Origin of the sequence: Acidocella sp., from assembly GCF_035535915.1 — a bacterium.
In the GTDB taxonomy this organism is placed as follows: domain Bacteria; phylum Pseudomonadota; class Alphaproteobacteria; order Acetobacterales; family Acetobacteraceae; genus Acidocella.
The window spans coordinates 1-41,031 of the sequence record NZ_DATLPB010000125.1; the positions used below are offsets into that span (position 1 = coordinate 1).

Below are 41,031 nucleotides of genomic sequence, written 5' to 3' on the forward strand. Positions count from 1 at the left end.
CTGCCCGGCGCAGCACGCGCCCTTGCGGCCGACGGCGGCGCCGTGGTCGTAGAGCTGCAGCGTCACGCCGATCACCTCATGACCGGCGCGCGCCATCAGCCCGGCCACCACCGAGCTGTCGACGCCGCCGGACATGGCCACCACCACACGCATGAAAATCAGCCGGCGGCGTTGCGCGTGGCGGCGGGCAGCCGCACCACGAGCCCGTCCAGCGCCTCGGACATCACGATCTGGCAGCCCAGACGCGAGGTCTTTTCCAGCCCGAAGGCTAGGTCCAGCATGTCTTCCTCGTCCTCGGACGGCTGGGCGAGCTTGCCGAACCATTCCGGGTCGATGATCACATGGCAGGTCGAGCAGGCGAGCGAGCCCTCGCAGGCGCCTTCGATGTCGACGCCATGCTTATGCGCCACTTCGAGGACGGAAAGGCCGACCGGTGCGTCCACTTCACGCTTCTCACCGTTACGCTCAATGAAAGTCATTTTTGGCATCGTGTAACCCTTAAGGAATCCCTTGTGGTAAATCTCATCGCCGCCGGCGATGCAAGGGAGCCGCGCGGCGGCGCCTAAGCTTTTTCGACACAGCGCATGCGCATTTTCTCATAAGCGGCGCAAAAAGCCGGCACCGCGTCGGCCGCCACGTCCCAGGGCAGCGACACGCGAATCGCCTGGCCGGCCAGCGCGCCGGCCCCCATGGCTTCCAGCACATGGCTCGCCGCCACCTTGCCGGAGGAACAGGCGGAGCCGGCGGAAACGGCGATCCCCGCCATGTCGAGCGCGATCAGTTGCGTATCCGCCCGGACACCGGGCAAGGCCAGACAGGTCGTGTTCGGCAGGCGCGGCGCACCGGCGCCTGGCACCATTGCGCCCAGCCGCACGCAAAACGCCTCGATCTCGTCGCGGTACGCGACGATTTTGGCGCTATCATAGGGCGCGCCCAACGCCGCCGCGAGGCCGGCGATCGCCGGCAAGGAAGGGGTACCGCCGCGCCGCCCCTGTTCCTGGCCACCGCCGGGCAGCAGCGGCGCCACGGCCCGGCCGGCGCTCACGATCAGCGCCCCCGCCCCCATCGGCGCGCCGAATTTATGGCCGGACACGGCGATGCTGGCTGCTCCAAGACCGAACCAGTCACGATTGTCCCGGCCGACCGCCTGCACCGCATCCACGTGCAGTAACGCCCCGTGCGCGGCGCAAATCCGCCCGGCCGCTTCAATATCATGCAATATCCCGGTCTCGTTGTTCGCCGCCATCAGGCAGACCAACGCCGGAATCGCCTGCGCCGCCAGCAAAGCGTCCAGCGCCGCGAGATCCGCCTGGCCGCGGGCGTCCACCGGGACGATGATGGCGTCAGGCGTGGCGGCGCGGATCGCGTCATGCTCGGTGGCGCCGCACAGCTTGGGTCTGCCGGCGCCCAGCGCGTGCACCGCCAGCGCGTTCGCCTCGGTGGCGCCGGAGCAAAAAATTACGTCCTTGGCGGCGGCGCCGAAGAACCGCGCCACGGTTTCACGGGCATCCTCCAGCACACGCCGCGCCGCCCGGCCGGCTGCATGCGTCGACGAAGGGTTGCCGAGACCCAGCGCCGCCACGGAAGCCTGCCTTGCTTCGGGCCGCAGCGGCTCCGTCGCGTTGGCATCCAGATAGAGCATCGGGTCAGACGATGCGGTCGCGCGCCAGGCTGGAGATCCGGTTTTCCAGATCCGTCAACTCACTGCGCAGCAGATCGACCTCATGCAACAGCGGATCGAGGCAGGGATCGCAGGGCGTGCCATAGGCATCGAAGCGCGGCTTTTTCCCGGTACGATCCACCGGACGGGCAGGAATGCCGACCACCGTGGTGCCGGCGGGCACCGGGGCGATGACCACCGCATTGGCGCCGATTCGCGCCCCGTCACCGATATGGATCGCGCCCAGCACCTTCGCACCGGCGCCGATGATCACGTTGTTGCCAACGGTGGGATGGCGCTTGCCATGCTCGCTGCTGGTGCCGCCCAGGGTCACCTGATGGTACATATAGACGTCATCGCCGATCTCGGCGGTTTCCCCGATCACAACCCCGAGACCATGATCGATGATCAGCCGCCGGCCGAGTCTGGCCCCGGGATGAATCTCAATTCCCGTCAAAAACCGCCCGATATGCGAGACGAAACGCCCCAAAGTGTACCAGCCGTGCTTCCAGAGACGGCTGGAAAGCCCATGAATCACAACGGCGTGCAGGCCCGGATAGCACAGCACAATCTCCAAATAAGACCGTGCTGCCGGGTCGCGTTCCCGGTACGCCCGCACCGTCTCCGCGAAAAACATAAGGGCCATGCGACATTTCCGTGGATAATCAAACCATAGCGGTCTATATTAGCAGATCAGAGGGGAAACCCAAGGTTAACCCATCCGTAACATCTCCCAGGCCGCAAGGAGCAATTAGGTATCCGAACCCCTTTGGTCAACATTCGGATAAGGCGGTCAGATCCTAATTCTCTGTGTCTCATATAGCAGAGACGCCTCGCGGCAGCCATCTGAGAAACGGTTAGATGAAAGACGAGTTGTAAGAATGCCTGAAGTCATGTTCGCCGGGCCGGAAGGCCGGCTTGAAGGTCGTTATCACCATGCCAAGGAACGGGGCGCGCCGCTGGCGCTGGTCTTGCACCCGCACCCGCTCCATGGCGGCACCATGAATAATCGCATCACCTATACCATGTACCAGGTGTTCCAGCGCCTGGGCTTTTCCGTCATGCGCTTCAATTTCCGCGGCGTCGGCCGCAGCCAGAGCAAGTTCGACGGCGGCATGGGCGAGATCAACGATGCCGCGGCGGCGCTGGACTGGATGCAGGCGCTCAATCCCGGCCATGGCGGGCTGTGGATCTCCGGCTATTCCTTCGGCGCCTTTGTCGGCATGCAATTGCTGATGCGCCGCCCGGAAGTGTCCGGCTGGGTGTCCGTGGCGCCGCCCGCCGCGCATTACGATTTCGGCTTCCTGGCCCCCTGCCCCTGCGGCGGCCTGATGATCCATGGCGATGCCGACGATCTGGTGCCGGAAAACTCCGTGCGCAAACTGGTCGACAAGCTCAATTTGCAAAAAGGCGTGGCCATCGATTACCGGGTCTTCGAAGGCGCGGACCATGTGTTCGCCAACCATGCCGAGAAGGTCGCCGAGGCGGTGGAAAGCTATGTGAGCCAGTCTTTGGCCCGCAAACAGATGGCGCTTGCGGCGGACTGATCTAACAAGAAAGCAGGCGCTTTTTGAAAAAAGCGCCGCAAAAACTTTTTTTATGCTGGGTCATGGGCGTTGTCGGGGACAACACCCATGGCCCAGAGTCATAAAGTTTTTTTGCTTCTTTTTGTTCACAAAAAGAAGCGCTTCCTTTCTAATTAAAACTATACCCGATGCCGAAATTGGCCCCAAACTGCGTGGTCGTGCTGAACGGCTCGAACATATAATAATCGTTGCCGAGGCTCTGCGGCATCGTGCCCGCATAATTGAAATGCTGCCAGTAGGCCGAGACGAACAGATGGAAGCGCCCGAAAACGGCGTCATCGAGCCCGAGTTCGACCCGCTCCTCCGGCGTGACCCCAAAGCTGCCGCTCCAGTTCGCGCTATTGTCGGAAATGCCGCCGCCGGCGAGGCCCAGCAACTCTCCCGTGCCGGAAGCCACGAGCCCCCCGCCGACCGGCACGTCGAGCTTGTAGCCCAGGCCAAACAGGCCGGAATGGTAGAATTCATCCGTGCTGCCCCCGCCCGGGGCCGCGATATTGCGGTTCCAGGCCTGGTAGCCGCCGGCCAGGAAGGGGATGGATTCCATGCCGCCGATCATCGGGAACCCGAGGCCGAGCCGCGCCTCGACCCGGTTGAACACGGCATGGTCGGTGGCGCTGGCCGGAGCCCCGGAGACGAGATAATGCCCCGAATAGCCGATATTCCCGGCGTCGAAATTATAGATCAGGGCGCTGTAGATATCGACGCTGGACGTCACGCCCGGACGGGTGGGCACCAGGGCGCTGACACCGACGCCGAAACCGGGGATCACCCCGCTCTCATCGTCGCCGGGCACGGCATGCTCGTGATATTGCGTGGACATCAGGCCGACGCTGAGATTGACGCTGGTCTCCGCGGCGCTCACCGCCGGGCTCGCCCCTTGGGCGGGCTGTACCGCAAGGCATGCCCCCAACGACAATCCCACCGTTAACGCCTGAAAGCGCATCCCTGCCTCGACCGGGCCGGTTCCCAAATCAATGTGAAGCGGCTTTCATGTTATGCAAAACGCACTGCGACATTTGCAACAAAATGCTGTGAAATGAAAGCGGACTCGCCTTTAAGTTGCGGCCGTTTCTAAAAAGCGGCGTCGCATGTGCTATTTTCGTCACGTGTAATATTTTCGGTCATTGACCTGATTTTGGTTTAATTTCAGTGGGTTTTTGGCGCTCTTTTATCGCCGGAAGCGGGACTGGCGGCCGGCGCCTCCCGGCTTTTGATCCCGGCTTTTGCTTGGGGAAAAACCGCTTGAGCCATGACGCGCCGCGCTATCCCCGGTAATTCCATCGACATATAAATTAACTGGCGAGCAGTTCTTTCGTCGTGCTGCTGTTGAGCGCCGCCGCCAGGGAGGTGCCGTCCAGCTCATTGGCGATGGCGTCCCGCACCCGGCGCATCACCCGCCTGATCTCGCAGCTTTGCTCGTCCTTGCAATCGTCGCAGCGGCGGTAATAATTCACGCTCACGCAGGAAAGCGGCGCCAGCGGCCCGTCCATGATCCGGACCACCTGACCGAAAGTAATGAGATCCGCCGGCTTGGCGAGCGCGTAGCCGCCGCCACGCCCGCGCCGGCTGCGCACCAACCCGTTGCGGTTCAGCTCCAGGAGGATCGCTTCAAGAAATTTCTTCGGCAGATTTTCACGCTCGGCGATTTCGCTCACCAGCAGCAGATCATCGCCTTTCTCTCTGGCCAGAACCAGAAGCGCCTGCAGCGCGTATTTACATTTTTGCGACAGCACTCTCTCGTCTTTCCTGCCAAGATCGTGGCGTCCATATAGCACGGTTTGCCGATAGGACATATAACGTCCAAAACAACTTTCTCCGTATCGCACCATCGCCACGATGAAGGTTGCGCGAGCTTCATGTTTTCGCGAACAATTTCATACGAGGCGTCGGCGGGTTATGGCGTTTGCGCCCCCGTCAGGCTGAGCCCCACCGCTTCGGCCACTTTGATCCCGTCCACCCCGGCGGACAGAATGCCGCCGGCATAGCCGGCGCCCTCGCCGGCCGGATACAGGCCGCGCGTGTTCAGCGAACAGAAATCCTTGCCCCGTGTGATCCGCACCGGCGCGGAGGTCCGGGTTTCCACGCCGGTCAACACCGCATCGGCGCGGGAAAAGCCCTTGATCTCTTTGTCGAAAGCCGGCAGCGCCTCGCGGATCGCCGCGATCGCATAATCCGGCAGGCAGGTGGAGAGATCGGTCAAGGTCACGCCCGGCCGGTAGGAGGGCAGCACCTCGCCGAATTGCACCGAGGGCCGCCCGGCCAGAAAATCCCCCACCAGCTGGCCGGGCGCGGCATAGGTGCCGCCGCCCGCCTGGAACGCGGCACTCTCCCATCGCCGTTGGAATTCCACGCCGGCCAGAACGTCCCCCGGATAATCAGCCGGGGTAATGCCGACAACGATGCCGGCGTTGGCGTTACGCTCGTTGCGGGAATATTGGCTCATGCCGTTGGTGACGACTCGGCCCGGCTCGGAGGTTGCCGCCACCACCGTGCCGCCCGGACACATGCAGAAACTATACACCGAGCGGCCGTTGCTGGCGTGATGCACCAGCTTGTAATCCGCAGCCCCCAAAATCGGGTGGCCGGCGAACGTGCCGAAACGGTGGCGGTCGATCATCGATTGCGGATGCTCGATGCGGAAGCCCACGGAAAACGGCTTCGCCTCCATGAACACGCCGCGCCGGTGCAGGACCGTGAACGTATCGCGGGCGCTGTGGCCGATCGCCAGCACCACATGCCCGGTCTCGATCCGCTCGCCCGATTCCAGCACCACGGCGCGCACCTGGCCGGCCTCGATGTCGATATCCGTCACCTTGGACTCGAAGCGGTATTCGCCGCCCAGCGCCTCGATCTTCGCGCGCATCGACTCGACCATGGAAACCAGCCGGAACGTGCCGATATGCGGCTTGGCGACGTAAAGGATTTCTTCCGGCGCCCCGGCCTCGACGAATTCCGTGAGCACCTTGCGGCCGAGATGGCGCGGATCCTTGATCTGCGAATAGAGCTTGCCGTCCGAGAACGTCCCTGCCCCGCCCTCGCCGAACTGCACGTTCGACTCCGGGTTCAGCTCGCCGCGCCGCCACAGGCCCCAGGTATCCTTGGTGCGCTGGCGCACGACCTTGCCGCGCTCCAAAATCAGCGGCGCGAAGCCCATCTGCGCCAGGATCAAGGCGGCGAAAATCCCGCACGGCCCGGTGCCGATCACCACCGGGCGCCGCGCCGGCGGCCTGGGCGCTTTGGCGGCGAATCGATAGTTCAGGTCCGGCATGGGCTCGCCCGTCTGCACGGAAACCGCCAGTTCGGCGTCGATGGTGTAGACCAGTTTGACGTCGCTCTTGCGCCGCGCATCCCAGGCGCGGCGGAAAACCGTGTAGCCGCGCAGATCGGCCGGCGGCACGCCGAAGCCGGCGCAGATCGCCGCGCGCAGCATTGCCTCGTCATGGTCGATGGGCAGGCGCAGCTCGGTGAGCCGGCGTTTAAAGCTCATTGCCGCCCCCTCGCCGGGGCTTTGCAACCGGACAGGGCGATGTTAAGCGTGCCAATCATAACGATAAAGTAATTATTGCAGCGAAAATCTTTTCGCGAAAAACCGGACCACATTCGCCCCGTCTATAACGAGGGAACGTTGCCGCCAATGTCGCCAAAGCTGATTATCGATATGCGCTGCCTGCAAGACCGTCATCACGCCGACCGCGTCACCGGCCATCACGCCAGCGGCATCATCGGCCGCGCGCCCATGCCGTTCATCGGCCTGGTCGATCCTGACCTGCCGGACCTGCCGCCGCATATCGCCGATCTGGCGGACAGCCTCTCCCCCCACACCGATATTCCCGCCCTTGCGCCCGGCGCGGTGCTGCTCAACCCCGCGCCGTTGGGCACGGCAGAACAAAGCCATCTGGCCCCGCTCTTGTGCCGTCCCGGCCTGACCAAAGCCGCTCTGATCCGTGACTTCCTGCCCTTCGACCACCAGGAGGGCTATCTCACGGCACCACGCGCACGGCTGAAATATTTCTCCGACATGACCTGGCTGCGGCATTATGACCTGTTCTTCCCGATTTCCGACGATACGGACCAGCGCCTGAAAGCGCTGTACGGCGCGGTCGAATCCCGGGTGACCGGCCTTTCCATCCCGTATTGGATGCACCGCATCACACCACAGGAGCCGCGGCATATCCTCATGGTCGGCGACGAGGATCCGCGCCGCAATCCTGAAACGCTCCTGCGCGCCTGCGCCGGCAGCGCGGTCCTGCGCCAGATCAAGCTGGTCATCACCGGCACCTATTCCGTCGCCACGCTGGGGCGGCTGCGCGCGGTGTTTCCCGCTTCGTTTCCGGGCCGGGTCACCGAAATCGAGATGCGCGCCTTGTACGCCGCGGCGATCTGCGTGGTCACGCCGTCACGGGCCGCCGGTTTCTCCCTGCCCGTCATCGAGGCGGCGGCGGCGCAAAGCCCCGCCGTGGTGTCCGACATTGCCGCCCATCGCGCGCTGATCACCGACCCCGCCTTACGCTTCGCCCCGGACGATGCCGACCGGCTGGCGACCATTCTCGAGCGCCTGGTTCAGGACAGGCCCTATCGCGCCGCGGTCGTGGCGCAACAATGGCCCCTCTGGCGGCCTTTCTCCGCCGCCGCGGTGGCCGGCAAGGTGTGGTCCGTGCTGAGCCCCGCCCATCCGGCGCGGCCCGCGCTGCGCCGCAAAGCCAGGCCCCGGCTCGCCATGATCACCCCGCTGCCGCCGGCCAAATCGGGTGTGGCGGATTATTCCGCCGCCCTGGCCAAAGCCCTCGCCGCCCGTATGGAGCTGACCTTGTTCACCGAGGAGACCGTGCAAAACGCGGCGCCGCTGAGCCGGAACTTCGACCGCGTCGTCAGCGCGATCGGCAACTCCTCCCTGCATGCCAATATTTACGATCACGCGCTGAAATGGGGCCATGCGGCAATTTGCCACGATGCGCGGTTGCTCGGCCTGACCGCAGGACTCGGCCTGGACCATGCGGCCGACCTCGCGAGCGCCGAGATCGGCCGCCGCGTGACGCCCCAGGAAATCGACGATTGGGCGGCCGATGAGGGCACCCGCCAGGCGAGTTTTCTCGGCCCCCTGGCACAGGCGGCGCGGCCTTTGATTTTTCATGCGCCCCAGCCGGTCAAGCTGGTGCAACAACGCTTCAGCGCCACGGCACGATATCTTCCGCTCGCCATCTACCGGCCTTTCGACGCGCCGGCATCGCCGGCGGCCAGACAGGTGGCCCGCGCCACGTTGCAACTGGACCCCACGAAAAAACTCATCGCCAGTTTCGGCTTCGTCAGCGCCAGCAAGGGCATCGACAAAGCCCTGCGCGCCTTCGCCCTGCTGCGCGAAACCGCCGATTGCGAGCTGCTGTTCGTTGGTGAACTCAAGGACGGCGCAGAGCGGCTCCGGCTGCTGGCGCGTCAGCTCGGCATCGCCGATGCGGTGCGCTTCAGCGGCGCCTTCCTCTCGGAGGCCGAATACCGCCTGCATCTGCTCGCCATGGATGGCGCGTTGCAGCTCCGCCGGGCCGGGACCGGGCAGATTTCCGGCGCGCTACAGGATTGCATCGCCGCCGGGCTGCCCACCGTGGCCAGCCACGACTTGGCGGAGAATTTGCAGGCGCCGGGCTATGTTCACCGCGTGTCAGACCAGCTCGATCCACAGGAGATCGCCCAGGCGCTCGCGGCAATGCTCGATTCGGGCGGCCGGTACAGGCACGAGGCGGAGCGCGCGGATTATTGCGCAGACCACAGCATGACGCGCTATGCAAACACGCTGTTGGAAATTCTTGAAATTTAAAAAAGGAAGAAGCCGCTTTTTAAAAAAAGCGGCGCAAAAATTTTTGAAACCGGGCCTGTGGCGTTGAAATGGCACGGGCCCAAGCTAACAAAGTTTTTTTGCTACTTTTTGTTCACAAAAAGTAGCGCTTTCTCACTGGCGGCCGCCTCTGCTCAACGTGATGGCCAACAAAGCCGCTTCCATCTGCCGGATCATCGGCGTGAGATCATCGCGCAGCATGGCGTCGCGCCGTAGCGCCGCGACTTCGGCCTGCAGCACGGCCAGCTCTTTCATGATGTCCGCTTGGACAAACCGCCGCATCGGGCGAAGCAAAAACCTAACCATGCCGGCAGGAACCTAATGAGCGCCGACAACACCTCAAACCGTTTCGTTTGCAGTCGCTCCGTCGACCCATCGACATGTGGCGCCGCCCTCTCGGATTTTTTGTTTCTATACCAAAACATGGCATAGTTCGGGGAGGCGGCGCAAGCCGGCAGAAGGCTTCTTTTTGTGACCAAAAAGAAGCAAAAAAACTATATCCATGCTGGGCGGAGGGGCTGAAAGTTCCGGCGGTGCGTAGCACCGTTGGAATAGCCCCGGAGGGTATGGGCTGTGTCAGCGACAAAGCCCATAGCCCAGCACAACAAAAATTTTTGCGCCGCTTTTTTAAAAAGCGGCCACTTGCTTTAGCTTACTCCGAGACCCGCACCAGCACGTGCTGCTTCTTGCCGGCCGAGAGTTTCATCTCGGCCGCCGGGGGCAGGATCTGCCCTTCATCGGTGATCACCACGTCGTTCAGCCGGCCGCCGCCGCCGCGGATCAGGCGCCGCGCCTCGCCATTGCTGGCGGCCAGCCCGGCGCGCACGAACAGCGCGAAAGCCGGCAGCCCGGCGCCGAACTCCGCCGCGGGAATCGCCACGGTCGGCAGCCCTTCCGCCGTGCCGCCTTCCGCGAAAATCTTCCGCGCCGTGGCCTCCGCCTCTTCCGCCGCCGCCCGTCCATGGGCGAGGCCGGTCGCCTCCGTGGCGAGAATGATTTTCGCGGCGTTGATCTCCGCGCCGCCGAGGCGCTCCAGCCGCGCGATCTCGTCCAGCTTCAGATCGGTGAACAGCCGCATGAAGCGGCCGACATCCGCGTCCTCGGTATTCCGCCAGAACTGCCAGTAATGATAGGGGCTGAGCTTTTCAGCACTCAGCCACACTGCCCCGGCCGCGGATTTGCCCATTTTGGCGCCGGACGCGGTGGTGATCAGCGGCGTGGTCAGGCCGAACGTGGTTTTCTGGTCGGTGCGGCGGATCAGATCGATGCCGGAGACGATGTTGCCCCATTGGTCCGAGCCGCCCATCTGCAGCACGACGCCATGGCGGCGGTTGAGCTCGCGGAAATCGTAGCTCTGCAGGATCGAATAATTGAATTCCAGGAAGGTGAGCCCCTGCTCGCGGTCGAGGCGCGATTTCACGGAATCGAAGGAGAGCATCCGGTTGACGGAGAAATGCGGGCCGATCTCGCGGAGCATGTCGATATAGCTCAACCGGTCCAGCCAATCGGCATTATTGACCAGCAACGCCTCCTGCGGGCCGCCGCCGAAAGCGATGAACGCCTCGAGATTCTTGACGATGCCTTTGAGGTTGGCGGCGATCTGCGCGTCGGTCAGCAACTGGCGCGCCTCCTCGCGAAAGGAGGGATCGCCGATGCGCGTGGTGCCGCCGCCGACCACGGCAACCGGCTTGTGCCCATGCTTCTGGAACAGGCGCAGCAGCATGATCGGGATCATATGGCCGACATGCAGGCTGTCGGCGGTGAGGTCGAACCCGGCGTAACCGGCGATCCGCCCTTGCGCGCAGGCCTCGTCCAGCGCCGCCTCGTCGGTGCACTGAAACACAAATCCCCGGGCCTTGGCCTCGGCTAAAAACGCGCTTTTTGCCATTTGTCGCTCCTACAAGCGGGCGGGGTAGCACAGAGAGCGGCCGGGGCAAAAGGCACGCAGAGGACGGCTTTTATGAATTTGGGCCGTGCCGGCTTTAACGCCGCCGCGCCAACGCAACCAAAAGATTTTGCGCCGCTTTCGCTCGAAAAGCGGCCACTTTCTTTCTTAACGTGACATCTTGCGCTAGCACACCTCATGCCTACCTTACCGCTCCGCGCCATCGGCCTGATGTCCGGCACTTCGCTGGACGGGGTCGACGCCGCCTGGCTGGAGACTGACGGTGAGACCATCACCCGTTTCGGCCCCGCCGCCACGCTGCGCTACCAGGATGATTTCCGCGCCGAGCTGCGCCGGTTGCTGGACCTCGCCCCTGACCTCAGCACCGACGCGCCGCTGGTGCAAAACCTCGAACGGAAGCTGACCATCGACCATGCCATCGCCACCGCGCTGCTCGGTCTGACAGCGGATGTGATCGGCTTTCATGGCCAGACCATTCTGCACGCCCCGGAACAGCACCGCACCTGGCAGATCGGCAACGGCAAATTGTTGGCGAAAATCTGCCGCACGCCAGTGGTGTATGATTTCCGCTCCGCCGATGTCGCGGCTGGCGGCCAAGGCGCGCCTTTGGCCCCGCTCTTCCACGCCGCCTTGGCCGAAAAAATGGAGAAGCCGCTGCTGGTGGTGAATATCGGCGGGGTCGCCAACGTCACCTATCTGGGTGAAGGCGGGCGCATATTCGCCTGCGATAGCGGGCCGGGTAACGGGCCGCTCGATGACCTCGCGCAAAGATTTCTCGGCCAGCCTTATGACAAAGGGGGCGCTTTCGCCGCCTCCGGCCGGGTCGATGCGGCGCGGCTGGGCCGGCTGCTCGCCCATCCCTATTTCGAGCTGCCGCCCCCCAAATCGCTGGACCGGCTGACCTTCTCACAACTGATCGCCGCCGCGACCGAGGGGTTACGGCCGGAAGATGCGGCAGCCACCCTCGCCGCCTTTTGCACCGCCGCCATCGCCCGCGTGCGCCTGCCGGAGCCGCCGCGCCGCGTGCTGGTCTGCGGTGGCGGGCGCAAGAACAAGGTACTCATGGCCGGGCTCGCCGCCCGGTTTGCAGCACCGGTCGAGCCGGTGGAAGCGGTCGGCTGGGACGGCGATGCACTGGAGGCGCAATGTTTCGCTTATCTGGCGGTGCGCTCGCTGCGTGGCTTGCCACTGTCACTGCCCACCACCACCGGCATTGCCGCGCCCACACGCGGCGGCGTGCTGGCGCCGATTTCGTAAAGCCGCCAGCCGGCTTGGTTTTGCGCCCTTAAGCGGAGCCAGGGCGGCGGCGCGGAAGCCTCCAGCCGGTCCCACAAGGTGGTCGGGGCCAGGTCCGCGACCGGCGCGTAACGGCCTTGCTGCGGGCAGAACAGGATATCGGCGGCACCGGTCGCCCGCACTTCTTGCGGCACCGACATGCCCGGCACGACCCGCCAGGCGGCGCGCGCCCGCAGAAAGGCCGGAACCCCGTGCTGATAGAGCGACCCCACCGTCTCCACCTTGGAGCGATAGAGAAGCTCAGGACTATCTTCCATCGGCGCCAGCACCACCCGGCCAGCCAAAGGCGCGAGTAGCGGGCCGATCGTGCGCAAGTTGCAGCTCGGGAATTTTGCGCCGTTCGCGGCCAGGCGCGGGTGGGGCGACGCGGATGCGGCAACGGCAATTTCCGGCAGGCCGAACATGCCGGCCAGCAGCGCCAGCCGGACGCCAGCCGCGAGGCCGGGCCGCGCGGCAAGCGACTCCGACAGGGACGTGACCATGATCGGCAGGCTGACCGCGGCGGCGGCCGCCGAGAAGCCGGTGAACAGGATGAATTCGACACCGAGCCACAGCGCGAACGCCTCGCACAGCGCGACATACGCCCACACCCAGTCGCGCCCTCGCACGGCCCGCCAGGCGGCATAAAGGAACGCCAGGAGGCCGGGCAACAGATAGGCGACCAGCCTTATGCCCCGGACCGGCTGCGCCTCCTGGATCACGCCGAAGAACAGTTTCATCTCCGCCTTGGGGATGATGCCATACGGACCCAGCGCGACCTTCGGGAACAGGCCGAGCCACAGCAGGAACAAGGCCGCCATCAGCGCCACGCCGCCGGCAACCCGTCGGGGCGATTGTTGCAGCACGGCCAGCCCCAGGGCGCCCAACAGCAGAAGGAGCCCGAGCACGACATAGACGCAGGAAAGCCGGTCGATTTCCGGCGCGCCGTACCCGCCTTGGGGCGGATCCACGGCAAGCGCCAAGGCCAGCGTCGCGGCGAAGCACGCCGCGCAGCCGCCGATGACACGCCAGGAAGGATTTTCGATCCAACGGAAGAACAAGGCGGCGAAGGCCATCAGCACGAACGGCATGGTCTCCACCGTCAGCCAGATCGCGACGCCGCCGCTGAATCCGGCGCCGCAGGCCATGCGCCAATCGCCAGCCCAGGCGCGCGCCGCGAACCCGATGGTCAGGGCGATCAGCGCCAGCAGCAAACTATGATAATGCACGACACCGGGCACCGCGAAACTCGCCATCCCCGGCATGAGCGCCGCCGCCGCGGCGGCCAGCCAGAGATGCTCACGCCGCGCGAAAGGCGCCGCAACCCAGGCAAGCGCGGCCCCCAGCGCCCCGGCGCCAAGCGGCCCCAAAGCCACGCCGGCCGCGAACAGCGCCTGGTGCCAGCCGAGCCAAGGCGCGAACGGCGCCGCCATCAGCCATAGCAGCATGTCGAGCAGCCGCGACCATTCCACCATCACGCCGGCGCCGGAATCGTCCCGTGCCACCACCAGCAGCAGATGCCCGGCGCGGATCGCCTGTTCGATCCGCAGCAGCCGCATATAACTGTCGGGATCGTTCAGGCTGCCGGCCAGCACCGCGGGCCAGTCGCGGGCGCCGATCAGGATGTTCAACACCGCCGAAAGCAGGAACAGAACGGCATAGATCACGCCGGATGCGCCCCGAACCCGCCCGCGCTACGCTTGGTTTCCGTCATACTCTGGCCCCCATCCCGCCGTCCTGGCAGAGTTGTTCCCCGCGCCCATCTGCCGGACATCCGTTTTCACGGCGGTATGAAGGCCTATATATCGGCCATGAGCAAAAACAACTCGTACAGCAAATCTCTCCGTAACGTGCAGATCGAGCTGGTGAAGCTGCAACGCCACGTGATCGCCCGGGGGCGCAAAATCCTTGTCATCCTCGAAGGGCGCGACGCTGCCGGCAAGGACGGCACGATCAAGCGCATCACGGAACATCTGTCGCCGCGCGACATCCGCGTCGTCGCTCTGCCGAAACCATCCGACACCGAGACCAGCCAATGGTATTTTCAACGCTACGCGCAGCATTTGCCGGCGGCGGGGGAAATCGTGCTGTTCAACCGCTCATGGTACAATCGCGCCGGCGTCGAGCAGGTCATGGGGTTTTGCACCGCCCAGCAATATCATGAGTTTCTGCGCACCGCCCCGGTGTTCGAATCCATGCTGGCCGAGGCCGGGATCACCGTGATCAAATATTATCTCGACATCACGCGCGCCGAACAGAAAGAGCGCCTGCAAGATCGGCGCAAGGACCCTCTGAAACAATGGAAAATCAGCCCGATCGATGACCAGGCGCTCAAACATTTCGACGATTACACCAAGGCGCGCAACGCCATGCTGCTGGCCACCGACAGCGCCGCCGCCCCCTGGATCGTGGTGCACGCCGACGACAAAAAGGCCGCGCGGTTGGCGATCATCGCCGACCTGATCACGCGGGTGGACTATGAGAACGCCGTACCGCATGAGACATTCAGCGACATTCTGTGCCGCTTCGATGAAACTTGCCTGACCAACGGGATGCTCGCCTCATGAACGAATTGCTCGAAAAGATCGATTTCAACGCCGACGGGCTGGTGACCGCCGTCGCCCAGCAGCACGATACCGGCGAGATTCTGATGCTGGCGTGGATGAGCCGGGAGTCCATCCTGGAAACCCTGCGTACTGGCCAGGTCTGTTATTTCTCCCGGTCGCGGCAAAAACTCTGGCGCAAGGGAGAATCCTCCGGCCAGGTGCAAAAGCTGGTGGAAATGCGGCTAGATTGCGACGGCGACGCGCTGCTGCTGCTGGTCGACCAGACCGGCGTCGCTTGCCACACCGGACGGCGTAGTTGCTTTTACCGCGCCTGGCGCGACGGCGCGCTGGTGGAAATTGCGGCACCGCTGGTCGCGCCGGAGATGTTGTATAAGGGCAGCTAGAAAGCAGGCGCTTTTTGAAAAAAGCGCCGCAAAAACTTTTACTATGCTGGGCCGGAGGCTGTGTCGGCGCCAACGCCCATGGCCCAGAGTAACAAAAGTTTTTTGCTTCTTTTTTTCAAAAAAGAAGCCCTTTCTTTCACTTACCTCCACTATTGCCCCATCGGCAAAACTTCGCGACAAAGAATTCAACAAAATAGGGGGAGTCCGGCCATGTCTTCAGCTTGCTCGGGTTTTCGGCCGTTGCGCGCGTGGCTTGCCACGGCCGCCTTGGCTCTGCTGCTTGGCGGCGGCGCCCTGGTTGCCATGTCGACCCACGCCGCCCAGGCCGATGGCAACGCGAATTACCCGCAGGCCAGCCTGACCGCCCCGACCGATCCCGCTGCCATGATTGCGCGCGGCAAATATCTCTCCCTCGCGGCGGATTGCATGCCTTGCCATACCGGTCCGAACCGCGCGCCCTTCACCGGCGGGCTGGTGATCAATACGCCGTTCGGCGGCCTGACCACCCCAAACATCACGCCGGACAAGGCCACCGGCATCGGCAACTGGACCGACAGGCAGTTCTGGAATGCGGTGCATGACGGCATCGCGCCCGGCCACAGCTATCTCGTGTTTCCAAAATTTCTGTACCCGGCCATGCCGTTCACATCCTACACCAAGCTCTCTTACGCCGACGTGATGGCGATCAAGGCCTATCTGTTCTCGCTGCCGCCGGTGGCGGCGCCCGTTTCGGTCAACGCCCTGCGTTTCCCCTTCAACCAGCGCCCCTCACTGCTCGGCTGGCGGCTGCTGTTCTTCCGGTCCGGCCCGATGCAGATGAAGCCCGGCTGGGACGAGGCGATGAAAAACGGCGCCTATCTGACCGAGGCGCTCGGCCATTGCCAGGAATGCCACACACCGCGCAACGCCATGGGCGCGATGATCGCCGACCGCGCCTTTTCGGGTTCGCCGATCGACGCCTTCTACGCGCCGAACATCTCCTCCGACAAAGCCGACGGGGTCGGCGGCTGGCGACAAGCCGATCTCGTCGCCTACCTGCATGCTGACGGCAACATGAGCAAAGGGTCCGCCTATGGGCCGATGCAGGAGGTTGTGCAGCGGTCGCTGAGCCAGCTTCCCGCATCGGATGCGACGGATATCGCGGATTACCTGCAAACCCAGACCGTGCCGCAAAAATCGCCAGCCCCCCCGGCGGTGCGCGATGCCGCGAATTCGCAGGCCCTGGGCGCAAAGGTGTATGCGGCCAACTGCGCCGCCTGCCATGGCCAGACCGGCGGCGGCATCAATCAGATCTTCCCCAATCTTGCGGGCAATGATTCGGTGACCGCTGCCTATCCTTATAACGTGATCGGCGCGGTGCTGAGCGGCATCAGCCCGTGGCGAACCAACGGCCCGCCCATGCCATCCTTCGCCAGCAGTCTGTCCGATGCCGAGATCGCCGGTGTCGCGAATTATGTGCGCACATCCTGGGGCAACAAAGGCGTGCCCAACGCCACCCCGCGGGATGTCATGAGGCTGCGCGGCATCGCCGCGGTGCCGTTGAATGCCGATTTGTTGTCCGATGAAATGGGCTGCCCGCGTGTCAGCAGCTCCGGCGCCGCCGGCACCGTCGCCGACCCCGGCAACGGGCTGCTCAACATTTTTGAGGGCGCGACTCCGGCCACGATGCCGAATAAGGTTCGCGAACTGATCGCGGCCCTGCGCAGCGCCAATCCAAAGATCAGCCGCGCCGACATCAGCAACACGCTGCTCGCGGCCTACTGCCCGGTCATCGCCCACGAGACGGGGATGAGCCTGTCTGCTCGGCGTGAAGCGCTGGAAAATTTCGTCGCCAATGCCCAACCATTGATTGATACGCCTGTTGCCCCATCCCACTGAAAGCGACCGGCCGGTGACCGTACGGACCGTCACCGGCCAGGATATCCTCCCCCTCCTGCCCGACATCGCGCGGCTGCGCATCGAGGTGTTCCGCGAATGGCCGTATATTTACGACGGCGACCTGGCGCACGAGGAGCGGTACCTCCAGACCTACGTGCAGGCTGAAGGTGCGGCGATGATCGTCGCCGAGGCCGGACAGGATATCGTCGGTGCGGCGACCTGCCTGCCGATGGCGGCCGAGACGCCGAACGTGCAAAAGCCCTTCGTCGCGCATGGCTGGGATGTGTCGAAAATCTTTTACTTCGGCGAGAGCGTGCTGCTGAAGGAATATCGCGGCCGCGGCATCGGCGTGAAATTTTTTGCCGCCCGCGAAGCCCAAGCCGCCGGGTTCGAGACGACGACGTTTTGCGCGGTGCAGCGCCCCGCGACGCATCCCTTGCGTGACCCTGACTACACGCCGTTGGACAATTTCTGGACTCATCGCGGCTACGCCAAACGCCCGGAACTTTCCTGCCAGATGACATGGCGCGACCGCGGCGCCACCGAAGACACCGAAAAAACATTGGTTTTCTGGACCAGATCGCTTACGCGATAGGCCCATGAAACTGGTGAAACTGGCTCTTGCTCCTTTCAGCGTCTCTCCGCCGCCGCATTTCGACGCCTTTGTAACCCGCATCGACCGCCTGGCCGCGCAGGCCGCGCTCGCCGGCGCTGAGCTTCTGGCCCTGCCGGAATATTTTTCGATGGCTCTGGCCGGCGCCCATATCAAAGCGCCCGACATCGAGGCCGAACTCGCCGACGTGGTGGACCAGGCCGAAGCCTTGGTGCAGGCCATGGTGGCCATCGCCAGCCGGCACAAGATTTTCCTGCTCGGCGGCACGGTGCCGATGCGCGTGGGGGCGGAAATCCACAACCGCGCCCCCTTCATCGGCCCGAGCGGCCAACTCGAATTCCAGGACAAGCAGGCGATGACACGCTTCGAGGCGGAGCGCTGGGGCGTGCGCGGCGGCACCGGGCCGAAAATCTTCGACACGAAGTTCGGGCGCATCGGCGTGTCGATCTGCTACGATGCGGAATTTCCGCTGCATGTGCGCGCGCAGGTGAAGGCCGGCGCGAAACTGATCCTGGTGCCGAGCTGCACCGATAGCCTCGCGGGGTTCAACCGTGTGCGCTTCTGCGCCCGCGCCCGCGCCATCGAAAATCAGTGCTACGTCGCGGTGATTCCCTTGGTCGGCAAGGCCGCATGGTCCGGTGCGATCGACGAAAATCGCGGTCATGCGGCCTTGTTTACGCCTTGCGACCATTTTTTCCCGCCCGACGGCGTGCAGGCGGCCGGCGAGATGGACGAATCGGAACTGCTCTTCACCAGCCTGGATTTCACCGCCATCGACAATGTGCGGCGCGAAGGCGGCGTGCTGAACCATCGCGACTGGCACGCCGATGTCGCTGCCGCACCCGTCATCCAGCTCGCCTGAGATGGCCCGCATTTTCCTGATCGCAGGCGAAGCAAGTGGCGACGTGCTGGGCGCACGGCTGATGACGGCGTTGCGCGCCCGGCAGCCTGACCTGGTGTTTTCCGGCATCGGCGGCCCACGCATGGAAGAGGCCGGGATGGTTTCGCAATTCCCGATGCAGGAGCTGGCGGTGATGGGCCTCGCCGAAATCCTGCCGCGGATTCTGCTCCTGCGCCGCCGCCTCAACGAAACCGTGGCGGCGATCAAGGAGAGCCGGCCCGATATCGTGGTCACCATCGACAGCCCCGGCTTCTGCCTGCGCGTGCTCAAGGCGCTGAGCGGCACCGGCATCAAGCGCGTGCATTACGTAGCACCCCAGGTTTGGGCCTGGCGGCAGGAACGCGTGAAGAAATTCCCGGGCCTGTGGGACGAACTGCTCTGCCTGCTTCCCTTTGAGCCGGAGTTTTTCGCGCCGCATGGGCTGCATCCGTTGTTCACGGGGCATCCGGTGCTGGAATCGGGCGCCGGCAGCGGCGATGCCGCGCGGTTTTGCGCCGCCCACGGCCTCACGCCAGCGGACGTTCCCGTGGTGCTGATGCCAGGCTCGCGCGTGACCGAAACCACCCGGCTGCTGCCGGTGTTTCGTGACACCATGGCGCGCCTAAGGGAAAAAATCCCCGGTCTGCGGCCGGTGCTGGCGGCCGCCCCGGTGATCGCCGATGTGGTGGAGGCGCACACGCAGGACTGGAAGACGCGGCCGATCATCGTGCGCGATGTCGCCACGCGCTACGACGCTTTTGCCGCCGCCCGCGCGGCGCTGACAAAGTCCGGCACCTCGACCCTGGAACTCGCCATGGCCGGCGTGCCGATGGCCGTGACCTACCGCGTCAACCCGCTCAGCGCCGCGATCGGAAGGCGGCTGATCAAGGTGAAGCACGTGGCGATAATCAACCTGCTCGCCGGCCACGCTCTGGTGCCGGAATTGCTGCAGGAAAACTGCACGCCGGAAAAGCTCAGTGCAACGCTGCAAACTTTGCTCACAGACGCGAACGCCGCGGCAATGCAGCGGCAGGGTTTCTCCACCGCTTTGGCGAGCCTGCAAGCGCCGGACGGCAAGCCTTCCGCAGCGGCGGCGAAAGCGATTTTGAAGTTGTTGGATTAAGGAAAAAAGTAGCCGCTTTTTGAAAAAAGCGGCACCAAAAACTTTTTTTGACTCTGGGCCGGTGGCGGTGAAACCAGCACTGTCTACGCTGACAAAAAGTAAGTGCCTGCGCGATGCCGTTTATGACGCCCCCCGGTTCGGGAGCAGGCCATGATTGTGAGCGACGTATACGAGCCTCGTACCACGCTCGTGGGTCTCGACCGTTCTAAGGAATTTCATGCCTATTTTTTGAAGGACTGAGATTGAGGCATTGTTCTGGGGAGACACCTGAGCGAGCAAGCGCCTGCATCCTTTGGTCGAGAACCCGTATTCGAGTTGGCCCATGCCGATCTCGGTAGCGTAGCCATGACCCCACGCCGCGCGGCGCAAGATGAAGCCGATCTCGTAATCCGCTGCCCCCAGAACATCACACGGAAGGAGGCCCGCGAAGCCAAGCACCTCGGTGGTCGCACGGTCTGTCAACACGCCGAGTTTTGTCCCGCAGGCTTTGTGGTCAAAGTTATTTTCAAAAAAATCCGTCGCTTGCGGCAGCGATAACGGCGCCCCCGTAAATGCGTGACGCATCACAGCGCCATCCGAGAAAACGTGGTCATAAAGTATCGGGAGATCTGAAGGAAGTGAACCACGCAGAACGAGCCGCGTGGTCACGATGATCTCCGGCGTATCGAACGGTTCCAAAATCTCCATCCCGTTCAACAAACGTCGTAAGCCCGGACCAGAGGTCCGGGCTTTTTCGACTTACTTGGCGTTAAGCGCGACTTCCATCGCCGCCACGGCACTGATGTTGGTGATGCCGCGCGCGGTGGTGCTCGGCACGACGATGTGCAGCGGCTTGTCCAGCCCCATCAGCATCGGTCCCACCGTCACCCCCTCGCCGGTCGCCTTCACCAGATTGAACGCGATGTTAGCGGCATCGATATTCGGGAAGATCAGCAGATTTGCCGTACCGGTCAGGGCAGAGTCGCAAACCGCCCGGTTGCGGATCTGCTCGACCAGGGCCGCATCGGCATGCATTTCGCCGTCGATCTCGAGATCCGGCACCTGGGCGCGGATCAGCTTCAGCGCCTGGCGCATCTTGCGCGCCGACGGCGAGTTCGAAGCCCCGAAATTCGAATGCGACAGCAAGGCCGCCTTCGGCGCGATGCCGAACCGGTGCACCGTCTCGGCCGCGAGCTGGACCATTTCGGCGATTTCTTCCGCGGTCGGGTCCACATTCACATGCGTGTCGCAGAAGAACAGCACGCCGGCCTGCAGGATCAACGCGGTCATCGCGTAGACCCGCTTGATCCCGGGACGGCGGGGAATCAGCGGCAGCGCATATTCGAACTGCCGCCACCAATCGCCATACCCGCCGCAGATGGCCGCATCCGCCTCACCGGCTTCCAGCAGCATGCCCGCCGCCACGGTCGGCCGCCGGCGCAGTGTCCGTGCCGCCGCTTCCGGCGGGATGCCACGACGCCCCACCCGCTTCCGGTACGCGGTCAGCAGCCGATCGTAGAGCTCCTGGTCCTGATCGAAATCAACAATGCGCACATCCTGGCCGGGCTTCAGGCGCAGACCGAGTTTGGCGATCTTTTGCGCGATCGTCAGGCCACGACCGACCAGGATCGGCTGCGCCAGGCCGTCATCCACCACGCTCTGCACCGCGCGCAGCGTGCGGTCATCTTCGCCCTCGGCATAGACCACACGCGGGCAGGCCTTGCGCGCCACCTCGATCACCGGGCGCAGCAACTGGCCGGAGCGGAACACGAAGCGTTCGAGCTCATGCTTATAGGCGTCGAAATCCTCGATCGGCTTGCGCGCGACTCCGGCATCCATGGCGGCGCGCGCCACGGCCGGGGCGATGTGCATGATCAGCCGCGGATCAAAAGGCTTCGGAATGATATAGTCCGGCCCGAACATCGGCGCCTGCCCACCGTAAGCCGCAGCCACGGCTTCGGAAGCTTCAACCCGCGCCAGTTCGGCGATCGCCTCGACGGTGGCGAGTTTCATGCTCTCCGTGATGCCGGTCGCCCGGACGTCAAGCGCGCCGCGGAAGATGAACGGGAAGCAGAGCACGTTGTTCACCTGATTCGGATAGTCCGAACGGCCGGTGGCGACGATCGCATCCGGCCGGCTCGCCTTCACCAGCTCGGGTGCGATTTCCGGCTCCGGATTGGCCAGCGCCAGGATCAGCGGGTTCGGCGCGAACAACGGCAGCCATTCCTGCTTCAGCACGCGCGGCGCGGAGAGGCCAAGGAACACATCGGCCCCGGCCAGAACATCCGGCAGCGTGCGGGCATCGGTTTCGCGCGCCACCTTCTCAAGCGTCGGGTCGAGATTCGGGCGGCCCTTATACACCACGCCCTGAATGTCGGTCATGGTGACGTTTTCCGGCTTGGCACCGAGAGACAGCAGGATGTTCACACAGGACAGCGCGGCGGCGCCGGCGCCGGAGGTGACGATCTTGATGTCTTCGATCTTCTTGTTCTGCACCCGCAGCGCGTTCAGCACCGCGGCGCCGACGATGATCGCGGTGCCATGCTGGTCGTCATGGAAGACCGGGATCGCCATGCGGTCGCGCAGAATCTGCTCGATCTTAAAGCATTCCGGCGCCTTGATGTCCTCAAGGTTGATGCCGCCGAACGTGCCTTCCAGGCTGGCGACGATCTCGATGAACTTGTCCGGGTCCTGCTCGCTCACCTCGATGTCGAAGCTGTCGATGCCGGCGAACTTCTTGAACAGGACAGCCTTGCCCTCCATCACCGGCTTGCCGGCGAGCGCGCCGATATTGCCGAGGCCGAGCACGGCGGTGCCGTTAGTGATCACCCCAACGAGATTAGCGCGCGACGTATAGTCGAACGAACTATCGGGTTCGGCTTTGATCGCATCGCATGCCGCGGCAACGCCAGGAGAATAAGCGAGAGCCAGGTCGCGCGAAGTTTCCATACGTTTGGTCGCCGTAATGGCCAGTTTGCCGGGCCGAGGCGAGCGGTGGTACTCCAGCGCCGCTTTGCGTAAATCTTCATCCATATTATGCAGGACTCCCCAATCTCAGCGTTTATGCTGCCAATCTGGCCGCCGTTTCATGCGCCAACAAGCAGCCCGAGACAACAGGGGATCGGATCAGCTTTGCTATGTTACAGATGATGGGAGGTTGGGATCGTCCCGCTTTCCGGGACAGTGGTGCGGTCGAGAAGACTCGAACTTCCAAGGGGTTTCCCCCACAAGCACCTCAAGCTTGCGCGTCTACCATTTCGCCACGACCGCATCGGGCTGGGAGCCTATAGACCATGATGAAAGCGCCGACAACATGGCAAATCACGTCCGGCCACACGGATTATGACTTCGCCCTCGCCACCATGCGCGAGCGCGCCGCCGCCATCCGCGCCGGTACGGCGGAGGAGCTGGTATGGCTGGTCGAGCATCCGCCGCTCTACACGGCCGGCACCTCCGCCGCAGCTTCCGACCTGCAGGAGGCCGATCGGTTCCCGACCTACCAGGCCGGGCGCGGCGGCCAATGGACCTATCACGGGCCGGGCCAACGCGTGGCCTATGTGATGCTGGATCTGCAGAAAACGCATGGCAGCATTCCACCCCGTGACATACGCTGTTATGTGGCGGGGCTCGAACATTGGGTCATCGTCACCCTGAAAGGCTTCGGCATCAAAGGCGAAACGCGCGCCGGCCGCGTCGGCATCTGGGTCGTGACCGAGACCGGGGAAAAGAAAATCGGCGCCATCGGCGTGCGGGTCAGCCGCTGGGTCACCTGGCACGGGCTGGCGCTGAATGTGCACCCGGACCTCTCGCATTTCGACGGCATCGTTCCCTGCGGCATCCGCGAGCATGGCGTGACGAGCCTGGCGGCGCTCGGGGTGCAAGCCAGCATGGACGAGGTGGATGCCGCGTTGCGGGACAATTTCGCGGCGATTTTCGGCTAGGCCGGGTCGCCGCCGACATTTCCGCTTCGCCAGGAGACCCTATATCTCGACCATGAAAATTTCCGTCCTCGATCAATCGCCCGTACGCAGCGGCGTCTCTCCGGATGAGTCGATTCGCGAAACCATCGCCCTCGCCCAGGCCTGCGAGGCTTACGGCTATCACCGCTACTGGCTCTCCGAGCATCATAGCTCCGATTCGGTGGCCGGCTCCGCGCCGGAAGTGCTGCTGGCGGCACTCGCCGCGACCACCAGCACCATCCGCCTCGGCAGCGCGGGCATCATGCTGCCGCATTATTCCGCGCTGAAAGTGGCCGAGCAGTTCCGCGTGCTGGAAGCCATCGCCCCGGGGCGGATCGACCTTGGCGTCGGCCGCGCGCCGGGCTCCGACCAGCGGACCGCCTTCGCCCTCAACCCCAACGCCGCGCAGGCGGCGGATGCGTTTCCCGGCCAGGTCCGGGATCTGCAAACCTGGGTGCTGGGACGTGAGCTGCCGGTGAACCATCCGTTCCGCGGCATCTATGCGCAGCCCGCCGGCCCGCATGGCCCGGAAATGTGGATCCTCGGCAGCTCCAACTACGGCGCCCAGCTCGCCGCTTATTTCGGCCTGCCTTACTGCTTCGCTTATTTCTTCAGCGACGGGTACGGCGCGGCCCAGGCGCTGGATATCTACCGCGCCACTTTCAAACCCTCGGAATTCCTAGCCGCGCCGCATGCCGCCATCACGGTCTGGGCGTTTGCCGCCGATACCGAGGAAGAAGCCGAATATTATTTCCGCTCCCGGGCCATGTGGCGGCTGATGCGCGACCGCGGCCGCTACATTCCCTTACCCACCCCGGAAGAGGTCGAGGCGTCCCCGCTCACCGACATCGACCGCGAACGGCTGAAAGCGTACCGCGCGGAAGCGGTCATCGGCACCGCACCCGCCGTGGCGGCGCAACTACGCGCGCTGGCGGACCAGCTCGGCGTGCAGGAATTTTCCATCACCTGCGGCGTGTCGGACCCGTCGGCACGGCAACGATCCTATGAGCTACTGGCACGGGAGTTCAAGCTGAAGTAAGCAAGTGGCCGCTTTTTAAAAAAAGCGGCGCAAAAACTTTTGTTATGCTGGACCAGAGGCTGTGTCACCGACAACGCCCATGGCCCAGTTTAAAAAAGTTTTTTGCTTTTTTTTTCAAAAAAGAAGCGCTTCTCCTTACTTTTGCATCGCATCCAATGCCGCCTGGAGAATCCCCGCGGCGGCGAGTTTGTCGACCAGTTCGGCCCTGCGTTCGCGGCTGAGGCCGGCTTCGATCATCCGTTCGTGGGCGTCGGCGGTGGTCAGGCTTTCATCCTGCATCGCCACCGGCAGGCCGGTGGCCGCCGCCAGCGCATGGGCCCAATCGCGCGCCGCCTGCGCCCGCGGCCCGATTTTTTGCTCTTCGTCCAAGGGCAGGCCGATCACCAGGCCGCCTACCCCTTCCCTGGCGATGATCGCGGCGATCTCCGCCGCGTTCTGCTTCAGTTTGGCGCGGGCGAGCACGGTATAGGGGCTGGCGATGCGCCGCCCGACATCGGAAAGCGCCACGCCGATGCGTTTGGTGCCGGGGTCGAGCCCCAGCAGCCGGGCGTTGGGCGCGAGCTGGCGCGAAAATTCGGCGAGGTTGAAGAGCGTCATGCGCGCGGTTATGGTCCGCCCTGGCTTTAAACCCAAGGGATTATTGATGTCGCTCGATACCGCAACGGTGCGCCGTATTGCGAAACTGGCCCGAATCCGCGTTGACGACGCCGAAGTCGCGACGCTGCAGACGGAATTGAATTCAATTCTGGGCTATGTGGAACAACTGAACGAGGTGAATGTGGACGGCGTCGAGCCGCTCACCGGCGGCGCGCAAATGGCGATGCGCCTGCGCGAGGATGTCCGCACCGACGGCGAGATCGCCGAAAAGATCCTCGCCAACGCCCCGGACCGGGTCGATCACTTTTTTGCCGTACCGAAAGTCGTGGAATGAGCCTGACAGATATGACGATCGCCGAGGCCGGTGCGGCCCTGGCGGCGAAAAAGATTTCCGCCGTCGAACTGACGGCGGCGCATAACGCGGCCATCGCGGTGCTGAACCCGCGTTTGAACGCCTACATCACCGCCACGCCGGAGCTGGCTCTGACCCAGGCCCAGGCCGCCGACGCGCGCATCGCCGCCGGCGGCGCCGGGGCGCTCACCGGCATTCCGCTGGCGATCAAGGATCTGTTCTGCACCGCCGGCAGCCGCACCACCGCTGCCAGCAACATCCTGCGCCCCTTCGTGCCGCCTTATGAGAGCACGGTGACCCAGCAATTGCTGGATGCCGGCGCGGTGTTTCTCGGCAAGGCGAATCTGGACGAGTTCGCCATGGGCTCGGCGAACATCACGTCGGCCTATGGCACGGTCGAAAACCCGTGGAAGCGCAACGGCTCCGACGCCAAGCTGGTCCCCGGCGGATCGTCCGGCGGTTCGGCCGCCGCCGTCGCGGCGCGGCTGGCCCTGGGCGCGACCGGCACCGACACGGGCGGTTCCATCCGCCAGCCTGCGTCTTTCACCGGCCTTGCCGGCATCAAGCCCACTTATGGCCGCTGCTCGCGCTACGGCATCATCGCCTTCTCCTCCTCGCTCGACCAGGCCGGGCCGATCGCCCGCACCGTGGAGGATTGCGCCATCCTGCTCCAGGCCATGGCCGGATTCGATGCGAAGGATTCCACGAGCGCCGAACGCGCGGTGCCGGATTTCCGCGCCGCCGTGAAAGGCGGCGTGAAGGGCAAGAAAATCGGCATCCCGGCGGAATACCGCACGGACGGCATGAGCCCCGAGATTTTGCGCCTGTGGGAACAGGGCGTCGCCTGGCTCAAGGCCGAGGGCGCGGAGATCCGCGAGATTTCCCTGCCCCACACGAAATACGGCCTGCCGGTCTATTACATCGTGGCCCCCGCGGAGGCCTCATCCAACCTCGCCCGCTATGACGGCGTGCGCTTCGGCGCCCGTGTCGATGGCGAGGATTTGATCGACATGTATGAGCGCACCCGCGCCGCCGGCTTCGGCGCCGAGGTGAAGCGCCGCATCATGATCGGCACCTATGTGCTCTCCGCCGGCTATTACGATGCCTATTATCTGAAGGCGCAGAAAGTCCGTGCGCTGATCCTGCGCGATTTCCAGACCGCTTTCGCCGATGTCGATGCGATCCTGACCCCGACCGCGCCCTCCGCCGCTTTCGGCCTGGGCGAGAAGATGGGAGACCCCGTGACGATGTATCTGAACGACGTGTTCACCGTGCCCGCCTCGCTCGCCGGTGTGCCGGCCATGAGCGTGCCGGCCGGGCTCAGCGCCGAGGGCCTGCCGCTGGGGCTGCAGGTGATCGGCAAGCATTTCGACGAGGAGACGGTACTGTCCGTCTCGGCAGCACTGGAACGCGCCGCGGGCTTCTCGGCCCTGCCCACCATCCGTGCGGGAGTTTCGGCATGAGCAGCTACGTCCTGGAAGGCAATACCGGAACCTGGGAGATCGTCGTCGGGCTGGAGGTCCATGCCCAGGTGGTCTCGCAAGCCAAATTGTTCTCCGGCGCTTCCGCCGAATATGGCGGCGCGCCGAACGCCCATGTCAGCTTCGTCGATGCCGGGTTCCCCGGCATGCTGCCGGTGATCAACCGCGAATGCGTGGCGCAGGCGGTGCGCACCGGACTCGGCCTGCAGGCGCAGATCAATCTGGTCTCGCGCTTCGACCGCAAGAACTATTTCTATGCCGACCTGCCGAACGGCTACCAGATCAGCCAGTTCGCGCACCCGGTCGTCGGCACCGGCATCGTGGAAATCGAGCTTCAGGACGGCACGATCAAGAAGATCGGCATCACCAGGCTGCATCTGGAACAGGATGCCGGCAAGTCGATGCATGACCAGCACGCCAGCAAGTCGGTCATCGATTTGAACCGCGCCGGCGTCGGGCTGATGGAGATCGTCTCCGAGCCGGACATCCGCTCGCCGGAAGAAGCCGGGGCCTATTTGCGCAAGATCCGCCAGATCGTGCGCTATCTCGGCACCTGCGACGGCAACATGGAAGAAGGCTCCATGCGCGCGGACGTCAACGTGTCCGTGCGCAAGCCGGGCGAGGCATTCCGCACGCGCTGCGAGATCAAGAACGTGAACTCCGTGCGCTTTGTCATGCATGCGGTGGAGGCCGAAGCGCAGCGGCAGATCGCGGTTTGGGAATCGGGCGGCGTGGTCGAGCAGGAAACCCGGCTCTACGACCCGGCCAAAGGCGAAACCCGCTCGATGCGCTCCAAGGAAGACGCACACGATTACCGCTATTTCCCCGAGCCCGACCTGCTGCCCTTGGTGCTGGAACAGGAATGGGTGGACAGCCTGAAGGCCGCTTTGCCCGAACTGCCGGACGACAAGCGCCGCCGCTTCTGCGAGCAATATGGCATTACGTTCTACGATGCCGGCGTGCTGACCGCCGAACAGACCACGGCCGATTTCTATGAGAGCGTGGCCAAGGGCCGCGACGCCAAGCTGGCGGCCAACTGGATCTCGGGCGATTTCTTCGCGGCGCTGAACCGTACCGGCAAGACCATCGAAACCTCGCCGGTCTCGGCCCTGGCACTCGGGCAGCTGCTCGACCTGATCTCCGACCAGACGATCAATGGCCGCATCGCCAAGGACGTGTTCGAGGAAATGGTCGAAACCGGCGCCTCGCCGTCCGCCATCGTCGAGGCCAAGGGGCTGCGCCAGGTGACCGACACCGGCGCCATCGACCAAGCCGTCACCGCCGTGCTGGCCGCCAACCAGGACAAGGTGGCCGAATATAAGTCCGGCAAGGATAAATTGTTCGGCTTCTTCGTCGGCCAGGTGATGAAGGCCATGGCCGGCAAGGGCAACCCGGCGCTGGTGAACGAGGCGGTTAAGAAGCAGCTCGGATAAGGAAAAAAGCGGCGCAAAAACTTTTGCTTACGCTGGGCCTGAGGCTGTGTCGGCGCCAACGCCCATGGCCCAGCATAAATAAAGTTTTTTTGCTACTTTTTGTTCACAAAAAGTAGCCTTCCTCTTATTCGGCAGGCGCGGTGTCCGACTCCGGCACCACGACGTCAGAAACCATCGGTTTGCCATGCAGGTAAGTGGCGAGCGATGAACCGATGATCATGTTCATCAATGTGTTCAGCAGTGCCGGCAAGGCCGCGAACGCGCCGAAATTCACCGTCGCGAGCACCGCGCCGAGGCCGGAATTATACACGCCGGCATCGAACATGATCGCGCGCGCATCCGCCTCGCAGAGCCGCAGGGCGCGGGCCAGGAAATAGCCGACCACGAGGTTGATCACGCAGAGCACCGAGGTGGTCACCGCGATGATCGGAATCCACAACAGGTTCTTGGCAATCGCCGGCTCCGCGGCGGCGACCAGGCCCAGACACAGGCAATACAGCAAAATCGCGGAGGCCATCGGCAGGAAGGGCTTGACCGCCAGGATGCGCTTCGGCCCCATCGCGGCGCGCAGCGCGATCCCCACCACCAACGGCAGCAGCACCATCGTCAACATCTGATGCAGCAGCGCGAAGAAATCGACATGCACATATTTATGCGCGAACACTGAGGTCAGCGCCGGCGTGAGCAGCGGCGAAAGCAATGTGTGGACGAAGGTGAGCGCGATCGCCAGCGCCACCGTGCCATTGGCCAGGAAGGTGAAGAGGTTGGAGGTAACACCCGCCGGCGTCGCGCCATCGAGAATCGTGCCTGCGGCCAATTGCGGCTGGCTGGCATAAACGACATGCGCGGCAAGGACCGCCACCAACGGCACCGTCACCCATTTGATCACGAAGCCTGCCAAGAGCGGGCCGGGCTTGGTGAGCACCGGCTTCAATGCGTCCAGCGTCAGCGTCAGGCTCATCAGCAGGATCACGCCGGCGAGGTAATAAATGGAGAAATGCGCGAAAACGACAAAGGTCTGCGGCGCGGCGTAACCGAGCAGGCCACAAACGACGAGCCAGACCGGCATCATCTTGTTCAACAGAAATTGGGCAGTGGACATTTTCCCTACTCTTTTTTGTTAGTGTTAAATTGGCCGATTTTGTTCGTTTGAGCCCGTGGCAGCGACACCAACGCGGCCCGGTTTAAAGACGTTTTTTGCTTCCTTTTTCCAAAAAAGAAGCCCTTCCTTACTTACCTCCCGCGCCATTGCGGTTTGCGCTTGGTGAGGAAAGCATCCATGCCTTCGCGAAAATCCTCACTCATATAGCAAGTGAGCACGAGTCCCTCGGCGTCGATGCGCGACAACTGGCCAATCCGCAGCAAGGCCTCCTTGGTCACGCGCAATGTGAGGGGCGCGTGTTGCGCGATGGTCTGCGCGAGTTCCGTGGCACGGGACAGAAGAGCTTCCTTCGTCTCCAAAAGCTCCGAGACAAAGCCGATGGCTTTCGCTTCCGGGCCCTCGATCAACCGGGCGGTGAAAATTATTTCCTTCACCCGTGCCGCGCCCATGAGCCCGGTGAGCCGTGCGTAATTTTCGGTGGAGAGGCAGTTGCCCAGCGTACGCGCGATCGGAAAACCGAATTTCATATCCGTCGTCGCGATGCGCAAATCGCATACGGCAGCGATCCCTGCGCCGCCGCCGGTACAGGCGCCACAAATGGCGGCGATGGTCGGCACCTGGCAGGTCTCGATGGCGTCCAACACGCCATTGATCCTCCGTTCATAATCGATCGCATCTTGCGGCGTCTTGAAGGCGCGGAACTGGTTGATGTCCGTCCCTGCGGCAAAGGCCTTATCGCCCGCCCCGGTAAGCACCAAGGCTTTCACGCCCTGGCCGGGCGCCTCGGCGCAGATTTTCACCAATGTCTCGTACATGCCGAAGGTGAATGCGTTGCGTGCCGCCGGGCGGTTGAAGGTGACGTAACCGATGTCGTCGCGGACTTCATAGAGGATTTCTGAATCTTGCTGTTCCATTGCGCTTACTCCGCGGCCTTTTGTAACTCTGCCGGCGCAAAAGCCGCCTTGGACTCGAGCAGAGCCGAGATTTCCGCTTCGGAAAAACCGTGCTCGCGCAGCACTTCGCCGGTATGCTCGCCATACAAAGGCGCCGGCCGCCGCACCTCGCCCGGGGTCGCGGAAAATTTGATCGGCAGGCCGAGCGCTTTCACCGGCCCCGCGACGGGATGCGCGGTTTCCACGATCATCTGCCGCGCCTGCACTTGCGGGTCGTCGGCCATTTGCAACACGTTCAGCACCGGCCCGGCCGGCACGCCGGCCGCATCCAAAGCCGCCAGCCATTCTGCCGATTTCCGGGTCATGAAAATCGCCTCCAGCCGCGCCGCCAGTTCCGGCAGATGGGCCATACGCCCGCCATTGCTGGCAAAACGCTCATCCTCTGCGAGATCGGGCGCTTGCAAAACCTGCAGCAGCCGGCGCCAATTATTGTCGTTCGCTGCCCCCAGCGTGATCGGCAGGTCAGCGGTACGAAACGCCTGATACGGTGCCATCAACGGATGTCCGGAGCCGAGCGGACCCGGCGCCGCCCCGGTGGCGAAGGCAATCGCCGCCGGCCAATGCAGGAAAGAAATGCCGGCTTCGAGCAGGGATGTGTCCACCATCTGCCCCAGGCCGGTCTGTTGCCGGTTGTACAGCGCGGCGAGAATCCCGATGGTGGCCAGCAATCCGGCGCCGATATCGGCAATCGGGGGCCCCACCTTCACCGGCGCGCGGCCCGGCCCCTCGCCGGTCACGCTCATCACGCCGCTGATGCCCTGGGCGATCAGGTCGAACCCGCCGCGATCGGCATAAGGGCCGGTCCGACCGAAGCCGGAAATGCTGCAGAAAATCAGTCTCGGGTTGCGCGCCTGCAGCGTCTCATAGCCCAGCCCGAGCTTATCCAGCGCCCCCTTGCGGTAATTCTCGATGACGATGTCCGCGTTGCCGACCAGGCGCAGCAACGCCTCGCGCCCCGCTTCTGCTTTCAGATCCAGTACAATGCCGCGCTTGTTGCGATTCATCACCATGAACGCAGCCGGCTCACCCGCGATGGAAGGCGGGGTGGAACGACGCGTGTCATCGCCGCCGGGATATTTTTCCAGCTTGATGACGTCGGCGCCCATGTCTGCAAGCAGCATGCCGCACATCGGCCCGGCCATGACATGCGACATATCGACAACCGTGAGTCCGGTCAGGGGCCCGTATGGCTTGCCCGGCGCCGCCGCGCCGGCCTGGTTTTCGTGCTGCATTTTTGCGTCCCTCGATATTTTTGCGCGATCTGTATTGAATGCAAAAAGCACGAAATACCGCGTTTGAGTCAAGTTTTATTTACAATCTAGGCCAATTTTGAATTCAAAATTCTCAGATGCGCCAACAGGCCAGTCCTGCTAGAGACCCAGAATGCTTCATGAAGACACCATCTCACGGCTCCGCACGCTGCTGATCGAGGGGCAGATTGCTCCTGGCAGCCGCATCCAGGAGCAGACGCTCTGCGCGGAACTCGGTATCTCCCGCACGCCTCTGCGCGAGGCCCTGAAAGTGCTCGCCGCCGAGGGCCATGTGGTGTTGCTGCCGCATCGCGGCGCCCGCGCCGCAAAGCTGACGATGAAGGATGTGCGTGACCTGTTCGATGTCTCAGCAGCCCTGGAGTCGGCCGCTGGAGAACTCGCCTGCCAGCGCATTTCCGAGGAAGATATTGCCCGCATTGCCTCTTTGCATGCGGAGATGGCGCGGCATTTCGCGGCGGGGGCGATGGAGCTTTATTACGCCTGCAACCGCGCGATCCATGAGGCGATTGTGAAGGCTTCTGACAATCCGGTGCTGGTTGGCCTCTATGACGGGGTGAACACACGCATCCGCAGGGCCCGTTACGTGGCGCCGATGACCCAGGCGCATTGGCGCACGGCAATGCTCGAACATGAAGCGATGCTCAACGCCTTGCAACGGCGCGACGGCGCCATGCTGGCCTTGGTGCTGAAAACGCATTTGCGCCACAAGGCTGAAGAGGTGGAGCGGGCCGGCTTCGCCGAAACCCTCAAATAAAGGCCTGACGGACTAACCTGCCGCTCCTGGCACTAACGCCCTCCGCGACACGAACAGTGCAAAATCTTTGTTTCTCCGGGCCCGTGGCCTCGAAACCAGCCGAGCCCGGGAAAAACAAAGGATTTCGCTTCCTTCACTCCGCCGCGGCGGGTTTTACCGCGGCCGCACTCAGCAACGGCTCGTCGAACGGTTGTTCCGGCCGCATCAGGAAAGCACAGCCCGCCCCGAGCAACAGCACCGCGATGGTCATGAGGAAGGGCAGATACCAGTTGCCGGTGACATCAATGACAAAACCGGCGGTCAGCGGCGACACGATGGCCGCGAATGCCGAACCGCTATTCATCAGCCCCGCCGCCGTGCCGGAATATTTCGGTGCAATGTCCATCGGCACCGACCAGATCGGCCCGATCACCAGCTCGCCGAAGAAGAACGCGCCGGCAAGGCAGAGCGCCACCGTATCGGTGCTGTGAACAAAGAAAATCGGCACTAGCGAGACAAGCGCCCCGAGGAAGCCGACCACGATCACCCCGATCCGGGCCAGGCGCACATTGCCGGTGGCGCGCAGCAACCCATCCGAGATCATTCCGCCCAGCGTATCGCCGACCACACCGGCGAAAAACACGCTGGAAGAGAACAAGGCCGAATGCTGGAGGTTCATATGGTAGTTGTTCTTGAAGAAAAGCGGGATCCAGTTCAGATAAAGCCAAAGTCCCCAGCCATAGCAGAAATAGGTCACCGTAACCGGCCATATGCGGCGGATCAGAGCGCCCCAGGGCACTTTCGGCTTTTCGCTCGGCAGCACCGGGCGCGGCGGCAAACTGTGCAATTCCTCTGATGTGATCGAAGGATGCTCTTTCGGGTCGTCCCGGAAATACCAGAACCAGACCAGAACCCAGGCGAAGCTGACAGCGCCGACAATGACGAAGGAAAGGCGCCAGCTGAACAGCACCATCAGCAATGCGATGACCGGCGGCGTGACCGCGGTGCCGAGCCGGGAGAAGGCATGGGTCAGTCCCTGCGCATAGCCACGCTTGGGTTTCGGCACCCAGCTTTGCATGGCCCGAGTTGCGGTCGGGAACGTCGCGCCTTCGCCAAACCCGAGCAGGAAGCGGAACAGAAACAGCGAACCAAGGCCGCCGACAAGGCCGGTGCCGACCGTCGCCGCCGCCCAGATCAAACCGCCCCAGAACAAGGTTCGTCGCGCCCCAAACCGGTCGGCGATCCAGCCGCCGCCAATCTGGAACAGCAGATACGGATAGGCGAAGGCCGAAAAGACCAGGCCGAGTTCCGTGTTGGACAGATGTAGATCGTGCTGGATGCCGCTCGCGGCCGTGCCGACATTCACGCGGTCGATATAGGTGATGAAATACATCGCGCAGAGCAGCGCGAGCACGACGTTTGTCGCTTTCATTCTTGGTTTCATGCTTATTTCCTCCCGTGCGTTCTTTTCAGCGCCGGTTTTTCCGGTCGCATTGATGTTCGATCTATTGGCTTACGATGTTCAGTCCCGTCTGTTGATTTTGAAGTCGTTTTGAAGCGTGAACCCGCGCGGGGCCGGAACCCCGCGCGGTGAGCGAAAATTGGTGTTAGGCGGCCTTGCCGAGCGACGCCTCGGCATCGTTGCGCCCCGCGAGATCGGCGATCGCCGCGGTCACGCCGCCCGGCTGGTGCGGCACGCCGGCCGCGCCCAGGCCGCGCTCCACACCCGCCAGGGCACCCAGCAGCACGGTTTCGTTGCATTCGCCGAGATGGCCGATGCGGAACACTTTGCCGGCGACCTTGGCCAGCCCGGTGCCGAGCGACAGGTTGCACTTCTCCAGCGTGATCTTGCGGAAGCGGTCGGCATCGTGGCCTTCCGGCATCAGCACGGCGGTGAGCACCGGCGAGTATTCCGACGGCTCGACGCACAGCACTTCCAGCCCCCAATGGCGCACGGCGGCGCGGGTAGCGGCCGCCAGCCGGCGGTGGCGGAGGAACACCTCGTCCAGCCCTTCCTCGAGCAGCATGGCGATGGATTCCTGCAGGCCGTAGAGCAGCGTCGTCGCCGGCGTGTAGGGAAAGAAGCCGCTGGCGTTGGGCTTGAGCATTTCTTCCCAGTCCCAATAAGAGCGCGGCATCTTGTTGGTTTTCGCGGCCGCGCGCGCTTTCTCGGAAATCGCGTTGAAGCCGAGGCCGGGCGGCAGCATCAAGCCTTTCTGCGAGCAGCTAACGGTGACGTCCACGCCCCATTCGTCATGGCGGAAATCCACCGAGCCGAGCGAGGAAATGGTGTCCACCAGGAACAAGGCTGGGTGGTTGGCATTGTCGATGGCTTTGCGGATCGCGGCGACGCGGCTGGTGGCGCCGGTGGAGGTCTCGTTATGCACGACCATCACGGCCTTGAAGCTGTGCGCCTTGTCGGCGGCCAGCTTGGCCTCGATCGCCGCCGGGTCGGCGCCGCGGCGCCAGTCGCCGGGGAGAAACTCGACCTCCAGGCCCCAGCGCTTGGCCATCTGCTGCCACAGCGTGGCGAAATGCCCGGTCTCGCACATCAGCACCTTGTCACCGGGCGACAGCGTGTTGACGATCGCCGCTTCCCAGGCACCGGTGCCCGAGGACGGGAAAACGATCACGGGCTGTTTGGTCTTGAAAATCTGCTGGCAGCCCGCCAGCACCTCCTTGCCGAGCTCCTGGAAGGTCGGACCGCGATGGTCGATGACCTGACGGTCCATGGCGCGCATGACGCGCTCCGGCACGGGGCTCGGGCCCGGAATCTGCAAAAAATGCTGACCTTGTGGATGACTCATGGAGTTCCTCCTTCCGCAAACTGGTGATGGCTTCCCCTACAATGCATTTATTTTGAACGAAAGAAAAGCAATTTTTGCATGCAAATTTGGGCGCAAATGATCGACGCATTATAAGAAGAACGCTATAAAGCGCCATGTCCGACACAAAAATCCTGCCCGCGACTGCGGAGATCACCGCAATCATCCCGCCGGAAACGCGCCACGAACCCGGCAAAACCTCGCTGCATGACGAGGTTCTGTCACGGTTGCGCGACTATATCGTCGAGGGCAATCTGAGTGATGGCGCGCGGATCCCCGAACGGGAGCTTTGCACGCAATTTGGCGTCTCCCGCACGCCGTTGCGCGAGGCGCTGAAGGTGCTCGCCTCGGAAGGGCTGGTCGATCTGCTGCCCAACCGCGGCGCGCGGGTGCGGACCCTGAGGGACGAAGACTATCGGGAATTGTTCGACCTGATGGGCGGACTCGAAGCGCTGGCCGGCCGGCTCGCCTGCGAATCGATCAGCGCAGCGCAATATGCCGAAATCGAGGCGCTGCACCACCAGATGTACGGCTTCTACTTGCGCCGCGACCTGCACGAATATTTCCGCTGCAACCAGGAAATCCATCAGAAGATCGTCGACGCCGCCGGCAACCGCGCGCTCGCCGCCATGTACGCCACCGTGGCCGGGCAGATCAGGCGGCTGCGCTATGCCGCCAACCTGGACGGCAAGCGCGACCGCTGGGCTGAAGCGGTGCGCGAACATGAGGCCATTCTCGACGCCCTGCGCCGCCGCGCCGGCGCCGAACTGAGCGACCTGCTGTTCAAGCATCTGCGCAACAAACGATCCGCCGCGCGCGAGGGGTTCGTGGACTGAAGAATGAAAAGAAAGCGCTACTTTTTGTGAACAAAAAGTAGCAAAAAAACTTTATTGACTCTGGATCATGGGCGTTTTCGGCGACACTGCCCATGACCCAGCGTAAATAAAAGTTTTTGCGCCGCTTTTTTCAAAAAGCGGCTGCTTTCTTAAGCTGGGATGAAAGGCCCTACCAGGCCGGAGGCTTCCGCCATGGCCCGGCTTTCCGCGATCGCGGCGCTCACCGCCAAGGCCGCTTCCAGCGCGCGGCGTCCGGCTTCGGCATCCACGACCACCGGTGCGCCGTCCAGCACCGAGGCGAAGAAGGCCTCATGCTCGGCGGCCAGCGCGTCATGGTCCTGCCAGCCGGCCTGCTCGACGCCGAACTCCTCAAAGCCCGGCAGTTTCATGCCGATGCCCCGCCCCACCAGGCTGAGCTTGCGCGCCGCGAAATCCACGGACAGGTAGCCGGTGCGCGAAAAAATCCGCATCTTGCGCTCGGTCTTCAGGGAAATGCGGCTGGCGGTGATCGTCGCCACCGCGCCGTTGGTGAAGCGGATGCGGGCATTGGCGATGTCGTCATGGGCGCTGGCCACCGGCGCGCCCACCGCGTCCACATGCAGGATCGGCGCATCGGTGAGGGCCAGGATCAGGTCGAGATCGTGGATCATCAGGTCGAGGATCACCGACACGTCGGTGCCCCGCGGCTTGAACGGGGCGATGCGCACGGCCTCGATATAAAGCGGCGTGCCCATGCGCGCGGTGAGCGCGCCATGCGCCGCCGAAAACCGCTCGAGATGCCCGACCTGCAGGACCAAGCCGGTCTGGCGCGCAATGCCGGCCAGTTCCACCGCCTGGTCCAGCGTCGCGGCGATCGGCTTTTCCACCAGAACATGCTTGCCGGCGCGCAGCGCGCGGGCGGCCAGATCGTAATGAAACTCCGCCGGGGCGGCGATGATGATCGCGTCCGCGACCGCCAGCAATTCCTCGACGCTACGCACCGGGCAGCCTGCTTCCCAGGCCACCGCCTTGGCGCGCTCGGCGTCCGGGTCGGCCAGGCCGACCAGTTTGGCGCGCTTCGCCCCTGCGAGCTTCAGCGCGTGGTAGCGGCCGAAATGCCCCGCCCCGATCAATCCGACGTTCAAGCCTTGTGCCATAATGTGCTGGTATCGCCCGCCGGGGTTGCGCGCAACCGGGAGCGCGGCCATACCGCAAACGTTTCCAAGAGTTCGGAGCCACCGTGCTGTATTTTACGCGAGCCAAGAGTTTAGGGATCCTGCTGATCTGCGTGCTCGGCATCCTGCTGAGCCTGCCGAATCTGGCCGCCAGGCCGGGAGGTCTGCCGGGCTTTCTGCCCTGGCCCCAGGTGCATCTCGGCCTCGACCTGCGCGGCGGCAGCTATCTTCTGCTGCAGATCGATTTCCAGGCCGTGGAGAAGCAGGAGCTGAATTCATTGCTCGACCAGGCGCGCCAGACGATGCGCGGCGCCGGACTCGGCTATACCGGGCTGCGGGTGAACCAAGCTGAGCACCGTGTCGAGATCGACCTGCTCAATGCAGGCGATGCCCAGGCCGCCCAGACGGCGCTCGCCAAGCTCGTGACCTACGCCCCCAATACCGGCCAGGCCGAGCTCGCGGTCTCCGTTTCCGGCGCCACTGCCTATCTCACCATCCCGCAGGCCGCGCTGGCGGCCCGCAGGTCACAGGCGGTGGAGCAATCCATCACCATCATCCAGCGCCGCATCGACGGTTCCGGCGTGCTCAACCCGACCATCGCCCGGCAGGGAACCGACGAAATCGTGGTGCAGCTGCCCGGCATCTCCGACCCGGAGCGCGTGCGCACGCTGATCGGCACCACCGCGCATATGACGTTCCAACTGGTGGATGAGAATGCCGCGCCCGGGCCGAACGTGCCGCTCGGCGACGAGCAGCTGCCGCTGGCCAGCAACCCGCAGCAGACCATGGATGTATTCTCCACCGTCGCGGTGGACGGCGCCGAACTCGACAACGCCCAGGCCTCCACCGACCCGCAGACTGGGCAATGGGTGGTGAATTTCTCCCTGAACTCGGTTGGCGCCCGCCAGTTCGCGGATGTCACCACCGCCAATGTCGGCAAGCTGTTCGCCATCGTGCTGGACGGCAAGGTCATCGAGGCGCCGGTGATCCAGGAGCCGATCACCGGCGGCAGCGGCATGATCAACGGCCAATTCACCGCGCAATCAGCGACTAACCTTGCGCTGCTGCTGCGCGCCGGCGCCCTGCCCGCGCCGCTGAACATCGTCGAGGAGCAGAGCGTGGGCCCGGAACTCGGCGCCGACGCGATCCGCAACGGCGCGCTCGCGCTGGCCGCCGGCCTGATCCTGGTGCTCGGCTTCATGGGCCTGTTCTATGGCCTGTTCGGCTGGTTCGCGAACATCGCGCTGGTGCTCAACCTCGTCATCATGCTGGCGATCCTTTCGGCCATGGGCGCCACGCTGACGCTGCCCGGCATGGCCGGCATCCTGCTCACGCTCGGCATGGCGGTGGACGCCAACGTGCTCATCAACGAGCGCGTGCGCGAGGAGACGAAGGCCGGCCGCAAGCCGCTCGCCGCGCTCGAGGCCGGGTACAAGCGCGCTTACGGCACGATCATCGACAGTAACGTGACGACGCTGCTCGCGCACATCACCCTGTTCATCTTCGGCTCGCCGCCGGTGCGCGGCTTTGCCGTGACCATCTGCGTCGGCATCGTCACCACCATGTTCACCGCCACGGTGCTGGTCCGGTTGATCACCTCGCGCTGGTACATCGCGCGCCGCCCCTCCTCGCTCCCCGTCGTCTGAAAGACCGACCATGTTCGTAAAACCGATGTTCCGCTTCGTCCCCGACGGGACGACGATTCGCTTCATGAACGGCCGCTTCGCCGGGTTGATCGTCTCGGCAGTGCTGTCCGCCGCCTCGGTGCTGCTGTTCTTCCATCCCGGCCTCAATCTGGGCCTGGATTTCCGCGGCGGCGTGGTGCTGCAGGTGCGGACCGAGCAACCTGCGAATTTCCCGCAACTGCGCGCCGCCCTCGCCCAGGCCGGCCTTGGCGATGCCGCGTTGCAGAGCTTCGGCCAAGGTGGAACCGGCGTGCTGATCAGCCTGGAAAGCCGCGCCAACGCGCAGGCCACGCAAACCGCCATCTCCGAAGTCGAGACCGCTTTGGCCACGGCGGCGCCGAACGCCAAGATCCTCAGCACGCAGGCGATCGGCGCCTCGGTCTCCGCACAGCTCTTCTCCCAGGGGCTGGAAGCGTTGGGCCTCAGCTTCGTGATGATCCTGGCCTATATCTGGTTCCGCTTCGAATGGCCGTTCGCGGTCGGCGCGGTGACCACGCTGCTGCTGGATACGACCAAGACGATCGGTTTCATGGTCATCACGCGCATTCCTTTCGACCTCGTGACCATCGCCGCGATTCTCACCGTCATCGGCTATTCCACCAATGACAAGGTCGTGGTCTACGACCGCGTGCGGGAGAATCTGCGCAAATACAAATCCATGAATTTGCGCGAGCTGATCGATCTGTCGATCAACGAGACCTTGAACCGCACCCTGGGCACCTCCAGCACGGTGTTTCTGGCCGCCTTGCCGCTGGCCTTGTTCGGCGGCGCGGCCTTGTCGGGTTTCGCCTGGGTTATGCTGTTCGGCATCCTGGTCGGCACGTCCTCATCGATCTTTATCGCCGCGCCGATCCTGCTGTTCCTGGGCGATCGTAAACTGCGCCGCACCAGCACTTTGCCAAAAGTAAAATCAAGCTGACTTTTACAGTTTTCGGTCGCATCTTTCTCGGAAAGTTGTTAATGCCTAGGGCATGGGGAATTTTTTCTCACATGCTCTATTTTTTAGACGCTTCTGATAATGCGATCCGATCACGCGTTCATCGCGTCACTACGCATCTATTACCAGCCGATCGTCAGACTGGCTGACCTGCGCCCGGCCTACGTAGAGATCCTGGCCCGGGCCGAAGCCGGCGACGGCACGGTGGGCTCCGATGCGGTCATTCACGCCATGCGGGGGGCCGACCGCTCGATGCACCTGACCTCGTGCATCATGAGTGCCGCCCTGGCGGAATATAAGGCGTTTCAGTTCGAGCGCAGCTTCCTGTCGATTGCCTTCAATCTGCCGCTCGACGCCATGCTGCATCCGCAGCTGATGGCGCGGATCGAGGCGGTGCGGGCGCAATCCGGCCTGGCCCCGCGCTATATCCGTTTCGAACTGACCGAACAGCAGCCGGTGCGCGACCTCAAGGCCGCGGGCACGGCAATCAGCATTCTGCGCAATGCCCAATACGGGCTGGCGCTCGACGACATCACGCCGGAGACCCCGCATCTGTCGGAGTTGATGGCGCTGCCGATCCGCGCTGTGAAGCTCGACAAGAGCGTCGTCGTCAGCACCGCCGCAGGCGACCGGGATTTCATCCGCGACATTGTCGCCCGCGCCAAGGCGCACGGCCAGACGGTGATCGCCGAAGGCATCGAAACGCCGGAACTCTGCCAACGCATGCGCCAGTTGGGCGTCACCCACGGCCAGGGCTTCCTGTTCGCGCATCCGCTCTCCGCCGGGGATTTGCACGAATTCCTGCTGAAACATTCGGATGAGACGCTGGAAAGCGTAGGGCTTTAAGGAAGGAAGCAAGGAAGCGGCCGCTTTTTGAAAAAAGCGGCGCAAAAACTTTGGGGCTGTCCCAGATCCTGAGCGGATCTAGGATGGTTTTATGGACCTAAGGTACTGTCGTTTAACGGAAAAACAGCAAGATCGTCTGGCTGAGTTTTTT

38 protein-coding genes and 1 tRNA gene are annotated in these 41,031 nt (G+C 63.7%); 19 read left to right on the top strand and 20 right to left on the bottom strand.

The window, feature by feature from the left end:
* The 4 genes from VNC39_RS17035 to cysE form a co-directional block, all read right to left on the bottom strand.
* The coding region (locus VNC39_RS17035) for an asparagine synthase-related protein (RefSeq protein ID WP_325400886.1) at nt 1-153 on the bottom strand (153 nt) is incomplete at its 3' end.
* Nucleotides 154-158: 5 nt separating this feature from the next.
* Entirely contained in the window at nt 159-488 is a 330-nt protein-coding gene (locus tag VNC39_RS17040; protein ID WP_325400852.1) for a ferredoxin family 2Fe-2S iron-sulfur cluster binding protein, read from the bottom strand.
* A gap of 74 nt (nt 489-562) precedes the next feature.
* Entirely contained in the window at nt 563-1,642 is a 1,080-nt protein-coding gene (locus tag VNC39_RS17045) for a cysteine desulfurase family protein (protein WP_325400853.1), read from the bottom strand.
* Nucleotides 1,643-1,646: 4 nt separating this feature from the next.
* Complete coding sequence (gene cysE, locus VNC39_RS17050; protein ID WP_325400854.1) at nt 1,647-2,306, bottom strand: serine O-acetyltransferase; 660 nt, start codon at nt 2,304-2,306, stop codon at nt 1,647-1,649.
* Between the two features lie 235 nt (nt 2,307-2,541).
* Between cysE and VNC39_RS17055 the strand changes: the two genes are divergently transcribed.
* Nucleotides 2,542-3,207, top strand: coding sequence for an alpha/beta hydrolase (locus VNC39_RS17055; protein WP_325400855.1), 666 nt, complete (start codon nt 2,542-2,544; stop codon nt 3,205-3,207).
* Between the two features lie 148 nt (nt 3,208-3,355).
* Here VNC39_RS17055 and VNC39_RS17060 read toward each other — a convergent pair whose 3' ends face one another.
* From VNC39_RS17060 to VNC39_RS17070, 3 genes are all read right to left on the bottom strand, one after another.
* Nucleotides 3,356-4,168 (bottom strand): hypothetical protein, encoded by an 813-nt coding sequence (locus tag VNC39_RS17060; RefSeq protein ID WP_325400856.1) that lies wholly within the window; start codon nt 4,166-4,168, stop codon nt 3,356-3,358.
* 370 nt (nt 4,169-4,538) lie between these two features.
* Nucleotides 4,539-4,979 (bottom strand): RrF2 family transcriptional regulator, encoded by a 441-nt coding sequence (locus VNC39_RS17065; RefSeq protein WP_325400857.1) that lies wholly within the window; start codon nt 4,977-4,979, stop codon nt 4,539-4,541.
* Nucleotides 4,980-5,140: 161 nt separating this feature from the next.
* Nucleotides 5,141-6,733, bottom strand: coding sequence for an NAD(P)/FAD-dependent oxidoreductase (locus VNC39_RS17070; protein ID WP_325400858.1), 1,593 nt, complete (start codon nt 6,731-6,733; stop codon nt 5,141-5,143).
* Between the two features lie 147 nt (nt 6,734-6,880).
* Here VNC39_RS17070 and VNC39_RS17075 point away from each other — a divergent pair, with 147 nt between their 5' ends.
* Nucleotides 6,881-9,055: a glycosyltransferase gene (locus tag VNC39_RS17075; protein ID WP_325400859.1), complete on the top strand. Its 2,175-nt coding sequence runs from the start codon at nt 6,881-6,883 to the stop codon at nt 9,053-9,055.
* A 132-nt stretch (nt 9,056-9,187) separates the two neighbouring features.
* On the opposite strand, the gene VNC39_RS17080 is transcribed toward VNC39_RS17075, so the two are convergent.
* Together VNC39_RS17080 and tyrS are read right to left on the bottom strand one after the other, a co-directional pair.
* Complete coding sequence (locus VNC39_RS17080; RefSeq protein ID WP_325400860.1) at nt 9,188-9,328, bottom strand: hypothetical protein; 141 nt, start codon at nt 9,326-9,328, stop codon at nt 9,188-9,190.
* A gap of 397 nt (nt 9,329-9,725) precedes the next feature.
* Complete coding sequence (gene tyrS / locus VNC39_RS17085; protein WP_325400861.1) at nt 9,726-10,961, bottom strand: tyrosine--tRNA ligase; 1,236 nt, start codon at nt 10,959-10,961, stop codon at nt 9,726-9,728.
* Nucleotides 10,962-11,156: 195 nt separating this feature from the next.
* Between tyrS and VNC39_RS17090 the strand changes: the two genes are divergently transcribed.
* A complete protein-coding gene (locus tag VNC39_RS17090; RefSeq protein ID WP_325400862.1) occupies nt 11,157-12,236 on the top strand; it encodes an anhydro-N-acetylmuramic acid kinase in 1,080 nt (359 codons plus the stop codon).
* Here the strand turns inward: VNC39_RS17090 and VNC39_RS17095 are convergent.
* Nucleotides 12,134-13,921 carry a hypothetical protein gene (locus tag VNC39_RS17095; protein WP_325400863.1) on the bottom strand — a complete coding sequence of 596 codons (1,788 nt, stop codon included), beginning with the start codon at nt 13,919-13,921 and terminating at the stop codon, nt 12,134-12,136. The genes VNC39_RS17090 and VNC39_RS17095 overlap by 103 nt on opposite strands.
* Before the next feature lie 144 nt (nt 13,922-14,065).
* Here VNC39_RS17095 and ppk2 point away from each other — a divergent pair, with 144 nt between their 5' ends.
* The 6 genes from ppk2 to lpxB all read left to right on the top strand — a co-directional run bounded on the left by ppk2 (nt 14,066) and on the right by lpxB (nt 19,698).
* Complete coding sequence (ppk2, locus tag VNC39_RS17100) at nt 14,066-14,821, top strand: polyphosphate kinase 2 (RefSeq protein WP_325400864.1); 756 nt, start codon at nt 14,066-14,068, stop codon at nt 14,819-14,821.
* Nucleotides 14,818-15,204, top strand: a complete 387-nt coding sequence (gene hisI / locus VNC39_RS17105) for a phosphoribosyl-AMP cyclohydrolase (protein WP_325400865.1) — start codon at nt 14,818-14,820, stop codon at nt 15,202-15,204. Before ppk2 ends, hisI begins: the two co-directional genes overlap by 4 nt.
* A 210-nt stretch (nt 15,205-15,414) precedes the next feature.
* The gene (locus tag VNC39_RS17110; RefSeq protein ID WP_325400866.1) at nt 15,415-17,082 is read left to right on the top strand and encodes a c-type cytochrome; all 1,668 of its coding nucleotides are present in this window, start codon (nt 15,415-15,417) and stop codon (nt 17,080-17,082) included.
* A complete protein-coding gene (locus VNC39_RS17115) occupies nt 17,066-17,677 on the top strand; it encodes a GNAT family N-acetyltransferase (protein ID WP_325400867.1) in 612 nt (203 codons plus the stop codon). The genes VNC39_RS17110 and VNC39_RS17115 overlap by 17 nt, the downstream gene beginning before the upstream one ends.
* A 4-nt stretch (nt 17,678-17,681) precedes the next feature.
* Complete coding sequence (locus VNC39_RS17120; protein WP_325400868.1) at nt 17,682-18,557, top strand: carbon-nitrogen hydrolase family protein; 876 nt, start codon at nt 17,682-17,684, stop codon at nt 18,555-18,557.
* 1 nt (nt 18,558) lies between these two features.
* Nucleotides 18,559-19,698 (top strand): lipid-A-disaccharide synthase, encoded by a 1,140-nt coding sequence (lpxB, locus tag VNC39_RS17125; RefSeq protein WP_325400887.1) that lies wholly within the window; start codon nt 18,559-18,561, stop codon nt 19,696-19,698.
* A gap of 120 nt (nt 19,699-19,818) precedes the next feature.
* Here lpxB and VNC39_RS17130 read toward each other — a convergent pair whose 3' ends face one another.
* The 3 genes from VNC39_RS17130 to VNC39_RS17140 form a co-directional block, all read right to left on the bottom strand.
* Entirely contained in the window at nt 19,819-20,376 is a 558-nt protein-coding gene (locus tag VNC39_RS17130; protein WP_325400869.1) for a GNAT family N-acetyltransferase, read from the bottom strand.
* A gap of 60 nt (nt 20,377-20,436) precedes the next feature.
* Nucleotides 20,437-22,710, bottom strand: coding sequence for an NADP-dependent malic enzyme (locus tag VNC39_RS17135; protein ID WP_325400870.1), 2,274 nt, complete (start codon nt 22,708-22,710; stop codon nt 20,437-20,439).
* 151 nt (nt 22,711-22,861) lie between these two features.
* Nucleotides 22,862-22,947: transfer RNA gene (locus tag VNC39_RS17140), tRNA-Leu, on the bottom strand.
* Between the two features lie 23 nt (nt 22,948-22,970).
* Here VNC39_RS17140 and lipB point away from each other — a divergent pair.
* Both lipB and VNC39_RS17150 read left to right on the top strand, forming a co-directional pair.
* Nucleotides 22,971-23,618, top strand: a complete 648-nt coding sequence (gene lipB, locus VNC39_RS17145; RefSeq protein WP_413788800.1) for a lipoyl(octanoyl) transferase LipB — start codon at nt 22,971-22,973, stop codon at nt 23,616-23,618.
* Nucleotides 23,619-23,670: 52 nt separating this feature from the next.
* Nucleotides 23,671-24,675 (top strand): LLM class flavin-dependent oxidoreductase, encoded by a 1,005-nt coding sequence (locus VNC39_RS17150; RefSeq protein WP_325400871.1) that lies wholly within the window; start codon nt 23,671-23,673, stop codon nt 24,673-24,675.
* Nucleotides 24,676-24,810: 135 nt separating this feature from the next.
* Here the strand turns inward: VNC39_RS17150 and ruvX are convergent, their stop codons facing one another.
* A complete protein-coding gene (gene ruvX, locus VNC39_RS17155) occupies nt 24,811-25,272 on the bottom strand; it encodes a Holliday junction resolvase RuvX (RefSeq protein ID WP_325400872.1) in 462 nt (153 codons plus the stop codon).
* Nucleotides 25,273-25,318: 46 nt separating this feature from the next.
* Here ruvX and gatC point away from each other — a divergent pair, with 46 nt between their 5' ends.
* The 3 genes from gatC to gatB are packed head-to-tail and all read left to right on the top strand — an operon-like array spanning nt 25,319 to nt 28,538.
* Complete coding sequence (gene gatC / locus VNC39_RS17160) at nt 25,319-25,606, top strand: Asp-tRNA(Asn)/Glu-tRNA(Gln) amidotransferase subunit GatC (protein WP_325400873.1); 288 nt, start codon at nt 25,319-25,321, stop codon at nt 25,604-25,606.
* Nucleotides 25,603-27,087 carry an Asp-tRNA(Asn)/Glu-tRNA(Gln) amidotransferase subunit GatA gene (gatA, locus tag VNC39_RS17165; RefSeq protein ID WP_325400874.1) on the top strand — a complete coding sequence of 495 codons (1,485 nt, stop codon included), beginning with the start codon at nt 25,603-25,605 and terminating at the stop codon, nt 27,085-27,087. The genes gatC and gatA overlap by 4 nt, the downstream gene beginning before the upstream one ends.
* Nucleotides 27,084-28,538 carry an Asp-tRNA(Asn)/Glu-tRNA(Gln) amidotransferase subunit GatB gene (gene gatB, locus VNC39_RS17170; RefSeq protein ID WP_325400875.1) on the top strand — a complete coding sequence of 485 codons (1,455 nt, stop codon included), beginning with the start codon at nt 27,084-27,086 and terminating at the stop codon, nt 28,536-28,538. The genes gatA and gatB overlap by 4 nt, the downstream gene beginning before the upstream one ends.
* 124 nt (nt 28,539-28,662) lie before the next feature.
* Here gatB and VNC39_RS17175 read toward each other — a convergent pair whose 3' ends face one another.
* The 3 genes from VNC39_RS17175 to VNC39_RS17185 form a co-directional block, all read right to left on the bottom strand.
* Nucleotides 28,663-29,640: a bile acid:sodium symporter family protein gene (locus VNC39_RS17175; RefSeq protein ID WP_325400876.1), complete on the bottom strand. Its 978-nt coding sequence runs from the start codon at nt 29,638-29,640 to the stop codon at nt 28,663-28,665.
* A gap of 131 nt (nt 29,641-29,771) precedes the next feature.
* On the bottom strand, nt 29,772-30,554 hold the full coding sequence (locus tag VNC39_RS17180) for an enoyl-CoA hydratase/isomerase family protein (protein ID WP_325400877.1): 783 nt from the start codon (nt 30,552-30,554) through the stop codon (nt 29,772-29,774).
* A 5-nt stretch (nt 30,555-30,559) separates the two neighbouring features.
* Nucleotides 30,560-31,825, bottom strand: coding sequence for a CaiB/BaiF CoA transferase family protein (locus VNC39_RS17185; protein WP_325400878.1), 1,266 nt, complete (start codon nt 31,823-31,825; stop codon nt 30,560-30,562).
* A gap of 151 nt (nt 31,826-31,976) precedes the next feature.
* Between VNC39_RS17185 and VNC39_RS17190 the strand changes: the two genes are divergently transcribed.
* A complete protein-coding gene (locus VNC39_RS17190) occupies nt 31,977-32,618 on the top strand; it encodes a GntR family transcriptional regulator (protein ID WP_325400879.1) in 642 nt (213 codons plus the stop codon).
* A gap of 133 nt (nt 32,619-32,751) precedes the next feature.
* Here VNC39_RS17190 and VNC39_RS17195 read toward each other — a convergent pair whose 3' ends face one another.
* Nucleotides 32,752-34,029, bottom strand: a complete 1,278-nt coding sequence (locus VNC39_RS17195; RefSeq protein WP_325400880.1) for an MFS transporter — start codon at nt 34,027-34,029, stop codon at nt 32,752-32,754.
* A 175-nt stretch (nt 34,030-34,204) separates the two neighbouring features.
* On the bottom strand, nt 34,205-35,404 hold the full coding sequence (locus VNC39_RS17200; protein WP_325400881.1) for a pyridoxal-phosphate-dependent aminotransferase family protein: 1,200 nt from the start codon (nt 35,402-35,404) through the stop codon (nt 34,205-34,207).
* A 134-nt stretch (nt 35,405-35,538) separates the two neighbouring features.
* Here VNC39_RS17200 and VNC39_RS17205 point away from each other — a divergent pair, with 134 nt between their 5' ends.
* Nucleotides 35,539-36,258: a GntR family transcriptional regulator gene (locus tag VNC39_RS17205; protein ID WP_325400882.1), complete on the top strand. Its 720-nt coding sequence runs from the start codon at nt 35,539-35,541 to the stop codon at nt 36,256-36,258.
* Nucleotides 36,259-36,407: 149 nt separating this feature from the next.
* Here VNC39_RS17205 and VNC39_RS17210 read toward each other — a convergent pair whose 3' ends face one another.
* The gene (locus VNC39_RS17210; RefSeq protein ID WP_325400889.1) at nt 36,408-37,394 is read right to left on the bottom strand and encodes a Gfo/Idh/MocA family protein; all 987 of its coding nucleotides are present in this window, start codon (nt 37,392-37,394) and stop codon (nt 36,408-36,410) included.
* An 83-nt stretch (nt 37,395-37,477) separates the two neighbouring features.
* Between VNC39_RS17210 and secD the strand changes: the two genes are divergently transcribed.
* The 3 genes from secD to VNC39_RS17225 all read left to right on the top strand — a co-directional run bounded on the left by secD (nt 37,478) and on the right by VNC39_RS17225 (nt 40,880).
* Nucleotides 37,478-39,058 (top strand): protein translocase subunit SecD, encoded by a 1,581-nt coding sequence (secD, locus tag VNC39_RS17215; protein ID WP_325400883.1) that lies wholly within the window; start codon nt 37,478-37,480, stop codon nt 39,056-39,058.
* Between the two features lie 10 nt (nt 39,059-39,068).
* Nucleotides 39,069-40,016: a protein translocase subunit SecF gene (secF, locus tag VNC39_RS17220; protein WP_325400884.1), complete on the top strand. Its 948-nt coding sequence runs from the start codon at nt 39,069-39,071 to the stop codon at nt 40,014-40,016.
* Nucleotides 40,017-40,115: 99 nt separating this feature from the next.
* Nucleotides 40,116-40,880: an EAL domain-containing protein gene (locus tag VNC39_RS17225; RefSeq protein ID WP_325400885.1), complete on the top strand. Its 765-nt coding sequence runs from the start codon at nt 40,116-40,118 to the stop codon at nt 40,878-40,880.
* Nucleotides 40,881-41,031 lie beyond the last annotated feature (151 nt).

What these genes read in the sequence shown, in the direction of transcription:
- VNC39_RS17040 (WP_325400852.1), bottom strand. Translation starts at nt 488, where the DNA reads ATGCCAAAAATGACTTTCATTGAGCGTAACGGTGAGAAGCGTGAAGTG.
- VNC39_RS17045 (WP_325400853.1), bottom strand. Translation starts at nt 1,642, where the DNA reads ATGCTCTATCTGGATGCCAACGCGACGGAGCCGCTGCGGCCCGAAGCA.
- cysE (WP_325400854.1), bottom strand. Translation starts at nt 2,306, where the DNA reads ATGGCCCTTATGTTTTTCGCGGAGACGGTGCGGGCGTACCGGGAACGC.
- VNC39_RS17055 (WP_325400855.1), top strand. Translation starts at nt 2,542, where the DNA reads ATGCCTGAAGTCATGTTCGCCGGGCCGGAAGGCCGGCTTGAAGGTCGT.
- VNC39_RS17070 (WP_325400858.1), bottom strand. Translation starts at nt 6,733, where the DNA reads ATGAGCTTTAAACGCCGGCTCACCGAGCTGCGCCTGCCCATCGACCAT.
- VNC39_RS17075 (WP_325400859.1), top strand. Translation starts at nt 6,881, where the DNA reads ATGTCGCCAAAGCTGATTATCGATATGCGCTGCCTGCAAGACCGTCAT.
- VNC39_RS17080 (WP_325400860.1), bottom strand. Translation starts at nt 9,328, where the DNA reads ATGAAAGAGCTGGCCGTGCTGCAGGCCGAAGTCGCGGCGCTACGGCGC.
- tyrS (WP_325400861.1), bottom strand. Translation starts at nt 10,961, where the DNA reads ATGGCAAAAAGCGCGTTTTTAGCCGAGGCCAAGGCCCGGGGATTTGTG.
- VNC39_RS17090 (WP_325400862.1), top strand. Translation starts at nt 11,157, where the DNA reads ATGCCTACCTTACCGCTCCGCGCCATCGGCCTGATGTCCGGCACTTCG.
- ppk2 (WP_325400864.1), top strand. Translation starts at nt 14,066, where the DNA reads ATGAGCAAAAACAACTCGTACAGCAAATCTCTCCGTAACGTGCAGATC.
- hisI (WP_325400865.1), top strand. Translation starts at nt 14,818, where the DNA reads ATGAACGAATTGCTCGAAAAGATCGATTTCAACGCCGACGGGCTGGTG.
- VNC39_RS17110 (WP_325400866.1), top strand. Translation starts at nt 15,415, where the DNA reads ATGTCTTCAGCTTGCTCGGGTTTTCGGCCGTTGCGCGCGTGGCTTGCC.
- VNC39_RS17120 (WP_325400868.1), top strand. Translation starts at nt 17,682, where the DNA reads ATGAAACTGGTGAAACTGGCTCTTGCTCCTTTCAGCGTCTCTCCGCCG.
- lpxB (WP_325400887.1), top strand. Translation starts at nt 18,559, where the DNA reads ATGGCCCGCATTTTCCTGATCGCAGGCGAAGCAAGTGGCGACGTGCTG.
- VNC39_RS17135 (WP_325400870.1), bottom strand. Translation starts at nt 22,710, where the DNA reads ATGGATGAAGATTTACGCAAAGCGGCGCTGGAGTACCACCGCTCGCCT.
- lipB (WP_413788800.1), top strand. Translation starts at nt 22,971, where the DNA reads ATGATGAAAGCGCCGACAACATGGCAAATCACGTCCGGCCACACGGAT.
- VNC39_RS17150 (WP_325400871.1), top strand. Translation starts at nt 23,671, where the DNA reads ATGAAAATTTCCGTCCTCGATCAATCGCCCGTACGCAGCGGCGTCTCT.
- ruvX (WP_325400872.1), bottom strand. Translation starts at nt 25,272, where the DNA reads ATGACGCTCTTCAACCTCGCCGAATTTTCGCGCCAGCTCGCGCCCAAC.
- gatC (WP_325400873.1), top strand. Translation starts at nt 25,319, where the DNA reads ATGTCGCTCGATACCGCAACGGTGCGCCGTATTGCGAAACTGGCCCGA.
- gatA (WP_325400874.1), top strand. Translation starts at nt 25,603, where the DNA reads ATGAGCCTGACAGATATGACGATCGCCGAGGCCGGTGCGGCCCTGGCG.
- gatB (WP_325400875.1), top strand. Translation starts at nt 27,084, where the DNA reads ATGAGCAGCTACGTCCTGGAAGGCAATACCGGAACCTGGGAGATCGTC.
- VNC39_RS17175 (WP_325400876.1), bottom strand. Translation starts at nt 29,640, where the DNA reads ATGTCCACTGCCCAATTTCTGTTGAACAAGATGATGCCGGTCTGGCTC.
- VNC39_RS17180 (WP_325400877.1), bottom strand. Translation starts at nt 30,554, where the DNA reads ATGGAACAGCAAGATTCAGAAATCCTCTATGAAGTCCGCGACGACATC.
- VNC39_RS17185 (WP_325400878.1), bottom strand. Translation starts at nt 31,825, where the DNA reads ATGCAGCACGAAAACCAGGCCGGCGCGGCGGCGCCGGGCAAGCCATAC.
- VNC39_RS17190 (WP_325400879.1), top strand. Translation starts at nt 31,977, where the DNA reads ATGCTTCATGAAGACACCATCTCACGGCTCCGCACGCTGCTGATCGAG.
- VNC39_RS17195 (WP_325400880.1), bottom strand. Translation starts at nt 34,029, where the DNA reads ATGAAAGCGACAAACGTCGTGCTCGCGCTGCTCTGCGCGATGTATTTC.
- VNC39_RS17200 (WP_325400881.1), bottom strand. Translation starts at nt 35,404, where the DNA reads ATGAGTCATCCACAAGGTCAGCATTTTTTGCAGATTCCGGGCCCGAGC.
- VNC39_RS17205 (WP_325400882.1), top strand. Translation starts at nt 35,539, where the DNA reads ATGTCCGACACAAAAATCCTGCCCGCGACTGCGGAGATCACCGCAATC.
- VNC39_RS17210 (WP_325400889.1), bottom strand. Translation starts at nt 37,394, where the DNA reads ATGGCACAAGGCTTGAACGTCGGATTGATCGGGGCGGGGCATTTCGGC.
- secF (WP_325400884.1), top strand. Translation starts at nt 39,069, where the DNA reads ATGTTCGTAAAACCGATGTTCCGCTTCGTCCCCGACGGGACGACGATT.
- VNC39_RS17225 (WP_325400885.1), top strand. Translation starts at nt 40,116, where the DNA reads ATGCGATCCGATCACGCGTTCATCGCGTCACTACGCATCTATTACCAG.